This window comes from Leucobacter sp. NPDC015123, assembly GCF_043080205.1.
GTDB lineage: Bacteria > Actinomycetota > Actinomycetes > Actinomycetales > Microbacteriaceae > Leucobacter > Leucobacter aridicollis_A.
Genome location: NZ_JBIBVH010000002.1, coordinates 193,565 through 246,108 on the forward strand (window position 1 = coordinate 193,565; position 52,544 = coordinate 246,108).

General features: G+C 62.2%; 72 protein-coding genes and 2 tRNA genes (2 of these 74 running past the window's edge). 31 read left to right on the plus strand and 43 right to left on the minus strand.

Annotation, left to right across the window (positions count from 1 at the left end):
• The 20 genes from ACF07D_RS04585 to ACF07D_RS04680 all read left to right on the plus strand — a co-directional run.
• Window positions 1–787: the 3' end of a hypothetical protein gene (locus tag ACF07D_RS04585; protein ID WP_391504056.1), read on the plus strand. 875 nt of this gene lie to the left of the window's left edge; the window shows 787 of its 1,662 coding nt (coding positions 876–1,662); its start codon lies off the left edge, out of view; it ends in the stop codon at window positions 785–787.
• Window positions 788–798: 11 nt separating this feature from the next.
• Window positions 799–2,328, plus strand: a complete 1,530-nt coding sequence (locus ACF07D_RS04590; RefSeq protein ID WP_391504057.1) for a phage portal protein — start codon at window positions 799–801, stop codon at window positions 2,326–2,328.
• Window positions 2,225–3,514, plus strand: coding sequence for a hypothetical protein (locus ACF07D_RS04595; protein WP_391504058.1), 1,290 nt, complete (start codon window positions 2,225–2,227; stop codon window positions 3,512–3,514). Before ACF07D_RS04590 ends, ACF07D_RS04595 begins: the two co-directional genes overlap by 104 nt.
• An 89-nt stretch (window positions 3,515–3,603) precedes the next feature.
• Window positions 3,604–4,212: a hypothetical protein gene (locus ACF07D_RS04600; protein ID WP_391504059.1), complete on the plus strand. Its 609-nt coding sequence runs from the start codon at window positions 3,604–3,606 to the stop codon at window positions 4,210–4,212.
• Between the two features lie 9 nt (window positions 4,213–4,221).
• Window positions 4,222–5,157, plus strand: a complete 936-nt coding sequence (locus tag ACF07D_RS04605; protein ID WP_391504060.1) for a hypothetical protein — start codon at window positions 4,222–4,224, stop codon at window positions 5,155–5,157.
• Window positions 5,158–5,171: 14 nt separating this feature from the next.
• Complete coding sequence (locus ACF07D_RS04610; protein ID WP_391504061.1) at window positions 5,172–5,729, plus strand: hypothetical protein; 558 nt, start codon at window positions 5,172–5,174, stop codon at window positions 5,727–5,729.
• Entirely contained in the window at window positions 5,726–6,115 is a 390-nt protein-coding gene (locus ACF07D_RS04615) for a DUF6093 family protein (protein WP_391504062.1), read from the plus strand. The genes ACF07D_RS04610 and ACF07D_RS04615 overlap by 4 nt, the downstream gene beginning before the upstream one ends.
• Window positions 6,112–6,531, plus strand: coding sequence for a hypothetical protein (locus ACF07D_RS04620; protein WP_391504063.1), 420 nt, complete (start codon window positions 6,112–6,114; stop codon window positions 6,529–6,531). The genes ACF07D_RS04615 and ACF07D_RS04620 overlap by 4 nt, the downstream gene beginning before the upstream one ends.
• The gene (locus ACF07D_RS04625) at window positions 6,528–6,935 is read left to right on the plus strand and encodes a hypothetical protein (protein ID WP_391504064.1); all 408 of its coding nucleotides are present in this window, start codon (window positions 6,528–6,530) and stop codon (window positions 6,933–6,935) included. The genes ACF07D_RS04620 and ACF07D_RS04625 overlap by 4 nt, the downstream gene beginning before the upstream one ends.
• Window positions 6,936–7,163, plus strand: coding sequence for a hypothetical protein (locus ACF07D_RS04630; RefSeq protein ID WP_391504065.1), 228 nt, complete (start codon window positions 6,936–6,938; stop codon window positions 7,161–7,163).
• Window positions 7,135–7,635, plus strand: coding sequence for a hypothetical protein (locus ACF07D_RS04635; protein WP_391504066.1), 501 nt, complete (start codon window positions 7,135–7,137; stop codon window positions 7,633–7,635). Before ACF07D_RS04630 ends, ACF07D_RS04635 begins: the two co-directional genes overlap by 29 nt.
• Before the next feature lie 89 nt (window positions 7,636–7,724).
• A complete protein-coding gene (locus tag ACF07D_RS04640; protein WP_391504067.1) occupies window positions 7,725–8,201 on the plus strand; it encodes a hypothetical protein in 477 nt (158 codons plus the stop codon).
• 50 nt (window positions 8,202–8,251) lie between these two features.
• Window positions 8,252–8,602 (plus strand): hypothetical protein, encoded by a 351-nt coding sequence (locus ACF07D_RS04645; protein WP_391504068.1) that lies wholly within the window; start codon window positions 8,252–8,254, stop codon window positions 8,600–8,602.
• Window positions 8,603–8,883: 281 nt separating this feature from the next.
• Complete coding sequence (locus ACF07D_RS04650) at window positions 8,884–11,583, plus strand: tape measure protein (protein ID WP_391504069.1); 2,700 nt, start codon at window positions 8,884–8,886, stop codon at window positions 11,581–11,583.
• Between the two features lie 209 nt (window positions 11,584–11,792).
• On the plus strand, window positions 11,793–12,440 hold the full coding sequence (locus tag ACF07D_RS04655) for a hypothetical protein (RefSeq protein ID WP_391504070.1): 648 nt from the start codon (window positions 11,793–11,795) through the stop codon (window positions 12,438–12,440).
• A gap of 12 nt (window positions 12,441–12,452) precedes the next feature.
• Window positions 12,453–13,574 carry a hypothetical protein gene (locus ACF07D_RS04660; protein WP_391504071.1) on the plus strand — a complete coding sequence of 374 codons (1,122 nt, stop codon included), beginning with the start codon at window positions 12,453–12,455 and terminating at the stop codon, window positions 13,572–13,574.
• 10 nt (window positions 13,575–13,584) lie between these two features.
• The gene (locus ACF07D_RS04665) at window positions 13,585–14,340 is read left to right on the plus strand and encodes a hypothetical protein (protein WP_391504072.1); all 756 of its coding nucleotides are present in this window, start codon (window positions 13,585–13,587) and stop codon (window positions 14,338–14,340) included.
• Window positions 14,291–15,040, plus strand: a complete 750-nt coding sequence (locus ACF07D_RS04670; RefSeq protein WP_391504073.1) for a hypothetical protein — start codon at window positions 14,291–14,293, stop codon at window positions 15,038–15,040. The genes ACF07D_RS04665 and ACF07D_RS04670 overlap by 50 nt, the downstream gene beginning before the upstream one ends.
• On the plus strand, window positions 15,041–16,840 hold the full coding sequence (locus tag ACF07D_RS04675) for a hypothetical protein (protein WP_391504074.1): 1,800 nt from the start codon (window positions 15,041–15,043) through the stop codon (window positions 16,838–16,840).
• Between the two features lie 16 nt (window positions 16,841–16,856).
• Window positions 16,857–17,111, plus strand: a complete 255-nt coding sequence (locus ACF07D_RS04680) for a hypothetical protein (RefSeq protein ID WP_391504075.1) — start codon at window positions 16,857–16,859, stop codon at window positions 17,109–17,111.
• On the opposite strand, the gene ACF07D_RS04685 is transcribed toward ACF07D_RS04680, so the two are convergent.
• Complete coding sequence (locus ACF07D_RS04685) at window positions 17,093–17,629, minus strand: hypothetical protein (RefSeq protein WP_391504076.1); 537 nt, start codon at window positions 17,627–17,629, stop codon at window positions 17,093–17,095. The genes ACF07D_RS04680 and ACF07D_RS04685 overlap by 19 nt on opposite strands.
• A 63-nt stretch (window positions 17,630–17,692) precedes the next feature.
• Between ACF07D_RS04685 and ACF07D_RS04690 the strand changes: the two genes are divergently transcribed.
• The 3 genes from ACF07D_RS04690 to ACF07D_RS04700 are packed head-to-tail and all read left to right on the plus strand — an operon-like array spanning window position 17,693 to window position 18,952.
• On the plus strand, window positions 17,693–18,331 hold the full coding sequence (locus tag ACF07D_RS04690; RefSeq protein WP_391504077.1) for a M23 family metallopeptidase: 639 nt from the start codon (window positions 17,693–17,695) through the stop codon (window positions 18,329–18,331).
• 3 nt (window positions 18,332–18,334) lie between these two features.
• On the plus strand, window positions 18,335–18,673 hold the full coding sequence (locus ACF07D_RS04695) for a hypothetical protein (RefSeq protein ID WP_391504078.1): 339 nt from the start codon (window positions 18,335–18,337) through the stop codon (window positions 18,671–18,673).
• A 9-nt stretch (window positions 18,674–18,682) separates the two neighbouring features.
• Window positions 18,683–18,952 (plus strand): hypothetical protein, encoded by a 270-nt coding sequence (locus ACF07D_RS04700; protein ID WP_391504079.1) that lies wholly within the window; start codon window positions 18,683–18,685, stop codon window positions 18,950–18,952.
• A 63-nt stretch (window positions 18,953–19,015) separates the two neighbouring features.
• On the opposite strand, the gene ACF07D_RS04705 is transcribed toward ACF07D_RS04700, so the two are convergent.
• From ACF07D_RS04705 to ACF07D_RS04715, 3 genes are read right to left on the minus strand one after another with little or no spacing between them, the layout of a single operon-like run.
• A complete protein-coding gene (locus tag ACF07D_RS04705) occupies window positions 19,016–19,327 on the minus strand; it encodes a hypothetical protein (RefSeq protein WP_391504080.1) in 312 nt (103 codons plus the stop codon).
• A gap of 53 nt (window positions 19,328–19,380) precedes the next feature.
• Window positions 19,381–19,599 carry a sigma factor-like helix-turn-helix DNA-binding protein gene (locus ACF07D_RS04710; RefSeq protein ID WP_391504081.1) on the minus strand — a complete coding sequence of 73 codons (219 nt, stop codon included), beginning with the start codon at window positions 19,597–19,599 and terminating at the stop codon, window positions 19,381–19,383.
• On the minus strand, window positions 19,562–19,840 hold the full coding sequence (locus ACF07D_RS04715; RefSeq protein WP_391504082.1) for a hypothetical protein: 279 nt from the start codon (window positions 19,838–19,840) through the stop codon (window positions 19,562–19,564). Before ACF07D_RS04715 ends, ACF07D_RS04710 begins: the two co-directional genes overlap by 38 nt.
• A 55-nt stretch (window positions 19,841–19,895) precedes the next feature.
• Here ACF07D_RS04715 and ACF07D_RS04720 point away from each other — a divergent pair, with 55 nt between their 5' ends.
• Window positions 19,896–20,057, plus strand: a complete 162-nt coding sequence (locus ACF07D_RS04720) for a hypothetical protein (RefSeq protein ID WP_391504083.1) — start codon at window positions 19,896–19,898, stop codon at window positions 20,055–20,057.
• A gap of 36 nt (window positions 20,058–20,093) precedes the next feature.
• Here ACF07D_RS04720 and ACF07D_RS04725 read toward each other — a convergent pair whose 3' ends face one another.
• From ACF07D_RS04725 to ACF07D_RS04860, 28 genes are all read right to left on the minus strand, one after another.
• On the minus strand, window positions 20,094–20,363 hold the full coding sequence (locus tag ACF07D_RS04725) for a hypothetical protein (protein ID WP_391504084.1): 270 nt from the start codon (window positions 20,361–20,363) through the stop codon (window positions 20,094–20,096).
• A complete protein-coding gene (locus tag ACF07D_RS04730) occupies window positions 20,350–20,607 on the minus strand; it encodes a hypothetical protein (protein ID WP_391504085.1) in 258 nt (85 codons plus the stop codon). Before ACF07D_RS04730 ends, ACF07D_RS04725 begins: the two co-directional genes overlap by 14 nt.
• Before the next feature lie 193 nt (window positions 20,608–20,800).
• Entirely contained in the window at window positions 20,801–21,040 is a 240-nt protein-coding gene (locus ACF07D_RS04735) for a hypothetical protein (RefSeq protein WP_391504086.1), read from the minus strand.
• Window positions 21,037–21,462, minus strand: a complete 426-nt coding sequence (locus tag ACF07D_RS04740) for a hypothetical protein (RefSeq protein ID WP_391504087.1) — start codon at window positions 21,460–21,462, stop codon at window positions 21,037–21,039. The genes ACF07D_RS04735 and ACF07D_RS04740 overlap by 4 nt, the downstream gene beginning before the upstream one ends.
• Window positions 21,459–22,070 (minus strand): hypothetical protein, encoded by a 612-nt coding sequence (locus ACF07D_RS04745; RefSeq protein ID WP_391504088.1) that lies wholly within the window; start codon window positions 22,068–22,070, stop codon window positions 21,459–21,461. The genes ACF07D_RS04740 and ACF07D_RS04745 overlap by 4 nt, the downstream gene beginning before the upstream one ends.
• Entirely contained in the window at window positions 22,063–22,242 is a 180-nt protein-coding gene (locus tag ACF07D_RS04750) for a hypothetical protein (protein ID WP_391504089.1), read from the minus strand. The genes ACF07D_RS04745 and ACF07D_RS04750 overlap by 8 nt, the downstream gene beginning before the upstream one ends.
• A 259-nt stretch (window positions 22,243–22,501) precedes the next feature.
• Window positions 22,502–22,735: a hypothetical protein gene (locus tag ACF07D_RS04755; RefSeq protein ID WP_391504090.1), complete on the minus strand. Its 234-nt coding sequence runs from the start codon at window positions 22,733–22,735 to the stop codon at window positions 22,502–22,504.
• 477 nt (window positions 22,736–23,212) lie between these two features.
• Window positions 23,213–23,845: a DNA cytosine methyltransferase gene (locus ACF07D_RS04760; RefSeq protein ID WP_391504091.1), complete on the minus strand. Its 633-nt coding sequence runs from the start codon at window positions 23,843–23,845 to the stop codon at window positions 23,213–23,215.
• Window positions 23,846–23,943: 98 nt separating this feature from the next.
• Window positions 23,944–24,168, minus strand: coding sequence for a hypothetical protein (locus ACF07D_RS04765; protein ID WP_391504092.1), 225 nt, complete (start codon window positions 24,166–24,168; stop codon window positions 23,944–23,946).
• Window positions 24,168–24,668 carry a single-stranded DNA-binding protein gene (ssb, locus tag ACF07D_RS04770; RefSeq protein WP_391504093.1) on the minus strand — a complete coding sequence of 167 codons (501 nt, stop codon included), beginning with the start codon at window positions 24,666–24,668 and terminating at the stop codon, window positions 24,168–24,170. Before ssb ends, ACF07D_RS04765 begins: the two co-directional genes overlap by 1 nt.
• A complete protein-coding gene (locus tag ACF07D_RS04775) occupies window positions 24,665–24,919 on the minus strand; it encodes a glutaredoxin domain-containing protein (RefSeq protein WP_391504094.1) in 255 nt (84 codons plus the stop codon). The genes ssb and ACF07D_RS04775 overlap by 4 nt, the downstream gene beginning before the upstream one ends.
• Window positions 24,920–25,150, minus strand: coding sequence for a hypothetical protein (locus tag ACF07D_RS04780; RefSeq protein WP_391504095.1), 231 nt, complete (start codon window positions 25,148–25,150; stop codon window positions 24,920–24,922).
• On the minus strand, window positions 25,147–25,554 hold the full coding sequence (locus tag ACF07D_RS04785) for a RusA family crossover junction endodeoxyribonuclease (protein ID WP_391504096.1): 408 nt from the start codon (window positions 25,552–25,554) through the stop codon (window positions 25,147–25,149). Before ACF07D_RS04785 ends, ACF07D_RS04780 begins: the two co-directional genes overlap by 4 nt.
• A complete protein-coding gene (locus ACF07D_RS04790; RefSeq protein WP_391504097.1) occupies window positions 25,551–25,868 on the minus strand; it encodes a hypothetical protein in 318 nt (105 codons plus the stop codon). The genes ACF07D_RS04785 and ACF07D_RS04790 overlap by 4 nt, the downstream gene beginning before the upstream one ends.
• Window positions 25,865–26,641, minus strand: coding sequence for a hypothetical protein (locus ACF07D_RS04795; RefSeq protein WP_391504098.1), 777 nt, complete (start codon window positions 26,639–26,641; stop codon window positions 25,865–25,867). The genes ACF07D_RS04790 and ACF07D_RS04795 overlap by 4 nt, the downstream gene beginning before the upstream one ends.
• Entirely contained in the window at window positions 26,631–27,119 is a 489-nt protein-coding gene (locus tag ACF07D_RS04800) for an SAM-dependent methyltransferase (RefSeq protein ID WP_391504099.1), read from the minus strand. Before ACF07D_RS04800 ends, ACF07D_RS04795 begins: the two co-directional genes overlap by 11 nt.
• Entirely contained in the window at window positions 27,116–27,343 is a 228-nt protein-coding gene (locus tag ACF07D_RS04805; protein WP_391504100.1) for a hypothetical protein, read from the minus strand. Before ACF07D_RS04805 ends, ACF07D_RS04800 begins: the two co-directional genes overlap by 4 nt.
• Before the next feature lie 12 nt (window positions 27,344–27,355).
• Window positions 27,356–28,804: a DNA methyltransferase gene (locus ACF07D_RS04810; RefSeq protein ID WP_391504101.1), complete on the minus strand. Its 1,449-nt coding sequence runs from the start codon at window positions 28,802–28,804 to the stop codon at window positions 27,356–27,358.
• Window positions 28,805–29,226: 422 nt separating this feature from the next.
• Window positions 29,227–29,526, minus strand: coding sequence for a hypothetical protein (locus tag ACF07D_RS04815; RefSeq protein WP_391504102.1), 300 nt, complete (start codon window positions 29,524–29,526; stop codon window positions 29,227–29,229).
• A 114-nt stretch (window positions 29,527–29,640) separates the two neighbouring features.
• On the minus strand, window positions 29,641–30,495 hold the full coding sequence (locus ACF07D_RS04820) for an AAA family ATPase (RefSeq protein WP_391504103.1): 855 nt from the start codon (window positions 30,493–30,495) through the stop codon (window positions 29,641–29,643).
• The gene (locus ACF07D_RS04825; protein WP_391504104.1) at window positions 30,492–31,388 is read right to left on the minus strand and encodes a PD-(D/E)XK nuclease-like domain-containing protein; all 897 of its coding nucleotides are present in this window, start codon (window positions 31,386–31,388) and stop codon (window positions 30,492–30,494) included. The genes ACF07D_RS04820 and ACF07D_RS04825 overlap by 4 nt, the downstream gene beginning before the upstream one ends.
• Window positions 31,381–31,668 carry a hypothetical protein gene (locus tag ACF07D_RS04830; protein WP_391504105.1) on the minus strand — a complete coding sequence of 96 codons (288 nt, stop codon included), beginning with the start codon at window positions 31,666–31,668 and terminating at the stop codon, window positions 31,381–31,383. Before ACF07D_RS04830 ends, ACF07D_RS04825 begins: the two co-directional genes overlap by 8 nt.
• Window positions 31,669–31,802: 134 nt before the next feature.
• Window positions 31,803–31,985: a hypothetical protein gene (locus ACF07D_RS04835; protein WP_391504106.1), complete on the minus strand. Its 183-nt coding sequence runs from the start codon at window positions 31,983–31,985 to the stop codon at window positions 31,803–31,805.
• A gap of 317 nt (window positions 31,986–32,302) precedes the next feature.
• The gene (locus tag ACF07D_RS04840; RefSeq protein ID WP_391504107.1) at window positions 32,303–32,530 is read right to left on the minus strand and encodes a DUF6703 family protein; all 228 of its coding nucleotides are present in this window, start codon (window positions 32,528–32,530) and stop codon (window positions 32,303–32,305) included.
• Between the two features lie 958 nt (window positions 32,531–33,488).
• A complete protein-coding gene (locus tag ACF07D_RS04845; RefSeq protein ID WP_391504108.1) occupies window positions 33,489–33,788 on the minus strand; it encodes a hypothetical protein in 300 nt (99 codons plus the stop codon).
• Window positions 33,785–34,576 (minus strand): antA/AntB antirepressor family protein, encoded by a 792-nt coding sequence (locus ACF07D_RS04850; protein WP_391504109.1) that lies wholly within the window; start codon window positions 34,574–34,576, stop codon window positions 33,785–33,787. Before ACF07D_RS04850 ends, ACF07D_RS04845 begins: the two co-directional genes overlap by 4 nt.
• A 10-nt stretch (window positions 34,577–34,586) precedes the next feature.
• A complete protein-coding gene (locus tag ACF07D_RS04855) occupies window positions 34,587–34,868 on the minus strand; it encodes a helix-turn-helix domain-containing protein (RefSeq protein ID WP_391504110.1) in 282 nt (93 codons plus the stop codon).
• Window positions 34,865–35,107, minus strand: coding sequence for a hypothetical protein (locus tag ACF07D_RS04860; RefSeq protein WP_391504111.1), 243 nt, complete (start codon window positions 35,105–35,107; stop codon window positions 34,865–34,867). Before ACF07D_RS04860 ends, ACF07D_RS04855 begins: the two co-directional genes overlap by 4 nt.
• 95 nt (window positions 35,108–35,202) lie before the next feature.
• Here ACF07D_RS04860 and ACF07D_RS04865 point away from each other — a divergent pair, with 95 nt between their 5' ends.
• The 3 genes from ACF07D_RS04865 (at window position 35,203) to ACF07D_RS04875 (ending at window position 37,386) form a co-directional block, all read left to right on the plus strand.
• Window positions 35,203–35,622 carry a helix-turn-helix domain-containing protein gene (locus ACF07D_RS04865; RefSeq protein WP_391504112.1) on the plus strand — a complete coding sequence of 140 codons (420 nt, stop codon included), beginning with the start codon at window positions 35,203–35,205 and terminating at the stop codon, window positions 35,620–35,622.
• Window positions 35,623–35,701: 79 nt separating this feature from the next.
• The gene (locus ACF07D_RS04870; RefSeq protein ID WP_391504113.1) at window positions 35,702–36,082 is read left to right on the plus strand and encodes an ImmA/IrrE family metallo-endopeptidase; all 381 of its coding nucleotides are present in this window, start codon (window positions 35,702–35,704) and stop codon (window positions 36,080–36,082) included.
• A complete protein-coding gene (locus ACF07D_RS04875) occupies window positions 36,082–37,386 on the plus strand; it encodes a tyrosine-type recombinase/integrase (RefSeq protein ID WP_391504114.1) in 1,305 nt (434 codons plus the stop codon). Before ACF07D_RS04870 ends, ACF07D_RS04875 begins: the two co-directional genes overlap by 1 nt.
• A 105-nt stretch (window positions 37,387–37,491) precedes the next feature.
• Here the strand turns inward: ACF07D_RS04875 and ACF07D_RS04880 are convergent.
• From ACF07D_RS04880 to pdxS, 5 genes are all read right to left on the minus strand, one after another.
• Window positions 37,492–37,563: transfer RNA gene (locus ACF07D_RS04880), tRNA-Lys, on the minus strand.
• A gap of 37 nt (window positions 37,564–37,600) precedes the next feature.
• Window positions 37,601–38,551 carry an oxygenase MpaB family protein gene (locus ACF07D_RS04885; RefSeq protein ID WP_391504115.1) on the minus strand — a complete coding sequence of 317 codons (951 nt, stop codon included), beginning with the start codon at window positions 38,549–38,551 and terminating at the stop codon, window positions 37,601–37,603.
• 101 nt (window positions 38,552–38,652) lie between these two features.
• Window positions 38,653–40,815, minus strand: a complete 2,163-nt coding sequence (locus ACF07D_RS04890; RefSeq protein WP_391504116.1) for a LuxR C-terminal-related transcriptional regulator — start codon at window positions 40,813–40,815, stop codon at window positions 38,653–38,655.
• Between the two features lie 81 nt (window positions 40,816–40,896).
• Complete coding sequence (locus tag ACF07D_RS04895) at window positions 40,897–41,523, minus strand: LysE family transporter (protein WP_119285009.1); 627 nt, start codon at window positions 41,521–41,523, stop codon at window positions 40,897–40,899.
• Window positions 41,524–41,562: 39 nt separating this feature from the next.
• Entirely contained in the window at window positions 41,563–42,471 is a 909-nt protein-coding gene (gene pdxS, locus ACF07D_RS04900; protein WP_391504117.1) for a pyridoxal 5'-phosphate synthase lyase subunit PdxS, read from the minus strand.
• A 144-nt stretch (window positions 42,472–42,615) separates the two neighbouring features.
• Here pdxS and ACF07D_RS04905 point away from each other — a divergent pair, with 144 nt between their 5' ends.
• Entirely contained in the window at window positions 42,616–43,881 is a 1,266-nt protein-coding gene (locus ACF07D_RS04905) for a glycoside hydrolase family 3 N-terminal domain-containing protein (RefSeq protein WP_391504118.1), read from the plus strand.
• 74 nt (window positions 43,882–43,955) lie between these two features.
• On the opposite strand, the gene ACF07D_RS04910 is transcribed toward ACF07D_RS04905, so the two are convergent.
• The 3 genes from ACF07D_RS04910 to ACF07D_RS04920 form a co-directional block, all read right to left on the minus strand.
• Window positions 43,956–44,028: transfer RNA gene (locus tag ACF07D_RS04910), tRNA-Ala, on the minus strand.
• A gap of 82 nt (window positions 44,029–44,110) precedes the next feature.
• Window positions 44,111–44,929 (minus strand): heme ABC transporter ATP-binding protein, encoded by an 819-nt coding sequence (locus ACF07D_RS04915; protein WP_391504119.1) that lies wholly within the window; start codon window positions 44,927–44,929, stop codon window positions 44,111–44,113.
• Window positions 44,929–45,996: a FecCD family ABC transporter permease gene (locus ACF07D_RS04920; protein ID WP_391504120.1), complete on the minus strand. Its 1,068-nt coding sequence runs from the start codon at window positions 45,994–45,996 to the stop codon at window positions 44,929–44,931. Before ACF07D_RS04920 ends, ACF07D_RS04915 begins: the two co-directional genes overlap by 1 nt.
• A 136-nt stretch (window positions 45,997–46,132) precedes the next feature.
• Between ACF07D_RS04920 and ACF07D_RS04925 the strand changes: the two genes are divergently transcribed.
• From ACF07D_RS04925 to groL, 3 genes are all read left to right on the plus strand, one after another.
• On the plus strand, window positions 46,133–47,251 hold the full coding sequence (locus ACF07D_RS04925) for a hemin ABC transporter substrate-binding protein (RefSeq protein WP_391504121.1): 1,119 nt from the start codon (window positions 46,133–46,135) through the stop codon (window positions 47,249–47,251).
• 279 nt (window positions 47,252–47,530) lie between these two features.
• Entirely contained in the window at window positions 47,531–48,130 is a 600-nt protein-coding gene (locus ACF07D_RS04930) for a LytR C-terminal domain-containing protein (RefSeq protein ID WP_391504122.1), read from the plus strand.
• 160 nt (window positions 48,131–48,290) lie between these two features.
• Window positions 48,291–49,910 (plus strand): chaperonin GroEL, encoded by a 1,620-nt coding sequence (gene groL / locus ACF07D_RS04935; protein WP_119285019.1) that lies wholly within the window; start codon window positions 48,291–48,293, stop codon window positions 49,908–49,910.
• Between the two features lie 112 nt (window positions 49,911–50,022).
• Here groL and ACF07D_RS04940 read toward each other — a convergent pair whose 3' ends face one another.
• The 3 genes from ACF07D_RS04940 to ACF07D_RS04950 all read right to left on the minus strand — a co-directional run.
• The gene (locus ACF07D_RS04940) at window positions 50,023–50,871 is read right to left on the minus strand and encodes an HtaA domain-containing protein (protein ID WP_391504123.1); all 849 of its coding nucleotides are present in this window, start codon (window positions 50,869–50,871) and stop codon (window positions 50,023–50,025) included.
• Between the two features lie 126 nt (window positions 50,872–50,997).
• Window positions 50,998–51,897: an HtaA domain-containing protein gene (locus ACF07D_RS04945; RefSeq protein ID WP_391504124.1), complete on the minus strand. Its 900-nt coding sequence runs from the start codon at window positions 51,895–51,897 to the stop codon at window positions 50,998–51,000.
• Between the two features lie 66 nt (window positions 51,898–51,963).
• On the minus strand, window positions 51,964–52,544 hold the final stretch of the coding sequence (locus tag ACF07D_RS04950) for an HtaA domain-containing protein (RefSeq protein ID WP_391504125.1). It continues 2,551 nt past the right edge of the window; only the last 581 of its 3,132 coding nucleotides appear in the window; its start codon lies beyond the right edge, outside the window — the gene reads right to left on this strand; it ends in the stop codon at window positions 51,964–51,966.

Sequence of the window (52,544 nt, forward strand, 5' to 3'; positions counted from 1 at the left end):
GAACTATGCGTCATCGCCGTGGGTGGACCTGCGAACGGTCGAGGCTGAGTCGGTCGCGCTGATGGAGACCGACCCTGCGGAGGCGGAACGCTTCTTCGGGAACCGGATCGTTGCTGGCCGTGGCTCGTGGCTGGAAATGGCGAAGTGGGAAGAGCGCGTCGCTGCCTCCCCTGTCACTGTGAAGCCGCGCACGAAGATCTGTCTCGGGTTTGACGGGTCAGACTCGGACGACCTCACCGGCATTCGTGCGGAGACACTCGACCAGTACCAGTTCACACCGCGCTACGGGGACGACCGGAAGCCAACCCTGTGGGACCCACGCGACTGGCAGCAGCGTGTCCCACGGTCTGAGGTGATGGCAGCATTTCGAGAGGTCGCGACCGAGTTCGAGATCGTGCGTGCCTACCTGGATCCGCCGTTCTGGACGACAGAGATTGACCTGCTCGCCGCAGAGTTTGGCGAGAAGGTCTTCCTGAAGTGGTTCACGAACCGTCCGTCGCAGATGCACTCCGCACTCGAGCGATTCCGTACCGACGTGTACAACGCCGACACGGAGTTCACTCACGACGGAGACGAGGTCGTGGCAACACACCTCCGAAACGCTGTCATCCGGGCCGGCAATGTCGACCCGGTCACGAAGATCCGCAAGTACACGATCGGCAAACCCGAACAGCACCAAAAGATCGACTACGCGATGTCGTCAGTCCTTGCACACGAAGCCGTCATGGACGCAATCGCAAGCGGCGCCCGCAACCAGACCGACGACACGAACTACGTCTACTACTGATTGGAGGCCGCGTGAAAACCCTCCATGCAGAGAAGCTCCGCGACCGCATTTACGAGCGGCTCTCCGCCCGCCGGCAGACCGTCCTGGATGACGAGAGGTACTACCGTGGCGAGCAGCCGCTGTCATTCGCTACTGAAGAGTGGCGCAAGGCAAACGCGACCCGCTACGCAGGATTCTCCGACAACTGGTGCGGCACTGTCGTGAACGCCGAAGCTGAGCGCCTCGACCCGATCGGCGTCTCGGGGATTGGCAGGAAGGCTGCGTCGAAGCTGTGGGACGAGCTGCGCAGGAACGAGTTCGACTCGCAGTTCTCGCAAGGAGCTGTCACTGCACTCACCACGTCACGCTCCTACATCATGGTGTGGGCCGACAGTGATGGTGAGCCGCTTGTCACGGTGGAGCACCCGGCGCACGTTGAGGTCGAGTACGACTGGGAGAACCCGCGCCTGCGAAAGGCCGCCCTCAAAACGTGGGTGGATGACTCGGACGAGTTCGCGACGCTCTACACGGCAGACTCCGTTTTCAAGTGGAAGCGGAAGCGCCCTGAGGTCAAGAACGATCGCGAGGCGCAGGCTGCTCAGGCCCGGTCCGAGGCGAGCTCTGGTGGCGGGTGGGAACCTCGCACCGGAGACCGTGATGACGCGTGGCCGATCAGTAACCCGCTCGGTGTCGTCCCGGTCGTCGAGCTCGCGAACCGCCCGACATTGCTCGGTGAGCCCGTGTCGGAGATCCGTGGCGTGAAGCCGATGCAGGACGCAATCAACCTGTTGTGGGCGTACCTGTTCCTCGCGGCTGACTATGCGTCGATGCCTGCGAGGGTCGCGACAGCTACAGGGCCGCCAACGATCCCAATTCTTGATGACACAGGCAAAGTCATCGGGTCGCGGCCGGTCGAGATGAAGGATCTCGCGGAGAAGCGTCTGCTGTTTCTGCAGGGCGAAAACGCGAAGATCGACTCGTGGCCGGCGGCTGAGCTCGCGGTGTTCACGAACACCATCGAGATCGATGTCGGGCACATTGCCGCGCAGACTCGCACTCCCCCGCACTATCTAGTCGCGAACAAGGGGCTATCCAATCTGTCAGGTGATGCACTCACTGCGGCTGAGATCGGGCTCGTGCAGAAGGCGAACGAATTCATCACGTTCACGAACCCGGCGATCCGTGAAGTGCTGCGACTTGTCGCGCTCGTACGCAACGATCAGAAGCTTGCCGGCAAGGCCCAGCTCGCAACGATCGTGTGGAAGGACCGCGAGATCCGTTCACAGTCGCAGCTTGCTGACGCGCTGTTGAAGAAACGGCAAATGGGGTACCCGTTCGAGTTCTTGCTCGAGCAAGAGGGCCACAGCCCGTCAACGATTGCTCGGATCTTGCAGATGCGTGAAGAGGAACTGGACGATCCGCAGCTTGCTGCTGCGATGCGACCGTATGGGGGCGACGATGGCGACTCCGCAGGCGGCGATTCGGCAGTACAAGAGGCAGCAGCAGATCACCGCGGCTACGGTCTCAGCGGTGACGCGCCTGTGGGCGAAGACGGGGACTGATTTCTCCGAAGGGTGGCGGCAGATTCGAGCTCGAGCGATCGAGACGATGCAGCTGGGCCGTGCTGCCGCCATCCACGCCGCAATCCCGTACACGTCCGAAGTGCTCGCGGAGACGCGCCAGCACAGCACGCCGTCTGGCGCGCTCGTGCCAGCCGCGTTTCTGGAAGTAGCACCGAACGGATACCTCGTTCAGGACACTCTCGACCGGCTACCTATCGTCGCAAAGCAGGCCGTTGCCGGCGGCGCGACCGGGCTTGAAGCTCGTGCGCAGGCCTCCGCATGGCTGTCAGGCGTGACGCTAACGATGCTCGCAGATACCCGCAGGGACGTCTTCCACACCGACATGGTGCAGCGCCCACAGCTCACCGGATACGTGCGCATGCTGAACCCGCCGTCGTGCGACCGCTGCGTGATCCTCGCCGGGAAACGATTCCTGTGGAATCAGGGCTTCCAGCGCCACCCGAACTGTGACTGCATCCACATTCCAGCGTCGGAGCAAGTCGCCGGCGACCTCACCACAGACCCCTACGCCTACTTCAATAGCCTGGACCAGGCCGGCCAGAACAGGCTCTTCGGGAAGCATGGCGCGCAGGCAATACGTGACGGCGCGGACATCTACCGTGTCGGAAACATCCGCACACGCGGTCTCGGCACCGCCTCAGGGAACCGCCGCTACGGCACCCCATACCGGCGCACCGTCGAAGACATCTACACGCACGACCGCGCCCGGAAGTTCGTGATCGAGAACCTCCGCTACCACGGCTACATCACCGGCCCCCAAACCCCTGGCGGCAACATCCTTGGGAACGACCCCGCAGGGCGCGTTCTCGCGGCCGGGCGCGGCCGTGGCGCGTACACCGTTGGTGGACAAGTGGTCACGACGAAACGTGCATCGACGTTTGACGCGGTCACTTCAGGACAGCGCGACCCGCTGAATCGATCAACTATGACAGCCGCAGAACGCCGCCTCTATGACGCGCACTATCGCGCCCAGTGGGCGGAGGCCGGGTACCGGCCAAACAGTGTCGGCGCGAACAGCGCAGACCGTGGGCTCGGCCTCAGGCCCATCACGCCTGCTGAGGCTGCGCGGGCGCGAGAGACGCTGCAACGGCAGGTAGCTATCGCCTACGACCAAGCGGTCTCACCCGACCAGGTGCGTGAGCTCGCCCGCCTGCTTGGGCTTTGAACTTCCACACGAGATGTGTGGTCGCCCCTCCGGGGGCAAACGCCATACCCGCCGGGTGTGGTTTTCGCTAGATGGAGGGGTGAACCCGAATGGAAACGGAAACGACTGAGACGGTCGAGACCGAAGAGACCGAAACCGATGCCGTTGAGGCGCCGGAGGAAGTCAACACCGAGGACGTAGTCGAAGATCCGACTGCCGGCCTCAAGACTGCACTGCAGAAGGAACGCGCGGCCCGCAAGGCTGCCGAGAAACGTTCCAGGGAACTCGAGCAGGAGCGAGCCGACCGCGACAAGTCCGCGGACGAGAAAGCGCTCGATGACGCGCGGCGTGATGCCGCAGCCGAGGCAACCGCGAAGGCGAACAAGCGCCTCATCGCGGCCGAGTTCCGATCTGCTGCAGCGAAGCGAGTGAAGGATCCGCGCATCGCCGCAAAGCTTGTCGATCTCGAGGGCATCGAGGTTGACGACGACGGCGAGGTAGACGCGGACGGAATCGCGGCCGCGCTCGATGCGGTCCTGGAAGAGTACCCCGACCTGGCCCCGTCCAGGTTCGAAGGTACTGCTGACCAGGGCGCCCGCGGCAAGGCGGCGGCACCCTCCCAGCTCACTCGTGACGACCTCAAGAACATGACCCCGCAGGCGATCCTCAAGGCCGAGAAGGAAGGCCGTCTGGACCGCCTCAAGGGCAAGACCAAGTAAGGAGCAACTATGTCTGTTGCATCGTTCATCCCCGAACTCTGGGCCGCGAAGCTGCTCGAGAAGTACGACGAGAACCTCGTCTACACGCAGCCGTCAGTCGCGAACCGCGACTACGAGGGCGAGATCGCGAACCAGGGCGACACTGTCCACATCAACCAGATCGGCGACCCGGACGTGCGCACGTACGACCGCAGCCAGGACATCACCTTCGATGACCTCGGCACGACCGATCAGGAACTCAAGATCGACCAGGGCGACTACTTCGCGTTCTACGTGAACGACGTCGACAAGGTGCAGGCCAAGGGCGAGCTTGGCGGTCCTGCCCTGACCCGCGCGTCGCTGCAGCTCCGACGCAAGTCGGACACCTTCGCCGGTGGCCTCCTGAAGGCGGGCGCACACGCCGACAACAAGCTGGGCCGCCAGAAGATCGTGTCGGGCGGCACCCAGATGGCCGGCGCCGGCCAGATCACCGCGTACGACGTGCTCGTGGAGCTCGGGCTCAAGCTCGACGACCAGGATGCACCCGAGGAAGGCCGCTACGTTGTGGTCGACCCCGGCTTCATCGCCGCGGTGGCAAAGGACGACCGGTTCATGCGCGTCGACGCGTCAGGCAACTCGGACGTGCGCCGCAACGGCGTCGTCTACCGTGCTGCAGGGTTCGACATCATGCGCACCACGGCTGTGCCGAAGCTCGGGGGCAGCGGCGCTGGCAAGGACGACAAGGTCCTCATCGCCGGCGTCCCCGGTGCCTTCACCTTCGCGAACCAGATCCTCAAGACCGAGGCCGGCCGTCGCGAGAAGGGCTTCGACGACTTCGTCAAGGGCCTCAACGTGTACGGCGCGAAGGTCACGATCCCCGAGGGCATCGCAACCGCAACCGTCGAGGCGTACGAGCCCGGCACCGGGTCGCAGATGGTCGTCATGGCCGGGTCCCCGACCCCGTAGCACGGAGGTGACTGGTGTTCGCTGAAGCCAAAGATCTGAGCAAACGCCTCAAGCGTGAGTTCTCACCGGCAGAGTCTGAATGGCTCGATGAGCTCCTCGCGGACGCCACCGCCTACCTGCAGCGAGAGATCGGGCAGCAGGTCGCCCCACGGCAGACGGTCACGTTTTCGGACTGGCCGTCTGCCGGCTGGGTGGATCTCCCGCAATGGCCTGTCGTGTCGGTCGACGCGGTGGAGCGTGGCGGCGTTCCGGTGGCGTTCGAGGAACGCCCAGGGCGGATCCGTGTCGGCTCTGACTCGAAAGTGGATGTAACGTTCACGTTCGGCTATTCGGAGCCGCCACGCGACCTCGTAGCGCTGTGCTGCGCGCTCGTTTCCCAGCAGCTGCTGCTTGTGGAAGCGGAACTGGGGTTGTCGATCGGTGGGCTGTCGTCCGTCGCGCTCGATGACTTCAAGATCGCGTTCGCGGACGGCGGCGAAGGGACAGGGCTGACGCTGCCCAAGGTCACGCTCGATGGCCTGAAACAGGCCTACGGACGAGGCACGGTCACGCAAGTGGAAGTGAACTCATGATCGGGGGCGTGCTCGGGATGGGGCGCCGCATGGCTGAGGCCCGCATGACAGAGACCGTCACAGTGGGCAGGTACGAGAGGGTCCGCCCACCAGGCAGCTTCGATCCAGTACTGACGCTTGTCGAGACCTACTATGCGGGACGAGCTCGGGTGAAGTTCCCGTCCGTCTCCGCAGACGACAAGGCACCGGCCGGGCAGCAGTTGGCTGAGACTCGTATCGTCGTGTCGCTGCCGGCTGGCGCAACGCTGGCCCCGACGGGCGCATTTGTTCGTGTTGATGCGTCGGATGTCGACGCTTCGTTGACTGGGCGGATGTTCCGTGTGGATGGTCCCGCACAGGCAGGTCAGACCACCGCGCACAGGTACCCAGTGACGGAGGAATCATGAGCGATGACCTTGACGGCTTGATTCATGATTTGGGCGAGTTCCCAAAGCACGCCGGACGATTTGTTGAGTCCGCGCTCAAGGGAACTGCTCAGGGTATGAAAGAGGACTGGCAGGACCTCGCTAAGGGGCCTTCTGGTGGGCACGCGAGACAGTATCCGCCGTCGATTGACTACGACATCACGAAGTCGGAGTTTCCGAGGTTTGAGGCCGAGGTCGGACCTAACCTGAGCCGCTACGGCGGGAAGACTGGTAAGGGAGGATTGACCCCTTCTCTGGGCATCCTCGAGGAAGCAAACGGCGGGGTGATGGCTGCGCCGCAAAATCTGCGGGCGGATGTCGTTCGAGCAAACGAAACAGACTTCGTTCGCGGCATGGAGAAAGCTCGTGAAGATGCGTTGCGGAGGGCCGGACTGTGATCACTGAATGGGAAGCAGCCAAGGCTCTACTTGAGTCCGTCGGGCTGCAAGGGCGAGTGAGAGACGCACCTACCGACGACAAGGGAGAAGTGGTGCGGGCTGACTATGTGGTGCTGTACGGCGCGGGGCCTGATGGTCTCGGTGACGGCCGTTACGGGACGGTCCCACGTCCCGAGTCAGATGCCGACTACGAGTTCTGCGTCAGAGGCATCTCTGGCGATGCTCACGGTGTTCGCCTTCTGATGGAGCGGGTACTGCTCGCAGTTGGGCGAAAGCCTGTCGTTGCGGGCCGGCGTACTGACCCTGTGACGATCTCGTTTGAGAAAGCGAAGGTCGACAATTCCGTGTCCCCGCCACTGCATTTTCAAGATGCGTGGCTGAAGTTCACCTCAAGGAGGGGCTGAATGGCGGAGTTCATTCGCGTGGAGTCGCTGGTGACTGGTCATCAGTTCGACATCCACGAAGAGCAGTTCGACGAGGCCGTGCATAAGCGGGTCAAGTCGAAGCGGTATCCGCCGTCGAAGCGGGTGCGGCGCACGAAGTTCAGGGCTGGCAGAGTGCCGGCCCTTTCTGTTTCCCCGGCTGGGGAGGAAGGAGCGACCGATGTCGCGAGTGATTCCGAAGGCGATTAAGACCGCCGGCACCCGCCGGGTACTGTTTGTGCCCGGTGGTGTTGCTGACAAGAAGGCCATCAAGAAGACCGAGGTTGACTCGGCGAAGAACGTGTCCTGCTATCTGACACAGTTCAACCAGACCGCCGACCAGGCCGCGATCCAGGACCGCCGGTACTGCTCGTCCCAGGTGTTTGAGATCCCGGGCGAGAAGACGAAGAGCCTCGAGACGATGTACACCTTCAACCTTGGTGAACCAACCGAGGACGAGGCGCGGATCGCTCTCAAGGAGGGCACTCGGGGCACGATCATCCGGTTCCTGCAGAAGGACGAAGATGACGACACCTTCGAGGCTGACGACTGGTACGACGCGGTCGACGTCGAGTGCGGTGAACAGATCGTCGTCGAGGGTGAAGAGAACGCGCTGGATCGCATTAAGCAGAAGATGTTCATCCAGTCCGAGTGGGAGCCGTTCGCGCAGCTCGCCGCCTAACAAAACTCCCGGGGGCGGGGTTGCCCACGAGCCTCTCCCCCGGGCTCTTCTCTTTGTGAAGTCGTGGAATCGTGGATGGAGATTTTGATATGTCCTTGAAGACGAAGCTGAAGGCGCGCAAGGCGGAGTACCTGGATCTGGTGTTTTGCCTCGACCGGCCCCTGATGAAGGAGCTCGAGAAGGCTCGCCGCGATCACGAGACCGATGCGGCTGGCCGGTTGGCTGCGCCGAAGAACACAACGGTGAAGGACCTCGAGAAGGCGGTCGCGGAAGCGTCCGTCACGATTCGCGTCGCATCGCTGCCTTGGGAGGCGTACAACGCGCTCATGCTGGAACACCCTGCCCGCGAGGGGCACGATGAACAGTTCGACGCGTCCACGTTCTACGCTGCAGCCGCGAAAGCCACCGCTGAGGAAGTCACGGCGAAGAGCACGGTCCCGATCCCTGAAGAGGATTGGGATGAGTTCATGTCAGGGCTCACGGACGGCGAGTACGACCGTCTCGCCGGCGCGGTAGTTGCGGTGAACCGTAACACGGCGACGGTGAACATTGCCCCTTTAGCGTAAGGCTCCGCACCGATAGGCGGCTGCTGCGTGATCTCCGTATTGCTAGGGATATGGGGATCGCGCCGAGCCGTCTATGGGGCAGCGAGCCTGCTCGCCGGATCGTGCAGCGCGGCGAAGAGTGGGTAGTCGAGCAGGAGCCAGAGATCAGCAAGGAAGACTACGAGCTCCTCGCTGCCCTCTACGAATACGAAGCGTCAGTCGACACGCATGGTTTCCCGCTCGAGGAGTCCATGTCGATCCTCGCGGACCCGTTGAACCCTGAAGGTACTCACCGGTATGAGGCGCGGCCTGTCCGCAACTGGGCTGATGACGCTCTAGAACAGGCAGAGAAGGATCCCCGCTATTCGGGCGAGAACTACTCCTCAGCGCGCAAATGGCGTGTCTACAAAGTGGACCGCTGATCGCCCTGTTGCTGGCCAGCGTTGAGACCTGCCTCATAGGCGCGCTGGAGTTCCGCTTGGCGGAGTCCTTCGTTGTATGCGCGCTGGAGCTCTTCATCAGCAGAGGGCCTCTTGGATGCGCGGCTCACAGCGTAGACGACTACGCCAACAATGATCAGTCCAATTACTAAGCCGAAGATCAGAAGGTGGATTGGCGCGAGGTTGCCAAGCATATACAGACCCCTTCGAAGACGGAACTATCCCCCTCACTCTAGGGGGTTTTCTCATGTTTGGGGGCCTCGATGGCGGATCGCATAGTCAAGATCAAGCTTGATGCTGATGCATCGGGAGCGGTGCGCGGATTTGGTGCCGTTCGTGATGCGGCAGCCGAAGCTAAAGCGAAAATGCATGAGTCCGCCAGGTCTCAACGCGAGGAGTGGTCAACAGTCGGTACGGGACTGACTGCGGTAGGTGTCGCGGTCACCGGAGTCGGTGTTGCGGCACTGAAGACTGGCATCCAGTACAACACCTTGCAGCAGACGACTCGTGCGGCGCTTTCAACTCTGTTGGGGTCGGCTCAGGCTGCGAATGCGCAGATGGACAAGCTTGATGCGTTCGCCAGGAACTCACCGTTCTCGAAGCAGACGTTCATTTCTGCTCAGCAGCAGATGCTGGCGTTTGGTATTGAGACGCAGAAGGTGATTCCGTATCTCGATTCGGTGCAGAACGCTGTCGCTGCGATGGGTGGATCGAACCAGCAGATCTCTGAGATTTCGTTCATCATGTCGCAGATTTCTGCGGCGTCGAAGATTACTGGCCAGGATCTGATGCAGTTCGGGCAGCGTGGTATTAACGCTGCCGAGTTGATCGGTTCTCAGATGGGGAAGACTGGCGCTCAGATCCGGGCCGACATCACGGCTGGGACGCTCGATGCTGATAAGGCGCTTGATGCGCTGGCGGCTGGCATGGACGCAAAGTTTGCTGGTGCTGCAGCGAATGTGAAGAACACGTTCGAGGGAGCAATGGACCGGGTGAAGGCTGCCTGGCGCGACTTTGCGTCTGAGCTTGCCCGTCCCCTTGTAGACCCGAACGGCGGCGGTGCCCTTGTCGACCTCCTCAACTGGACCGCGGACGCTATGCGAGCGTTCGAGGATCTTCCTGAACCAGTCAAGACGACGATCTCTGCACTCACCGGCATCGTTGGCGTATCGGCTCTCGTGGGTGGCGCGTTCATGCTTGCGCTGCCAAAGTTCCTCGCGTTCAAGGACGCTCTTAGAGACATCGGGGTAACCGGAAGCGTGGTGAAGGGCGGGCTAGGAGGCGTCGTCAATTTCCTAGGAGGCCCGTGGGGCATTGCGCTTCTCGCGGCCGCAACAGCCATGCAGGCATTCAACGCTCAGATGCAGGAGTCCAAAGCCACTGCCCAGGAACTCAAAATGGGCATGCAGCAGGGTGCTGACGGCTTCACAGTGATGCGCGCGGAGTCCGAGAAGGGTATGAACATTGGCTGGATCTACGATCTGACAGCCAGCTTGGACAATCTCGGCACTGTGCTTGAAGAGAACGCAAACTACGCCAACGGATTTACGAAGTTCCTCAATCAGAACTTCGATGCCAAGGCAGCGATCGACAACGTTCGCGAGCTCGGCGGAGTCCTCGCGGAGATCGCAACAGAGGATCTACCGCTCGCGCAGACAAGGTTCGCTAAGTTTGGCGAGAGCGCCAACCTCACAAAGGATCAGCTCGCGCTGGCTCTCGACGAGATGCCCGCGTTTAAGTCCACTCTCCTTGATTATGCGGAGGCGGCGGGCGTTGCAACTGACGATTCGTCGCTTCTAAAGCTTGCCCTTGGTGAGATCGACGCGACTGGTCCTCAGAACTCCCTTGAAGCTCTCGCGGGAGTTGCGTCCGAAACTACAGACGCGATCTCTCGCCTCTCTGACGAGATCCTCGGCTTCGGGTCCGCACAAATCGATGCAGACAGAGCGGCGATCTCGCTCGAGCAGAAGATCTCGGCTCTGAATAGGATCGTCGCGGAGGGCAGCGGGAATCTCGACATCATGGGCGAGTCCGGCCAGAAGACCGAGAGCGCCATGCTGGACCTCGTCGAGGCGGCAGGCAAGAGTGCTGATGCAATCCTGAAGTCCTCGGGGTCTCAGGAAGAAGCTACGGCAGTGCTCGACCGAGCTCGCCAGGTTCTGATTGACCACAGAACTGCACTTGGCGACAATGCTGCCGAGGCCTCGGCTTGGGCGGATGCCCGGCTCGCGTCTTCCAGCGTTGTTACCAAGGCGCTCGAGGAAGTAACCGCAGCGGCAGAGGCTATTCCACCTCAGAAGGGCGCGAATGTCTCGACGGACGCGGAGAACGCCACTGGCAAGCTGAACGCAACGAAGGGTGCGCAGGACGCTATCAAGCCGAGTGTGACGGCGCACGTCAGCGCGGATACTTCCCAGGCGCTCGGCCCGTTGCAGGCGATCGGGCAGTGGCTCGACCGTATCTCGGCGGGCGCTCACGCGACAGTGACAACTTCTGGCGGCTCGACCGGTGGCGGGTCTGCTGGCGGTGGAGGTAACGGCGGCTCGTCGGGCGGTCGCGCGTACGGCGGCACTGTCGGCTTTGCTCAGGGCGGCACCATTCCCGGGTATGCGAGCGGCGACACTGTCGGCCTCGGTGGTGGTGTCCGCCAGGGCACTGTCTGGGGTGTCGGTACGGCAAAGTCTGACTCGATCACCGTGAACCTGTCTCGTGGTGAGGAAGTCATCCAGGAGCCGTACGCGTCACTGCACCGACCTCTGTTGAAGGCGATCAACCGGGGCGATTTCGTGTCCGGGACGCCTCAGGCGAAACAAGTTGTCATCGTCCGTGAGGTCGGTGACGTGTACGTCCAGAACCCAGTCACGGGAGCGTACTTGCTGTCGAAGATGGCGGACGTTGCTGACGCGAAGATCGATGGTTATGCGACTGAGCAGGCTCGTGCGGGCCGGATGGCGGGGTATTGATGTCGTGGATTCTGTCTGTCGGGTCTCGGTCGCTCGAGTTCCGTGGTGATCTGTCTGGTGTCGGGTTGATGGGTACGCCGCAGGTTCGACCGTTGGTTGAGTTTGATGCGTACGCGAATGCTCGCGGTGATGGGCGTCGTTTGGGGCGCGTGTATCGGCGTGGTCAGGTCGTGTCTTTCAGTGTGGAGGCGCGGCCTGACTTGCGTCCGATGGGTGACGTGTGGCGTGACCTGTTGGGTGTGTGGCGGGCTGATGAGATCCGTGACCGTCCTGGCGTTCACGCGTCTCTTATGGCCCCGTCTGGGCGGCACGTGTTGGGGATGCCTGTCGAGCTCGACCCGAACGAGGAATACCGGCTGTTCGACACGAACCGTGCCGTGCTGTCGTTCGAGTGCGTGGATGACCTTTGGTACGGCCCGGAGGAGCAGACCACTATCCGGTTTGTTCCTCCCGTGTCTGGCGGGCTCACGTTCCCTGCTGAGGCGCCGTTCACGTTCGATTCTGGGCCTGCAGTGCGGAACGCATCAGTGCAGGTGACCGGTGACGTGTCAACGTGGCCCGTGTTTGAGATCAAGGGGCCAGTCACGAACCCTGAGGTCGACATTGTTGGCGTCGGGAAGTTGATCTTCTCCGTCAGCCTGGCGTACGACCAGACGTTGCGAGTAGATACGAGGCCGTGGGCTAGGTGGGTGAAGCGTGACGGGGCTGCGTTCCCTGGCGCGCTGTCCGCTTCTGGTGCGCGTCTATCTGACGTGTCTCTCGCTCCTGGCACTTATCAGGTGTTGCTGCGCGGGTATGACCCGACTGGCACCGCTGAACTGCGGGTCTCTACATGGCCTGCCTTTACGAGCTTCTAGAAGGAGTACATCATGGGCTTTTATGTGCCGTGGGTGATTAATGGGGCGAAGCATTCTGCGCGCCTGTTTCGGCGCGAGCATCAGCTGAATGTGGGCGACGGGTCTGGGATTGCGAGGCCCGCGGATTTGAAGGTGCAGGCGCTCAATGTTCCTGGGACCGGGTTTCGGGTGGCTGCTGGTGGCGCGACGGCTCAGTCGCGTGATTCGGTGGCGGCGTCTCGCGAATCGTATGCCGTCGTGAATGATGCCCAGATCGTCGTGTCTGACGTGCCGGGTACTGGGTCTTCTGGTGCGCGGCGGGATCTTGTGATTCTTGAGATCACGGATCCTGAAATGGAGTCGAAGACGTATCCGCGACCGGCGAATGACGCGGGGTGGCAGGACGGCAACAATTTCTGTCGTGTGACGGTGATCCCGAATGTGGACTCGTTGGTGCCTGCTGCGCAGCGTCCGGTGAAGTCCCTCGATCAGATCACTACGGGTGATTGGGCGAACGTGACTGGGGTGACGTTGGCTGCGATTAATTGGCCGGCGTCTACGGGGACGATCACGAACGCGATGATTGAGGATCTGCGTGAGGTGCAGTCGCCTCGCAGGTCTGAGCTCACGTTTGCGCGGCCTCGTGTCGCAGCCGACGACGGTCCGCAGAACTTCTTGACGAAGCGAACCTCGAATGGTGGGGAGTACTTCCCCGGCGGCGGCGGGTATGCGAACCAGTTTGAGGCGTTCATTCCGCCGTGGGCTACACGCATGATTCTCGAACCTCATTGGATGAGTGTCAGGTACGTCGGCGGGAAGAACGTGTGGGGTCGGTATTGGATGGAGTTCGGCACTGAATACCGTTCGGGGACGTGGCCTGGCAAGCAGCAGTACGAGTTTGCGACGCAACAGTTCCAGTTCGATGCTGCCGAGAACGGGAACACGCACCGCACGAACTGGCCGCTCATGGACAATGTCGCAGTCCCGGCAAAGCTCCGCGGCAAGAATGTGACCTTCGTGTTCAAGGCCGGGCTCGGGAATGAGAAGCCGACGCCGAGTTTCCCGGGTGACGGCGTGAACATGGATGCCCTGTCAGGGCTCGGCTGCAAGCTCACGTTCGTTGAGACAGCGCTCACGTGGGAAGACGCCATCTAGAGGAGGCAGCATGCTCCGCTACATTGTTGAGCGCATTAGTGATGGGAAGTTCCTCGAGTTGGAGCTTCCCATCACTGTTTCCGGGGCGGGCAGGAAGCTGGGCGGGGCGGGCTCGTTCTCGGGCGAGATCGCCCCAATCTTTGACGTGTACAAGTACGCCGGTAGTGACGCCCTGATTGACCCGCTCGCGACCTATATTCACGAAGATGCTGACGGCGTGATCCGCGGTTCGTGGATTGTGACGCGGACGGAGTTTGAGGGCGCGATCTGGCGGATCGAGGGGCAGGGCTTTTCGAGTTTCTTCTCCGGCCGCCCGTACGAGGGCGAATACCGGGGCGTGAAGGTCGACCCGATCGCAGTCGCCCGGCACGTCGCCGAGCATGCGCAGAACATGACTAGCGCGGATATCGGCGTGAAGGTCGTGGGGTCGTCGTCGCTGCGTGTCGGAACTGACTCTGACACGCAGCTTGCCGCTGCCGAGGCGGTTCTGAAGGAAGCAAAGCGAGCCCGCACCGAGAACACAAAGGCCCGAACGTCGAAAACGAAGACGAAGCAGGCGCTCACGAAGTCTCACGAAGTCTCACGATGCGACTATCAAAGCATTGCAGGCGACATCGAAGGCTCGTCTCGAGGCGTTGCAGGCGCTCCGGAAGGCGAAGGCACCGGCCGCACAGATCGCTGCAGCGCAGACGGCCCGCAACAACGCGGTACAGGCCGTGAAGACTGCGCAGGCCGCGAAGAAGGCCGCCCTCAAGCCTGTCAATGACGAGCTCGCCGTCATTCGGGACGCGTTGAAAGCGGACACGAAATCGGTCGACCAAGCGCAAGAGAGAGTGAAGACCGCGAAAGAAGCGGTCGATGCTGATGGTGGCGCGTGGAAGATTCTCTGGTGGGACACTCCGGACTGTCTGCAGTCGATGCAGGAAGCGATCGACGAGGCCGGCTACGAGTGGGTCGAATGGTCTGGCTGGAATGCTGACCGGTCGAAGGTCTTGAAGGAGATCCGCGCGTTCCCCCGTGTCGGGCGTAAGCAGGATGGGCTCGCGTTTGTTGAGGGCGACAACATTATTGAGCAGGTCACCATCGAGGCCGACGCTGCGGACTACGCGAACACGGTCGTCGCGACCGGTGCTGGCGAAGGCAAGAAAGCACTCCGTGTCACGTTGTCTGTCGCCTCGACTAGGCGGCGCCGCGTATACGTGCTGGACGCGAAGGAAGTCACGAAACGGTCCGTGCTTGAAGGGCTCGCCCGTTCGGAGCTTGCAGCACGCTCGCAACTCTTATCGATCGCTGCAGTTCGTGTCATCAACCACCCGAATGCTGAGTTCGGCACGTTCGATGTGGGCGACACGATCCTGATCGACACAGACGGCACGGGTGCTGGCCGTCAACGTATTTGGCGGCGCATCGAAGAGTTGGAGTGGGTCGGCACTGACGTGTGCGATCTGATGCTGGGAGGAGTGTAGATGCAGAGTCTCACGCGCAAGATGGCGTTGCGTGCGTCGTCTCAGGTCGCAGCGTCCGCGTTGAACGCGTCGAAGGCGCTCGCCCGGACTGGGCAGGTCGCGCGCACCACACTCGAACTTGGTGATACTGATGTGTTCCTTGACGAGGCCCTCTCATCAGCAGCGGACACGTCCGAAACGGTCGGCGAGCATGAGGGCGAACTCGAGGGGTCGCGCGAGCTCACCGATGATGTGGTTGATGTCCTCCCGGACATGACCGAGGACGCTTGGGAAGCGGAGGACGTTGGGCAGATCGCCGCTGATGGGGCGGACTGGGCGGCAGAGTTTGCCGCTGAGCTAGAGGTTGAGCTTGAGGCCGCGAAGGTGGAACTCGAGCAGGCTCTCACAGAAGCACACGATGCGCTCGAAAAGGCAGGCCTGGCGCGCTCTGAGGCGGCGCAAGCTGTCGCTGACGCTGCGGCCGCTGCCGACGCTGCAGCACAGGCCGTGCAGGACGCTCTCGCGGCATCCCAGCTCGCTGAAGGCGCCGCGCCTTCATGGAACACGGCCGACCCGGTAGCGGCTGACGCGGCAGGAAAGCCTGTCGGCGCGATCTGGTACGTGCGCAACACTGCCGGCAACGTGATCCGCATGTGGGAGCTCACCGCTCTCGGCTGGATCGCGCGCCCGTTCGATGAGACAGTCATCCCGCAAGTCGCGATCGGGGCCGGCACGTACGGGTCTCTCGCGGGTGATCGTCTCGTGGCGAAGTCGATCACGGCAGCGCAGATCAAGGCGCTCGCGATCACCGCAGCAGAGCTCGCCACGAACTCGGTGACGGCGGTGAAGATCGCAGCGAACGCGGTCACTGCTGACAAGATTCTCGCTGGCGCGGTCACGACGGACAAGCTCATCGCGCTCGCTGTCACTGCTGAGAAGATCGCTACCGGTGCGATCATCGCTGACAAGATCGCTGCCGGCGCGATCACGACGGCAAAGCTCGCAGCGACTGCTATCGACGGTATGACGATCACCGGTGCGCTGATCCGAACTGCCGCTACTGGGCAGCGCATGGAGTTCAATGTTCACGGGTTGCGAGCAATTGCCTCGAATGGTGCTGTCACTGCAAGCATTTCGAGTGCTTCAGGAGGGATGCTGGTCTCTGGGCCACTGATCTCTCAAGGTACCGGCGTGTCGACTGTTCTTCGCCCCGAGCAAATCCAGATGTCTCAAGACGGAGTTGGAACAGACCGGCAGTCCACAGTCATCGGCCCAGGGTCGATCAGCGCAAACGTAGACAATTTCAACCGAACTGTCGGGCTGCATGCTTTCGGCGGCAACCCGCGTCTCACTCTCGGTCACTTTCCGGAGGGCTCAAGCTGGACGAATTTTGAGATCGCGCAACGAGTCGACAAGAGTACAAGGATTTGGTCTCCAGGCCGGATCGACGTGTGGGCAGACGAGGTAGAGGGAGTCGAGTTTTACGCGCCGGTCAAGTTCCTCGGCGACACCGACTGGCGCACTTTCACAATGTCTGGGTGGACAACCCAGATGGGTGCTCCCCCAAGTGTTCGCGTGAAGAACGGTGTCATCTATTTCCGTGGAGTCGTGTCGCACGCCACATTTGACGGCGGGTTCACCACAGTTGGCACGCTCCCAACTGGGATCCCCGCGCCTGTGGGATATGCGACGGCAACCATCACCACGAACTCGACGTTCGAAACCAAGATGCGTGTCACCGCGGATCGCCTCATCCAGATCTGGCGCAACGGAACGTCCGGAGCGTGGGTGTCACTCAACCCGATGTTCTACACGCCATAACGACAAGGAGTAATCGATGACGTATTTGATTCAGCACCAGATCTCCGAGGACGAGGCGCTGAGGAATCGCGTGACAGCGTGCGCCGCATTCGAAGGGGTCGAGAACCCTGCAGCGTGGGCGTTCGAACGCCGGTGGGAGTTGTCGGCGCAGCCAGGCTGGGCAGAGGCCTACCGCGAGTCGACTGCCGAGCTTCCCGGCGCTGACGAGTCAGCGGTGACAGACGCCATGATCCTTGACGGTGTGAAAGCTGTCTATTCTGCTGGGAACTGACGCGGCAGCCGCAGGCGTTCACGTGAATAGCGGAAGAAGGCGAGCTGCTTTTTGTAACGCAGAACTCCAAAGGCTTGCTCAGGGTGTTCGGCGTTGTCGAGAAGCGGTATGTAGTGCTCCCACAACATATCTGTCTCCGGCGGAACCCTTGGGGGCACTAGCCAAGTGTCGATGAACTCGCCGGGCCGGAGCTGTTCCGTGCTCCATGCCGACTCGGAATTGAGCGCCCAAGTTGGGTCAAAGTTCCAGGTGATGGATAGATCACGCGCGGTGGACTTCCCCTTGTTTGTCACTCTCATCGGCACGGACGTTCCCGAATTGTCATAGTCGCGGGTTACCTCGATGTGAATATCTGGCGCACTCAGAATGCCTGAGTTCCTGGTAGCCAACCACGCGATAAAGACTGAGGCCACCGATATCAAGATCGAGGCCAGAGTCACCCACAGCGGAGTAGGAGTATCTAGAAACGGCTGCGAAACATCTGCCTCTGGCACAAGCTGCCCATCAAAGAAGCGCATATTTCACATCATATTCGAGCACCGACACCGTCGGTGCTCTCCTCATTTAAGGAAGGAGCACGCATGGCAATCGTGCTATCGCACCCCATCCCTGGTGCGCCGCTCTCCGACGCCTTCGGCTGGCGTGACACTATCCCGGGCGTCATCGGTGCCGGCCTGCACAACGGGCAGGACTACAAGGCTGACACGGGTGACCTCATCCGTGCAGCGCAAGGCGGAACAGTCGTCTACAACGGCTGGGACCCGACCGGCGGCGGCTGGATGATCCGAATCAACCATGGCGGCGGATACCACACGCTCTACCTCCATATGCGCGAGCAGTCGCCCCTCGTGAGGGTCGGCCAGCAGGTCAGCGCCGGTGCCGGCATCGGCTACGTCGGATCCTCCGGCGCATCCACCGGGCCTCACCTGCATTTCATGCTGGAGAAGAACGGCACCTACGTCGACCCGGTGCCGCACATCAAGACACCGGCCAAACCAAACACCTCAAAGCCCGCATCCGGGCAGGAAGAAGACGAAGACATGATTTTCATTCGCAGGAACGACCAGGCCAAGGTCTACGCATGGTCACCACTCCGTGGCACGAAACGTCCCGTCGGAACGACCGAATGGAACGCGATCCGGCGGGCGTATGGCGCTGCGGGGCTGAAGCTGCCCCTCATAAACACGACCGCTGCCGAGACGAAGCACTTCGGGATCTAGCGCGTGAGCGACCCCCGAACCGCCCCTCAAGGCGTCGTAATCGGGCTGCCGGCGATCTATGCGCAAGTTCAAGAGACAGACGACAAGGTCGACCTGTTGACGAACAAGATTGGCGAGCTCGTCGCGGTGAACCGGCGCCTCGATTCACACTCGACGACGATCGCTGAGCATGACCAGCGCATCGACAAGCTCGAGATCGTTCAGGCGGTGTTGCAGGCGCAACAGAAACCTTCCACGCCGTGGCCGTCGATCGTTACCGCGGTCGCCGCAATTCTCAGTTCTCTCGTCACGATCGGCGCGCTCCTGGTTATGGGGTCGAAGATCGCGGCGGCGCTTAGTTAGGAGGCCGTTTTGGCTGAAGATTCGAAGTCTGTTCAGGTCACGGATGCGGTGGTGCGTACGACGCTGCTGCCGCTTGTTGTGACGCTCATTGTTGATGTTGTGCTCCGCACTACTGGCGTGGATCTTGGCGGGTATCAGACGCTTGTCGCTGCTGCTGCCGGTTACGTCGGTTACGCGGTCGTGCGGTTCCTTGAGGTGTATGTGTCCCCGAAGTGGGGGTACATTCTTGGCCTCAAGGTCGCGTCTGCGCCGACGTACAAGGGTCGCTACGCGGCCTAGAAACACAAATAGCCCCCGTGCTCACTCCCGTTATGGGAGTTGAGCACGGGGGCTATTTGTCGTTTATGCGGCGTTGACACCGTTTGGTGGCCCGACCCTGGTGCGGCCTGCGGCATTCACCCGCTCAAGATCCCACAACACCGAGGCATTCGCAGCCTCGAGTGTGTCGTGCTGGCTAATGACTCGCCGCTTGGATGGTTCGGGGTGCCATTGCTGGACGAAGAACAGGGGTACGTTGTCGCGGTTTGCGAGGCCGACGATCATTGCGACGGGTCGGTCTTTGGGGTAGCGCATGACGGCCCATAGGTTCGAATCGATTTGCACGTATGGCATGCGTTCGCGTTCGATGTCGTTGGTTTTGTCGGTGCGCGTCATGGCTTCCTCCGTTCGAAACTTTGTTCGAACAGTGTACGTCTGCACGCTGACATTCACGCCTGGTTGCGGAGCTCTTCTGCTTTCGCGTGGACGCGCGCACGGAGCTCGGCGATCTGCTCTGGTGTGCGTGCTTGGCTCAGTATTTGTGCGATGCGTGTCCGGGATAGGCCGACTTGTTCGCCTATTTGGGCGTGAGTGAGGCCTGCGCTCCGTAGCGCGAGGATACGTTCCCGGTCAGGCGATGGTTTGGACGTGCAGCATCTGCCAGCCATCGGGCACGAGAGCGTTGAGCTCGGGCATGGTTGCGGCCTCGATGACCTGTGTCTGGTCGCGCCGCTGATACGTGCCGGCCGCAGTGATGACGCCGCCAGTTTTACCCATCTTCACGGGCGCTTTCACGAGATCAAACCCTGTGGGTCGGTTCGCTTCGAGCTGCGCATGGACGTCCTCGAGCGACTCCCCCGACGCTTCAAGCTCGACGGTTTCAACAAGACGGATCGTGGCACGCAGCATGCCTCTGAGACTATCCCCTTCCCGCCACACTACCCATCTCGGTAAGGTGAGCGGCATGAGCTACTTCAAGTGCATCGGCTGCGGCGCAAAGGCAAACACCTTCGCAAACCCCGAAACGGGAGAAGTGGCCCCCGTTAACTGCCCGAATCCAAGATGCGAGAATTTTGACGCGTTCATAACTGGGGCAGAGAGCTTTATCTACGTCACCAACGTTTAGCTTCTCCTTGAGCGGCGGTACGCACATCAGGGGCGGTCACCGGGCGCGGCTTTCGAGCGTTGTCATGATCCCGTCAGCCTCTGAACGGAGCTCTCCGGCGTGCTCGTTCGCGAGTTCCACAAGGCGTTTCTGCTGGCTATGCGCGATTGGGCGGAACGCTTTCTCGCTGCTCGTTCCGTAGACCTCTCGGTGCCCAAATTCCTTCTGTCCCGCACCGATTTCCCTAGCAAGTTGAGCCAACGCGCTGGCTTCTCTCAAGAGTTGGTCGCGGCGGTGAACGGCGGCTACCACTTCATTCGCGTCCATCGTTCTCTCCTTCGTTTCGTCGGTACGCCTCAGCACGACGGCGTAGCCATTCCTCCGTTTCGTGGCCGTTACTACCCCAGTGCACCCGCCACTGATTCGCGGCGCAGGTCAGCGCTTCCTCCGCGGCTGCACGTTGAACCTCGGCAAGCCAACGATAGAATCTCGCGCGGAATTCCGGCTTGAACTCGTCAATTTTTGACCACAGGACTTCATGCAACACTTCTTCGGTCGTGTACTCGGTCATCCTTTCACCCCTTCCCAAATGCCGCGTGCGAGCGTTGATGCCGCACCGACACGGTTGCGTTTAGTCCATTCGTTTGCACACCGGTTGCTGCAGAACCGGCGCCGCTCATATCCGTGTTTCGATTCGCTCTTGCGGGGCTTCATGCGGTTCCCACAAAGCTCGCACCTCCGGCGAGCAGTATTCGGTAGCGGGCTCACGACTCCACCTCTTCCTCGAGTGTTTTGATGCTGTTCGTCGTTGACTGTTTCAACGCGAGTTCAGCAACGCACGCCCACGAGCAGGCATCGGCATTTTGGACGTCCTCGTTGTGTTCCAGGCTGATCACGACTGCGTCTTCGGCTTCTGGTGGTGCTGCGGTCACACTGAACCATCGGCGTGCGAACGGCTCACGAAAGTCTTTGCCACAGTTGTCGCAGCGCACGAACCGGCTCATCGCACTCCTCCTATCTGTGTGTGCGGGATGGTGTCGCGTTCGCCGGACATGAGTACGGTCACGCTCTTCTTGTTCCAGCGGACGACTTCGAACCATGCGCCGTTGAGTGTCCATTGGACTTCGGTTTTGTCGCCGTGGATGGCTTTCAGGTCGATGGTGGCGTGCGTGTTTTCGCGTGCGGCTTTCTCGGCTGCGAGGCGCGGTGCTGCTTGGGCTCGCCGCAGTTTCGCTTCGGCAGAGTCCAGGTTTCGTTGGAGCTCTGCCCGCTGGCGTGCGAGACCATCGATGCCGGTCTTGCCGTTCCGTGCCCGCAACGGAAGGTTCAGCATGCCGTGGTCGAAGTCGTTCACGCTGTGGCGTTCGTCCCAGGCTTCGAGCTTCGCCCGCGCTGCAACTACTCGGGCTTCAAGATGCGCGCTCACTGCTGACCACCCCGCAGCCATTCGCCACGGCGCTCGACTGCGAACTTAGCCAGCTCTTCGCCACTGACGTACACCCTCGCGAACCCGGCGAGCGCGCCGTGTAATACCTCTGCAAGCTTCGCTTCGTCCACCTGCATCGGAACAGGCGGCCTGCCAAACAGGAATTCATCCCCCTCGCCCTCGGCAGTAAATGAGGGCGGCCCTCCTGTCCTCGAACCAAAAGCACGGTTTAGGTCTTCTATCGTCATCGGCGGTTCCTGTGGTGCGGCACCGGCAGCAGCAAACATCCGCACGATCTCGGCGGCAGCTTCGGCCTTCCGCTCCCGCAGATGGGCGCGCTGTTCTTCCGAAAACGCGTGATACCCCATGCGCGGATCATCCGCCTTCGGGTTGGTCTCTCGGCACTGATAGTAGGCGAGAGTGTCAGCTATGCGCTCCACCAGATCATCCCTGCGAGGTGCGACACCAGCAGCAGCCGCGAGAGCACGCGCTATTCGAGCCCGGTACTCGTCACGCAGCGGTTGCAGCTCGTCGAAGATCTCAAAGTCTGTGTTCGGGTACGCTGCGCGAACGGCAGCTTCGATCCGTTCAGGTGTTGGGTTAGCCATCGTCTCTCTCCTCACGTTGCTTCTTGCCGAGCGCCACCGCCTCCATGTAACGCTTAAAACTCAATCTCGACTCCGCATAGACCCTCGCGGCCTGTAATCCTTCACCGGCCCTGGTGTAGCTGACGACCAGGGCGAACGCCGTCTTTGGGGAACGCCCCTTTGCGACGCTCATGCGGCCTCTCCCTCTACCGGGAGCTCAGCGCCCACGTCTTGCAGCCAGCCCGTGAGCTGGTCGCGCACGTGCGTAGCCATCTCGACGGTCAAGTGACCTCGATTGTCACCAGCGCCGATCCACACACACGGTTCGGTTGCGAGTGACGATTCCTGGATAGAGAACTTCTCTCCCTATAAGTCGGTGAAGCCCCCGTAGATCCCGAACCCACGCGAGGTGTGGTCGATTGCGTGTGTCGCATGTTTTTCGTTGGTCTCCATCAGAGATCCTTTCCAGACGCGTGAACGCCCATAGATTTGAGTGCCGCGACCGCCTGCTGAGTCACCACACCATTGCCGAGCATCTTGAGCTGCTGAGTACGCGACAGCCCGAGCACGGGGTCAGTCACCCAGCCTTCGGGGAGGCCCATCATCCAGGCCACGAAAGCTGCTGACAGTCTCCGGCCACCCTTCGGCCCCTCCTCGGTGGGGTCAGGCGCAGGGCGACCAAGCACGGTTTCCAGCGTTCGATAGCTGCCGTGTATGGCCCCCACGTCCCGGGTTCTGGTTCGAGGATGTCCTCGCGAAGGTTTCCCATCGACTGCCGCCGTGACGCGTCTGGGCCTTCACCGCGCCGCAGTTGTCGTTCACGTGCTTCGCCAGTTCGCGCTGGGAGATGCTCCATCGTGTTCGGAGTCGGCAGCAGCTTCGGCATGGTGTGAACCATCCGAGTCATCAGGTGCGTGCTCTTCTCTGGCGGCCTACCTGACGTGCGTGGCATCCCGAAGTCAGCGTCGCCAGCCTTTGGAGTTGGAAGCAGCGAGATAGTCGTTCGCAGATCGCCACCACCGTCACCGTGCAGGCCTATGCCGTTGGCTTCATTCGAGCGCGGTGTCGGAAGAAGCTTTCCGCCAGTTTCGAGTAGCCCGTTCTCCACGATGATCGCGAGATCCGTGACAACCTCACGGCCGGGTTTCTTGCGCAGGTGATCGTCAGGCGAGTTGCCCGACGGCTGCGCCACCGGTGGCGGTAGGAGTTTCCCGCCGAGTTGCGAGAACAAAGACCCGGAAGCGTCCATGGGGTGCGCCAACATCGGAAGCTCGTACGCCACTCCATCGACAGTCATACCCGAGATCGGTAAGGTCTCCGAGTACACGTCCGAGCGCTGTGAGATTACGTCTACTTGGTCCGCCTCCCACACATCCCTGGCACTGTTCCATCCAGCAATCCGGCGCATGTTTGTCCTCCTCGCTTGTTGCGGTGGCTGAGTACGCGCCTCGCACGTTTTCCCAGACCACGTATTTCGGTTTGAGTTGCGCGATTGCTTCGCGCATGTTGACCCACAGGTTTGAGCGGGTGCCGTCGGTCATGCCTGCACGCCGGCCGGCGGCGGATAGGTCTTGGCATGGTGAGCCGCCGTCGATGATGTCCACGGGCGGCACTTGTGACCAGTCGACCTTGGTGATGTCGCCAAGGTTGGGCACGCCAGGCCAGTGGTGTTCGAGCACCTTGCTGGGTGCGCCTTCGAACTCGCAATGCCACGCGATTTCCGCTTCAAAGACCTGCTCGACTGCGAGCGAGAGGCCACCGTAGCCAGAGAAAAGTGAACCGGCTTTGAGCTTCACGCTCGCCTCCTAACGTCGTGAGGGGCCAACCTCTCGGCCGGCCCCTCGAAACAGAAAGCGCCCCACCGGTGGGTGGAGCGCGGATGATGGGTAGCAGGTCAGAACGGCCCGTCAGGAACGACTCGCGGCCCCGGCGAAGCGTTGGCGAGCTTCACGACAAGGGCCGGGTAGGCGGGCTCGCAACCAATCTGGGCCGCGTTCTGTGCGTGTGCCGCGAGAGCTTCCGCTTCTTCGGCGAGCACGATCGCGTGATCGAACGCCGGCACGAGGGTGTCCCACGCGAGTGCGCGGGCTTCGGTGAGCCGTTTGATGGTGTCGCTCATCAGAATGGCTGACTCTCCTCGGGCCCGAAGTTGCCGAAGCCGCCAGGATCGCTTGTAGCGCCCCCAGAACTCCCGGGTGGTGTTGTTGCCCACCCTGACTGTCCTGCGCCGCCCTGGGCCTGCTGTGCGCCTCCCCCGCCGCTCTTTCGGGAGACTTGAGCGGTAGCCCATCGGAGGTCAGGGCCGAACGCCTCAATTTCATCGAGTTCGATCACTTGCCGGTCAGCGCCCTGGTTGTCCTTGTAGGAACGGTACTTGAGCTTCCCTGTCGCGGTAATTCGGGTGCCCTTGCTGATTGACTGTGCAGCGTTGTCGGCGTAGTCGCCGAAGAGCTTCACGGTGACGAACATCGTCTCGCCGTCTTTGAAGTCGCCCGTCTGCCGGTCGCGTTCGCGAGGTGTCGACGCGACGCGGACTTGGCACCAGGGTTTCCCGGCCTGCGAGATCCTCGGTTCGATTTCTGAGACTACGTTCCCGATGATCGTGCTGATGGTTGTCATGCGTTCTCCTTCTCGAGTCGTGCTGCGATTTCTTTGATGCGGTCGGGATGGAATCCTGACCACATGTCGTCTGCGCTGTCGCCGACAGTGACGACTGGCGCGGCAAGGAACCCAAGCTCCTTAACTGCGGCGAGGTTGCCGGGCTCGGTGATGTCCTCAAGCACGTACGGCACTTCGAAGGCGTCGAGCAGGGTCTTCGTCATGGTGCATTGCACACAGTTCGGTTTCGAGTAGACGCGAACGGTTGTCATTCAGTGGCCTTTCTTTCGTGTTGTGTGTCGCGCCCACCCAAAGCAGGCGACAAGGTTTACGAGCGCTACCACCGCGATGGTGAGGGGTAGCGGGAGTGGGATGGGTGCGCCGGCGGAATGCGCGATGACCAACGCAACAATGGCGACAAACCCAGCCCCGGAAACAGTGAAGGCCACGACAGCTGCTGCTTTCGTGGCCTCACGCTCGCGCGGGGTTATGTGAAGGGTCATGTTTCTTCTCCTGCCTCCATCACGAGCACCCGCACCCCGACCGGGTTAGAGTCGCTCGCATACCGCTTGTGAATGAACTGCGAAACGATCCGGGAATCATCCGCGAGTAGTCCGCCGTCCGTCATGCCGTCCCCGAGAGCTCGCATGAGCTTGTCGAGGTCGGGCTTCACGCCAGGCAGGCTGAACTTTGGCCGCAGCGGTCGCGGCATGTAGAACACCGCCGCAACAAACACCGGCCCAGTGAACGTGTGCCCAATGTCAGAAGCCGCGGCAACCTTCAGGCGCCACGGCTTCAACACATCTTTGTTGTCATCTACGAGGACCGCCCGTTTCCCTACAACGAACCCCTTCTTGGATCCTTGCGGGACGGGCACACCGTCCACACAAAACGTGATCGACGTCATGCGACCTCCAACACTCGAGCAACGTCGTATCGACTCATCCGCGGGTTCGCTTTCAACCCGGCCTTGCGCCGCACATCAGCGACGTAGCCGCGCGTCCGATCCAACTCCACAGCGATCGCACCATCATCAACACCGGCCCGCACGAGCTCCACGATGCGCGCCCGAGTCGCCTCCGTCGCGGTCGGTGTCTTCACGACAGGTTTCGTGAACGCCTGCTTAATCACCTCGCCAGGGCTGATGCCCTCCGTTTCGGCTCGCTTCCAGATTTCCCACACGAGCGGGCCCGGGAGCTTCACCGAGATCTCTTGACTCATGTCGTGTCCTCTCTTCGTTCGTCGCACCCGAGACAGGTGCCATCGTCAAACCAGTCATGGACGTGCTCACGGGGTTCGGGAGCTGCGTCTTGGCCTGCAGCCCACTTCTCAAATGCCTCGCCAGCAACCTTGCAGCCGCGGCACGGCTGATCTGTTCCTGCTGGATGACGACTGCAATAAAGCGAGGGGGCTGCAAGCGCCCCACCTTCTTGAAGGTGGGTAGCTGTAGTAGTAGAAGTAGCTGTAGTAGTAGTGCGACCCATCGACCCACCCTCAACCGATGGGTCAACCGATGGGTCATTCTTCACATCAACCCCGGAAAAACTAAGGATCGTTTCGAGGTGCCGCTCAGACTTCCACCCTGGCAAACCAGGCTGCTCGATCTTCAGCTTCTGCACCTCAAACGCGATCACCGCCCGGATCCGCTCAGATGCGACACCCGTCCAATCGTTCGCCATCGTCACAGCCATGTTCGGCTGCTTCATCACACCGTCGTGCTTCACATACGAACGCACCGCAACTTCCTCGGTGTCTTCGTCCACGACGATGAAATACCCGGCAATGAGTTCGGTCGCCATCGCTTCTACATCTGCGGCGCTAATCCCTGTCGCCATCGCAGCAAGGCGTTTCGGGCGCCAGTCACAAACACCGGCACGGTTCGTTTTCGGGTGAGTCAACAGCAGCTTGTACAACCATTGGGCCTGCATCGACAGAGCTCGCCAGTCGCCATCGCCCCACATGTCGAGCCTGATGTTTGCATGCTCACGCGCCAACGTCATCCTCCTTTCCGGACTTCATGAACGTCACCCAGTGCGTGTTCATCTGTTTGCCTGACTTGTGCCCGATCAACGGTTTTTCGTCAGTCAAAGCGAGTACTTGCGATACCGGGATCTGTGTTTCATTCCATTTGAAGATCAACACCCCATACGGCTCGAGCACACGGAAACACTCAGCGAACCCAGCACGGAGATCGTCACGCCATTGCGGGCCGAGCCGACCGTACTTCTTCCCCATCCACGCTTTCTCCCCCACGTTTGAGAGGTGCGGCGGATCGAACACGACAACCTTGAAGGCGCCGTCATCGAACGGCAGATGTCTGAAGTCCATAACGACATCCGGCGTGATCGACAGGGCACGGCCGTCGCACAAGACGTGCTCTTCTGACCGAATGTCGCCGAACAGCACGCGCTCGTCTTCACGGTCGAAGTAGAACATCCTCGAACCGGACGCGGGATCGAGCACAGGCTTCACGGTTCCTCCTTCCTTTCGATTGATGCGAGCATCCCCGCCTCCACAAGCTCGCCCCACCCCTGCTCACGGGCATGCACCCCGATAGCGTCAAGCCAGCCCGCCTCAAGATGACGGCCACCAGACTCTTGGGCTTCGTCAGCGAACCGGCACAGCTCGGCAGTTGTGAACGCCCTCGCAGCGGTGAGGACAAGCCGCCACGGCATGAACGAATGATCACAAGCCATCGCGACCTCCTCTCAAAACATCGCCGGCGTCAACGGCTTCGACAGACGCTTCAGGATCAGCGGTATATGTTTGCCGTCCTCGTCGAGCTCGGCCCCAATAACAGAGAAACCCTCGAGCACTGCTGCTTCGAGGGTTGTGCCGGATCCCGCGAACGGCTCAAGCACGGTGCCGCCGGGCGGGGTGACGAGCTTCACGAGGTACCGCATCAGCGTGAGCGGCTTCACCGTAGAATGCTGGTCGCCATCCACCACAGGGCGTTCGTCACGGCCGGCCTTGGCCACGTAGAAGAACCGTGAAGCGCCCCCACTGTCCGCGTACGTGTCGCCCGCAGTGATGTTGCGCTGGTCGGCACCATAGATCGTTCCGCCCTTGCGCGGTTTTCGCTCAGTGCGAGCCTTCATGAGACCCGAGGTGAGCACACCTGACTGTTCATCGAGCGCGGCCGCCTGCGACTCATCGAGCAACACGTTCGACGGGAACCTGCCTGTCACGGCTGAGGCCACTCCGACCGACTTTGTAACGTTCTCTCGGTACCCTGCGGAGACACGCGATACCCGCTGCAGAGACGATACGCCGCCAGCGCTATTAACGCGTTTCTCATCCCCGATGCGGCTGGCGTCGATGTTGATCGCACCAGTGCCATGCCTGAGCACGTTCGCCGCGACCGTGCCTTCAAGTGGCTTACGGGCGAATACGATCGGCTCAAACGCTGGCTTGAGTGCGGTTCCCCAGCCGTCCCATTGTCGGGCCTCTTCAGAGGCCGGGGCTGTGATGTCGCCGCCTTCGCCAGCAGTTGTAAGGCCAGCAACTCCCTGACGAATGCCGCGCCTATATTTCCCTTTGACTACGCGCTCAGTCTCTTCTCGTTCGATAAGGGGCAGCCATTCGTCGGAAAGCCCAAGCACCGGCGCCAAAACACTCCACTGCTCGGCAGTCGGGACGTTGTTTCCCTTCTCCCAATTGACGGATGCTCCGCCATGGTTCACTGTCTTAAAGAAACCTCCAATGGCGCAAACGTCAGCGTGAGTCATGCCAAGGGCGCGTCGTCGGCTTGCATAATGCTCAGCAAAGCCATCAAACATTCCTACACGTGGCGCTATTGCGTCAATTGCTTTCCCCACGTTCAATGACTTCGGGAACCCAGACCCGTATAACCATGCTAACGAGTCACGAATCTCAAACCCAGCGTCCTCGATCGCGACAGCAACACGGTGCCAAGTGCGTGTCCCACCGAACGCGAGCAGATGCCCGCCCGGTTTCAACACGCGAAGCGCCTGCGCCCACACCTCTGCATCGAACGCGATTCCCGATGAATCCCATCCCTTGCCCATGAAACCGAGCTCGTAAGGCGGGTCCGTCACAATCGAATCGACCGAGCTGTCTGGGAGGCTGGACATTACTTCACGGCAGTCTCCCCGCCACAGTTGCACCTCGTGGGTGTCCATTGCTTTCTCAATCACTGTGTTCCTCCTCTCCTGCCATGAGTGCTCGTGCTTGTTCCTCGGTGATTGGTTTCCACCAGGCGCCGTTGACGGGTGTGTCGTAGTAGAGCACCTAGCCGACGCCGTGCCGCTTCGCGGGCCACTCGGCAGGGGCAGCCCACCTGGGTACAGAAAACCCCGCCTGAATCGCTTTGGCGGGGTTCCCTGTCTTCCAGGGGTGGCAGCCGCACCCGAACGCTGAACCAAGGAGCTGCAAGTTCGCGGGCGTCGTATTCCATGCGTCCCGGTTCTGCCGATGGTCTCGGTCACACAATCCCCAGAAGCCGCACCTCTGGCATTGACCAAACCCAGACCCAGTGCCATAGTCGCGATCTGTCGCTGCGGCGTACGCTTCCCGCTCTTGCTTGACGCTGAGCTTCGGACGCTTCTGTGTCGGCGGCCTACTCACGGAGCCCCAACGCCTCACGGATCTCAGGACGAACGTGCAAGCCCGCGAACTCGTCAAACGGCTCCGCATTGTTGTAGCCGTAGATCGCATCTAGCGGTTCCGCAGCCTGCCACCCGTTGCCATCCAGAGCCTGCGAAAGTGTGATCAGGTTGGCGATGCGCTGCTGCTCCACCAGGGCGAGTACGGCATGAGCAATCGCCGCATTCGACGCATCCGTTGCGAAGTTCCGTCCGTCCCCCGAACCACGCAACGCCTCTCGCGCTTCTGCCGCGTGGTCGATTCGTTCGGTCATGATTCCTCCATTGGTTTGTGCCTGCACGCGCAGGTAGACGAAAGGCCCGGCGCTGGAGTAATCCAGCCCGAGCCATGACAGGCGCCGCAACTAATGAGCGGCTCGTATTTGGCTTCACCCATCAACAGGTGCCGCTTCGGTGTAGACGGCCTGGGCGGTCGCGTGTTTGTCGAGCCCAAGGGAACGCCACAGCCAGTCGATGCCCTTTGTGTCGAAATCCTCGATATCCATCCGCTCAGGCAGCTTGTGCAGCACCGACCGTGCTCCGGTCAGTGTCGCCCGACCGCGGGAAGGCATCTCGATGATCGCGTCCACGTCGTAGGCGAGGTTGCGTTGCCCTTTCACTTTGTCTTCCTTCACAGGAGTGGGCTGACCTCGATCGTTCATGACAGTGGTCGTGTCCATCCGGGCCGTGATAATCACCGGCCCATTGTGGGACCGCAGCGTGCGCAGTAACGCGTTCCACTCCCCCGTCACGTGGTTCCACAGGTCCATACCAACGATGGGTTCCTGCGTGTTCTTGTTGATGGATCCCCGCTGACGGGCCATCCACGTGGCTTTGTCCCGCAACGTGTCCCAAATGACGGTGCCAGAGTCCACAATGATGAGGTTCGGTTTCCCGTCCTCCTGAGGCTGCGCGACCGCAGCGCGTGCGAATGCTTGCAGCCCGGACAGGGTGCCGTCGTACTCCACGATCTCGAACCGTGCGCCGGGGATCGCTCCGTACTCGTCGGGGTCTTTCTCCCCGAATCCGAGCCACAGTGTGCGCCCAATGAGGGCCGAGCTTGACGCGAGCGCCGCATGGTAGCTCTTCCCCGTCTTCTCCCGGCCAGCGAGCAGGATAACCGGCCACGACGGCAGACCAGACGGCTTCCTTGTCGCTAGCGCCGGCGGAGGGCCAGGCTTCGCAGCCTTCTTGACTGTCTGCACAGGGTTCTCCTGGGCCTGGTTGTTCAAAATGTCACTCATCGTGCTGCATCCATTTCTTCGTTCAATTCGTCTTCGTAGCTGTTGACTACCCACGGCGGCGGCGATGCCGTTTTCACGCCAGGCGGGTAGCCAGGCCACACCCCGGACTCGGAGCACTCAAGGAAACGACGCCGCGCCCCTCGCGCCCGTTCCATGCCCATCTCTTTCCAGTACTCATCGAGTTGGATCACGTTCACGTTGAACGGTGGCACGTTCGCAACGACGATGAACATCATGTCCTTGACGTAGTCGAGGCCAATGATGCTTGCGAGGTCGAGATAGTGCCCCCATTGCACGTCGTAGCTGCGATCGTCAATCGCTCGTGTGAAGCCCTTCAGTGAGGAGTTCTGCGCGGTCTTCAAGTCGAGGGCGATCGGGTGCGCATGTGGCAGGAAATCAAAACGTCCCCGCAACCGGAGACCGGTCTCAGGGCATGTCCCGAACATTGAAGCTTCAGCGTTTCCTGGCTGAGCAAGAGCTGGCCCACAATCTGGGTGCAGCCGCACATTGTCTGCCATGACTGTGATCGCTTCCTTCTCGGCGTCGCTGACAACAATCAGGCCGGCAGCCTCCTGCGCGGCTTCCCATTCCTGGGCTTCCTTGCCGGTAGACCGGCGACCGCTCGGAGTGAGCAGGTCTTCGGGCCACAGTGCCGTGATGTCGCGACCCTCAAGCACCAAAGCATGCGTTGCCGTGCCGATGTCCATCGCCTTGCTGCGCTTAGCGTGACCCTTGTTGTACTCCCAGTCGTAGTGCGCGGCGGATTCGCGAATAGTCTTCGCTGCTGATGAAGAGAACTCAGCAGTGCGGAACCGTTCGTACTCCCCTTGCCCGTGGTATTCGTCTTCGCTCATGCCAAGCACGAGCCCGTCACGTTTCATCGGTTCAGTCATTGAATGCGCGCTCCTCTCTCATCTGGTCGCCCTCGTAGTCGTTCTCGGCAGGCCACCAATGCTCATGCTCAGAGACAGGCAGGTCGGCCTCGAGGTCTGGCTCCGCGTACGGGATCACCTGCGATGGTCGCTCTCGTGCAGCCCACCCGCATTTGCAGTCGGGGTGATGCCCGAACGGGTTGTTCGACTGTGGGCATTTCGTCTTGTGTGACGGCGGCGGCGCACCGTACAGGCCGGCACCGTGTTTACCTTCGGTTGAGATTGCGTCTTCAGCGGTCATGCCCGCCTCCTAAAAGTGAATGGAGGACTGTCTTTGTCCTCGAAATGAGAAGCCGCCCACGTGCTTGCTTGTTTTCGAGCAGCAGGTAGGCGGCAATAATCGGGATAAGCCACAACGTTTCCGGTGGCGCATAGTCAGGCAAGGTCGATCTCCATCCCGTCAGCGACGCTCAGCAGCACCGCTCCAGCGAACGCCTCGACCGTGTCGTACTGCAGGCGCCGCTCCACCGTCGCGAGTACCTGCTCAGCTACCCGATCGTTGTCGAGCTCTGCGACCTTCCCGACCAGCCGGGCAACATTCGTCATCATGATGTCCATGTGTGCACTTCCTTTCAATACGTGTTGGTCCTCTTGGCGGGTGTCGATCCCGCATCGCAGCCGAATGGTTGCTGGCGTCCACGTGCGCCCCACTTCTAGATCGGTGGAGTGTTGGCTGCGACCACGCTGGCGCAAGAGGGTGTTGTGCGGGCGGTGCCGGTCAGAGTCGTTCCGTCCCTGACCGGCTTGTCTAGGCGATCCCGCATACGCAGGCATTCCCGTCAGCAGCCACCCGACCGCTCGCCCCAATGGGGTCTTTCGTGCCGCCGCCAGGTACTACGCCTGGACAACCGATGGATAGGCTCGGCGGCTGCGAGCTAGCGAGCAGCAGCTGCAGCGCGCTCCCACCGCTGAGCGGCCAGCCGCGTGACGAATGCCATCCAGGCCATAAGCGCGGCCAGAAGAAGATTGACGATGCCGACGCGCCCCGTCGCATACAGGCCAATTCCTGCGATGAGGTTCAACCCGACCATCACGATGTTGAACCACATCATCCTCCGAGCACTCTTCGCTTCCCTGCGGCAACGCTGCAGAAACTCTGTCATGACATACCTTCTTCCTTGTTGTGACGTTCTGTCGTGGCGGGCGAGGGATCGAACCTCGCGTGTGACCGGGTAACCCAGACATCACACGGCACCAAGCACCGCCTATTTCGCTGCCGGGACATACCGGCCAGACTTTCCATCCCCGCACCCCTACAGCGCCACCACGCACTGATCAGAAGGGTCTAGGTCTTATGAAGCACTCGTCTCTCTGGGACCGGGGCCGGGTGGCCATCGGAATTCGAGCGAGCTATGTAGATGTGAGCCGTTAGGCCGTGCCCGTGACCGATCTGCGAGCGCATCACGAGCTGATTTTGGGTATGCAGCAGCTCAGCCAGGGTCGAAACCGAGGCACGAACTAGGAATTAGCTAGAGTTTGGGAATGGACGTTTGGTACTGGGTTGAACGGTTTCTTTTGGACCCGAAGTGGGCGGGAGTCCAAGGGATTCTCGCGATCATCGCGCTCACCGCTGTAGGAATTGCCGCGGCCGACCTCACCATTCGAATTCGAACAAGGCGAATGAACGCAGTGAGCTTTTCGTACGAGAACAAACCAAGCCTGCAGTTCAAACATGCTCCAGACACCCTCATAGAATGCACAGTCACCGTACGCCCTATGGGAACGAGCATCTGGTATGAGCCCGAGTGGCAGGTATTCGGCGTGGAACACTCTCTTCCTGAAGACGAGCTCCGGCCAATAATGACCCCACTAGACTCAGCGACAATCACTCTGTCCATTCCCTTCGATGAACTTGAGTCTGCATGGGTAGGAATCGCATGGGTCGAGCCTCGAATATCTGGAGCTCGGTCACGTGGCGCCCGGATGGCGCTGAAGGACCCTCGCTATCAACGATGGGAGATCTACCGATGGTGGTGGTGGCCTCGGAAGCGCGCAGGGCGGTGGGTCGAACCCCACAACAGGGCCGAAAGATTGCTGCTCCCACCAGCCGACTGAGCCAACTCATGCCGACACCGCCTCACGCTTGGCAAGCTCCGCACTAAGCCGCTCAATTCGCCGACGCAACCGCTCAGTGTCCGTGAGAAACTCGACCGGCTCAGACCTGACAACCTCGAACGCGAGCCCAGAACGACGCCCAGCATCCACCGCCGACGAACGCGACAGATAACCCGTCTGACGGCCAAGGATCATGCCTGCCGGCTCCTCGTACACATGAGGCGACTCTTCCCCAAAGTCGTCCCACTCGTACTCCGTCACAGTGAACGGCTCAGTCGATACGGCACGGTACAGGTAGGTGGTCATGCTGCGAGCTCCTTGCTCTCGGAACGGTTCGCGGTGAAGCCGCGCTTGGTCATGTACTCGACAAGAGCGAGCTCTGGGGCTCCCGGCCTGACTCGGGTTTCTTCCCGGCGCACCTTGTCGCGGTCGAGCTTCGAATGCAGGTAGAAGAACGGCTTACCCGTGTACGTAGGGCGACGATGGTTCTTGCCGTCCTTGGGTCGCTGGGTGCGCTCGTCCCACCGCTTGCCACGCTCATCAAGAAGCAGCCCGCGATCGTAAAAGAACTCGTTCACCTCACGCTCCCCATGCTCGGAGAAGTACTTCTTGTGGAAGTCGCGCACGGTGAGCCCGTCGTTGAGCTCGATGTGTTCTTGGAACTGTTCAGCCTCAACAGCACGCTGCTCGGCTGCCACTCGTGCGTCTTCCGCCTCAATGACCATCAGTGCGAGGGCGCGGCGGTCTAGCTCCACGGGTGTCTGCCGTGCCCGTTTCTCGACTTCGATGAAGTAGTCGCGGATCTGCCGGCCTCGCTCGGTGCGCTGCACCATACCGATGTGCTTGGCCATATCGAGAGTGAGCGCGTGGTCAGTGCGAGCGACGGTCCCACGCCCTTCTCGGGCAACCTCCCCCGAAATGGGGAGGTAGTCCACGCCCTCGGCGAAGCCGTACTCGACCATCTTCTTGAACCAAGTCGTGTAGTCGCGACCGAGTTCTAGGAATTCGTGGAGCTCGCGCCCACTGACGGCCTGTTTGCCGCCATGTTCACGGATCGGAACGAGCTCCGCCGTGTTAGCCTGTACCTCAGACATGATTCTCTCCCTAGAGGTTTGTGTCCTGGCCCGGTGTTGCTGCACCGGGCTTTCTGTTTTCCAGCCACGCCTCGACGTCGCTGCCGTAGTAGCGGTAGAAGCGCGTGCCTTTGGGGTTCTGGTAATCAGGGCCTTCTCCTGCGACGCGCCACCTCTCCAAAGTCCTCACTGTCACATCGAGCTCCTTGCCGAGCTGCGCGGGTGACATGACTGCCGGCAGGTGACGAGCCGCAACGTCACGGTCTGGATCTTGGGCGCGCACATCAGCAAGGGCAATGACTTGGGCGCTCATGCCGCCATCTCCATCGATGGCACAAACGACCTTGGAGTAAACGCCGAAGGCTTCGTTGATAGTGCGCCAGCGACGCGGTAGAGCTCCTCGAAGTTGAAGCCAACCAGGGCGTCAAGCTTTCGGCGAAGGGTGGTGAGAGGAATGCCTGATGCTACCGACAATGATGCCCGCGACATCTCGGCTTTCCCCATTTCTGCTAGGACGAGGCGTGCAACCTCTTGGTTAAGTTCTGTAGCCATACGGCTAGATTACAGCGCTGTAATTCGATCCGCAAGCGAGAAATCGGCCTGATTTGGCTTTCTTTTGTAGCCATTGTGGGTATAGGCTTAGCCACATGGCTACCAAGAATGAAGCAGAGGCTTTCGCTCAGACTGTCGCAGCGCAGGTGCGCGCTGAGATCGGTGCACGCGACTCCTCCGTCGCCGCAATCTCACGTGCGACCGGCATCAACCGGGAAACGCTTGACCGCTGGGTCAAGGGAGAGCGCCAGTTCAACGTTGCTAACCTCTTCCGCGTCGCCGACGCGCTTGGTATGGATACCCACCTGCTCATCAAGCGAGCTGAGGAGCGGTTCACGGAAGAGAACACATCTTCCAAGCTTGCGCAGACCGAAGCAGCGATCATTGTCGGACGCTTCGGACAGAATGCTGCCAGTGAGAACGACGACGACATTCCAGAGAATGTCGAGGAAGCATGGGCAGGCAAGTTTGCTGCTCACCCGAAGGGCAACGAGCCCGAGGACCACACCCCCTAACTGAAGAGCCACCCGCGGCCCCAGGCGCCCTCTACGCCTGGGGGTGACTCAGTGCACCCAATTCCCGATTGGAGACACCTTGTTTAACCCCGCTTTCGACCCCCTTGAACGACTCGCAGAACTCAACGTGAGAGTTGTGCGCCGGCCGCTCAAGAACCACGATGCTCTATGGTTTCCAAGCCACCGCGTCGTGGTCGTGGACCTTGACCTGAGCCCCGCACGGTTGCGGGCAGTGCTAACACACGAATACATCCACGTCGTCTACAACGACCCAGAAGGCCATCATCCTCGCAACGAGGCAAGGGCCAATCTGATCTCGGCGATGATTCTCATCGACCCAGCTCAGTGGGCAGCACTCACCCCGATCTATACCGACTACGACCACATCTGCCTTGAGCTCGGAATCACACGAGAGCAGTTCGTGGCCTACTACCAACACAACTTGAGGAAGGCAGCCTAATGGCCAAAGCATGGGTCACCGACCGGTGGGTTAAAGATGCCACTGTGACGATGCCTGACGGCACGACTCAGAAGATCAGCCCAACGCCAGCGCAGCTTAAGTCACTCAAAACGCTGCCTGAACACTTCCGCCGTTCACGCTTCGGCGTCGGGTCGCGTTGGGCAACTACGTGGCTCGAGCCACAGCTTGACGGCAAGACGGCGCAGCGTTCGAAGGACTTTAAACGCCGCAGCGAAGCAGAAGCCCTCAAAGCAGAACTCGAAGACGACATTCGTACTGGAAGGTACATCGACCCATCGCAACGTGACCGCCCGTTCTCGGAGCTCGCAGAGGCATGGCTGCAGTCAAAGAACCGGATCAAGGACGCCACATACCGGCGATACAGAAACGACCTCGACAACTATGTGCTTCCCCGTTGGGGCACAGTCCCTGTCGGGTCGATCAGGCGCGATGAAGTCGACGCGTGGGTACAGGCTCTCCGGGAGGGGACAGCGCCGTTCAAGTTCTCTGACAGTAAGCACGTGAACAAGGACAAGCGCAAGGCTCGGCCGCTCTCCGCGTCGTCCATCAAATCGATCGTGGGCGTCACTTTCAGCTCACCAATGAGATACGCGGTGCAACACGGCTGGATAGGTAGAAACCCAGCACATGGGGTCGAGCTCCCTCTACAAGAGAAGACAGACGGCGACCTCCCCACTCTCACGTACGCGCAGGTAGAGCAACTCGCGGCGAAGGCTTTCGAGCTTACGGGCCGTATAGACGACAAAGTCCTCATCCATCTGCTCTGTTATGCCGGTCCTCGAATCGGGGAAGCCACAGCACTGCAGGTGCGGGACATCGACTTCGCTGGGCGCCGGGCGCGAATCAACCGCACGTGGACATTCGACCGTGCAGGAAAGAGGAAACTCGGCCCACCGAAGACGTGGGAGCGGCGCTGGATCCCACTCCCTGAGTTCCTCATTGATGAGCTCAAGAAGCTCTGCGCCGGGAGAGATCCTGAGTCCTTCGTTTTCACTTCGAAGGAAGCTGCGCACATCCAAGACCGCAACTGGTACAACCGAGTGTGGATGGTAGTGCGGAAGGATACGCCCGCTGCCGGGATGAGCGCTCACGACATGAGGCATGTCTCGGCGACGCTGTCGATCGCTGCTGGCGCTGACGTGAAGCTCGTTCAGCAGATGCTCGGGCACAAGGATGCGAACGAGACCCTGAACACGTACGCGCATCTGTGGCCGTCGAAGGTTGGTGAGGTTATTTCGCTTGTTGAGGTTCGCCGCGCCAAGGCGATGGCTGAAGCGGCGTAGTTTCCCATGTTGGCCAAATGTTGGCCACGGGCCTCCAAAAGGCCACAAACGCAAAACACCCGGCCAAGAAACTAGTCTTGACCGGGTGTTTATCTTGATGCGTTGTGCCCCCAGTAGGGATCGAACCTACGACCTGCGGATTAAAAGTCCGTAGCTCTACCGCTGAGCTATAGGGGCCAACTCAAGTAGCTTAGCGGATTCGCGCGGCAGAAAATCACTTCACCCCATCGGCCCCGCGCACTTTTCGATACGGGTGAGTCTCGACCCTCGACGTAACTTCTGCGATCATGTCTGCCGCGGAGGCGTTCTGCCTCGCCGAATCGACGATTTTGCGCGTCGTCTTCGCTGCGGCGCTCAGGTTCATCGGGCGCCCCTCGATTCCAAACAGCAGCAGCGCCCAGTCGGGAAGCAGCGAAAGAATCCCGTCTTGGACGTTCACAGTGACCCAGGTCGCGACGGGGTTGCCGCTGAGCGACGGCTTGCGCAGGGAGCGCGAGAGCTCGGCTGCAGGCAGTGTCAGCGCCATCCAATCCTTGTTTGTCTCGATGTAGGCGTCGAGCTCAGCGCGAGTGCTCGGCAGGTAGCTCTCGTCTTCAATCTCCACGAGGCACGCTGCGACGTGCTGTTCAACGACGAAGCGATCCTGGTCTGCGCCCGAGAGCTCTGGGCCGAATGCGTCTGCGGCACGCAGCAGCCCGTATACAAGGGTGTTGTGGGTCCATGCGAGCCATTCCTCGTTGTCGGCACGAAGGATCTGACCGGTTCGCGGGTCGGTCCATGTGCTCGCAGCGTGCAGCCTGTTCACTGACTCTGCCGCCGCTTCCGCGTGAGCTCGGTCGCCGTAGACGATCGTGTCGAGGTACCTGCCAGTCCGCTCCCCGCGCCCCTCAACGTCCGCTAGGTAGTCACTGGTTTCGGCGAAGAGGCGCATCATCATGGGGTTGAGCGATTGCAGCAGGATCGCGGCGACGCCCCCGAGCTTTGAGGCAGGGTCTGCGAAGACCTTCCAGCTCACGCTGTCGGGCCCGAAGTATCCATTGTCTGACCGGTCCACAATGTCGTGTGCTGACCCAGGTCCGTGCGCAACGGGGCACCCGCGGGTGGGAACCTGCGAAGTGTGGTCTGTTGGCAGTGGCGTGTCGGGGAGCGTTGCGTGGTCGGTCACGGGATGTCTTTCTCGGGTGTTTTTGCGCACGATTGTGTGCGCGCTTCACCACTATGGTCGAGAAGTCGACCTGACACACCGAACTGCGTAGGCCACGCGCCCTAATCGCGTAGGGGCATCTCGTCGACGAGCGGAAGCAATTGCCGCCTGTCGCTTACTCCGAGCTTCGCGTATGCCCGCTGCAGGTGTCCCTCGACCGTGCGCTGGGAGAGAAAGAGTTCTTCGGCGATCAACACGTTCGTGAGCCCGGCGGCCGCGCGCACGCACACGTCGATCTCGCGCGCAGTCAAAAGCGTCGGGTCGACTCGCACGCGGGCAAGCCGGGGAGTGTTGACGCCGGGCAACTGATCCGCGAGCTCCGCCGCCTGGGTGAGGAGCGCCTGCGCGCGCATCTTGTTTCCGTTCGCTCGTTCTACCCGAGACGCTTCCGACAGGAACTCTGCCGCGTATAGCGTGCGCCCGTCTGCGTACTGCGAGCTCGCAATGTCCTCGATGAGCGCCCCGTCGGGAAGCCGCCGGAGTGCGTCCGCGAGCTGCCCTTCGATGTCTTCGGCAGCGACTGCGAGGGCCTCGAAGCCGTCGAGCAGGCCAAGGCGCCACGCTTCGTGCGTGAGCCGCATCGTCACGAACGGCTGGCATTCTTTGCTCGCCCGGCCAAGCAGCGTGTCGAGCTCGACGCGGGCTGCGGCCACGCCGTCGACAAGCAGGATCGCGCCGAGCGCCAGCCGTTCGGCCTCTGGGCGCAGCATCTGCCCGCTGCGAGCGGAGCCTGCCCGGTACATGGCGAGCATCTCGCCCGCCCCCGCTACGTCCTCGAGCATCGTCGCAGATGCGGCGCCGATCGCGGCGACGAACCCTGCGATCCCGAACGGGTCCCCGATCTCTGTGAGCGCGAGGACCTGGTGCGCGAGGTCGAGTGCTTCGACTGCACGCCCGCACTCGATGAGGGCGTGGGCGCGCGACGCGATGAAAAGCCCGTGGTCGAGGCCGAGCCTGTCCCAGTCGATTCCCACCACTCGAAAGGCATGGACGAGCTCGTGCGCGCCCTCGCAGACCAGGGCGAGGTGGAGCGAGTACAGCAGCGCGCCGCTGTCGGGGCCGCTCACCTGCTTCCAGAGGTCGCTTTCCAGCGCCGCGAATCCGCGCTCGAGTGCGGCGACGGGCGTCCCTGCGTAGCACTCGTGCGCTATAACGGCGGCGAGGAGCCCGAACCGGAGCGACGGCGAGAAGTCTTCGTTCGCCGCCCACTCCTCGAACTGGCCAGGGTCGATCTGTTCGCCGGCGTGGGCCCGCCACAGCGCCGCGGACGCCCGAAAATACTCGGTGTCCCCCGCCTGCGGTGTCAGGAGCCGCATCCCATGACCGTAATCGCCGGTTATCGCTTCGAGACGGCCGGCGAACAGTCTCGCCTCAGGGTCGCCAGAAGCGATGAGCGGGGCAAGCAGCGCGAGGAGCTGCGTCTGATCGCCTTCGGGCACTCCTGTCGCCGCGCGCTCCCACCAATCGATGACCCGCTGCTGTGCCTCTGACGAGTCTTCGGCGACGTGTTCCCTCACGTAGACAAGGTAGCCGCGTGCGCTCACGAAACTTCCTGCACGCATCGCGGCGTCCGCGAGTCGAGAGAGCTCCCGTGGCACCCCGGCGACGGCAACGAGCAGGTGGGTGAGGGAGCTCGCGTTCACGAGCTGACCGAGCTGTGCCTCGAGCATCACCTTCGCGTCACCCTCGTTAATTCCGTGAAGCGTGAACTTCGCAGTTCCCGCGTGCGCGAGGAAGGCGCGAAATGTACTCGGCAGACTCGCCTCATCGCGAACCGCGATCACGAGCTGCACGGTGCCGACGCCAGCGAGCTGGGTGAGGATCGCGGCGGACGTCGGGTCGACGTACTCGGAATCATCGACAAAGACTCTGAGTGGCCGACCGGGGAATCGGTTGGCGAGCGCCTGCGACGTCCGGAGCGGGTCGGCCGCATACCCCGCGATCTCGGGCACTCGGGTCGCGAGAGGCGCGAGGTGCGAAAATGGGATTGGTGTAAGGGCTTCACTCCCGAGGACGGTGAGTGATTCGACGCCGAACTTCCTTGAGTCTGCGGCGAAGCGCCAGAGCAACGTCGAGCGACCGAATCCCTCGTCGCTGAGCACCGCGATCGCTGAGCCGGCGCGAAGCGCAGCGAACGCTCCCGTCTCGGCATCGATTCGAGACGGCAGGGGAGGCAGTGTAGCCGGTGCCTGTGAACCACCTCCCTGTGGATTCACTTGGTGCATCTTGTCAGATTACAAGCCAAATAGAATGATTGACCCGAATCTGTAGTTCTGTGACGGGTGAAGATTCGGGGGTAGATACCCCTAGTGCATGAGCAGCAGCACCCCGGCGACGACAACAAACAGCGCGCCAAACACGATGTTCAGCACCCGCTGTCCTCTCACAGTCGACGCGAATCGCCCAAACGGCTTCGCTGCCGCTGCGAAGAAGAACCACATGACAAGCACATCTACCGCTACCGCCGTGGCACCCAAAATGACGTACTGCGGCAGCTGAGGCTGGTCGAGCCGCACGAACTGCGGGATGAACGCGAGAAAAAACACGATCGCTTTCGGGTTCAACAGGTTCACCCACAGTCCCCGCAGCAGCATTGCGCGGTTGGTTACGTGTGGCACGACAGTGACATCGCCAGCGTCCGCCTGCCTCGGCCGAGTGAGCGCCATCCGTACACCGAGATAGACAAGGTATGCGGCTCCCGCATACCTGATGCCAGCGAACAGCGCCGGTGACTTCGCGACAAACACCCCAACGCCTGCGGCCACGATGACGATGTGCACGATGAGCGCGATCACCTGCCCGACGATTCCCCAGATCGACCGCCTCCAGCCGCTCGCAAGCGCGTTCGACATTGTGTTGATCGCACCGGCCCCCGGGGTGAGGCTAATAACGAGGCACGCGGTCAGCAGTGAGAGCCAGAGGGAAAACGACACCCGACAAGTGTATTCTCGTCGGGGGCCGCTCCCCCGCCGCTACCAGCCGCGTTCAGCGAGGCGGTGAGGCGCTGGAAGGTCGCTCACGTTAATGCCGACCATCGCCTCCCCCAGCCCGCGGGAGACCTCGGCGATGATGTCAGGGTCGCGGAAGTTCTGTGTTGCCCGCACGATGGCGACTGCACGTTTCTCAGGGGCGTTCGACTTAAAGATCCCAGAGCCCACAAACACCCCGTCCGCCCCGAGCTGCATCATCATTGCCGCATCAGCCGGTGTCGCGATACCACCAGCGGTGAAGAGCGGCACCGGGAGCTTTCCTGTTGCGGCGACGTTGGCGACGAGTTCGTAGGGCGCCTGCAGCTCCTTCGCCGCGACAAACAGCTCGTCGGCTCCGAGTGACACGAGCCCGCCTATTTCTGCCCGGATGGTGCGAATATGGCGCGCCGCTTCTGACACGTCACCGGTGCCAGCCTCACCCTTTGAGCGGATCATCGCCGCCCCCTCGGTGATGCGCCGCAGCGCCTCACCGAGGTTCGTCGCTCCACACACAAACGGCACGTCGAACTCACGCTTGTTGATGTGATGGGTGTAGTCGGCGGGCGACAGCACCTCGCTCTCGTCGACGTAGTCAACTCCAAGGGCGGCGAGCACCTCGGCCTCGACGAAGTGGCCGATACGGGCCTTTGCCATCACCGGAATTGATACGGCTGCGCGAATCCCGTCGATGAGGTCAGGATCACTCATGCGGGCGACCCCGCCCTGCGCACGGATGTCCGCGGGCACCCGCTCGAGAGCCATCACCGCGACCGCTCCGGAGGCCTCTGCGATCTTCGCCTGCTCCGCGGTCACGACGTCCATGATGACGCCGCCGCGGAAACTGTTGGTGAGTGTTGCATGCTCGGCGTTGTGCGGTGTGAAAGTTGGCCTTGGGAGTGTCTGTTCGTTCATGGTGTCCACCATCTCGAGCTTTTTGGTTTATCTCAAGGCCCACTTTCAGCGTGTTGGAATGAACCACTTGCTCGAGGTGAGCAGCGATCCTGACCAGCTATCCACTCGCCCCGACGACGCTACGACGCCCCCTAGAATCTGGGTATGCGCCTCTCCCCTCACGACCTCCGCGCCAGGGCTGACGCCCGAGCGCGCGAGGTTGGCGTCCCACCCCGGCCCAGACCCGTGTCGCCGCCGACCCCCGCCCGCAGAGCCCTCCGCTGGGCAGCCGTCGGCACCCTCAGCGTCGCGCTATCGGCGGGACTCATCGGGTGCGCCCCCGAACCCGCGGCGCCAGCGCCCGCGACCCCGACGACGCCAGCTCCCCCGCCTCCGCCCACTCCCGAGGAGCTCCGTGAGGCCGAAGCCGCACAGTGGGTCGCGGCGGCTTCGACGCGCGAGCTCGCGGGCACCGTGATCATGGCCTCGATCCCGACGACAGACCCGGCCCAGCTCCGGGAGCTCATGACGAGCTCCGGTATCGGCGGCTTCATCATCATGGGAGTGAACGTTCCCGGCTCCCCCGAAGAGCTTGCCGCGCTCACTGCGGGGCTCACCGTTGACGCCACGATCCCTCCGCTCGTCGCAATCGACGAAGAAGGTGGGCTCGTCACCAGGCTGCCGTGGGACACGCTGCCAGGTGCAGACGAGCTGCGATCCGCACAGCCGCAGGCGACGACCGACGCGTTCCGCGGCCGCGCGGACCTCCTTCGGTCGGCGGGCGTCAACGTCAACTTTGGCGTCGTCGCCGACGCCACGGCTGACGTTGCAAGCTTCATCTACCCCCGCTCCCTCGGCGACACCGGGAAGGACGCCGCCACACGCGTCACCGCGGCCGTCGCCGGCGAACGAGGGCTTGTCGCCTCAACGCTCAAGCACTTCCCCGGGCACGGGGCGACTCCGGCGGACTCGCACCAGGCGATCCCTGAGACCACGCTCACGCTCACTGAGTGGCGCGCCGACACTACAGTTCCGTTCGCCTCCGGCATCAACGCAGGCGCAGAACTTCTCATGTTCGGGCACCTCGCCTACACCGACGTCTCGCCGAAACCGGCGTCGCTCGCACCCGAATGGTACGCGCTCGCGCGCACCGAGCTCGGGTTCACAGGCGTCGCCGTCACCGACGATCTCGGCATGCTGCGCGCCAGTGGGATCCCCGAGTACCAGGATCCCGCAGCCACCACCGTCGCCGCCATTGCCGCCGGCGCCGACCTCGCACTCACCGTTATCGGAATGGATGCCCCGGGCGTTGCTGCTCTCGTCGACGGTGTCACTGCTGCGGCAGACACAGGTGCCCTCCCCGAGGAACGGCTCCGCGAGGCGGCAACCAGAGTGACGCAGCTGCGGCTTGAACTCGCGGCGGCTGAATAGTCGGCCGGGCTCGGCCCGGGCGGCACCGGCCCCAGAGAGGCAAGGAACACCCGCGAAATATGGACAGTGAATTGTGGATCCTAGGGGAATTGAACCCCTGACCTCGTCATTGCGAACGACGCGCTCTACCAACTGAGCTAAGGACCCGTGCGGGCATCGTGCCCGTACAGCGAACAACTTTATCAGCGCGCGACTGGGTGCGTAAAATTCGACGCGCGGCGGGCCGTGGCTACCCGGCGCGGTTGGGGAGCACGATCCGCTGGCCCGTCACCGGGTGGCGAATCACCTCGACAGGGGTGCGGTAGACGTCGGTCAGCACCTCAGCCTCAAGCACCTCGTCAGGCGCACCGTTCGCGACGATCTTGCCGTTTCTGAGCAGCGCGATCCTGTCGGAGTAGGCGCTCGCAAGGTTGAGGTCGTGCAACACGATGAGCACCGCATCCCCGGCTGCGGCGCGTTCGCGCGCGAGCGTCAGCACTGCCTCCTGGTGGCCCAGGTCGAGCGCCGCAGTCGGCTCGTCGAGCATGAGCACGCCGGTGCGTCCGGCGATGACGCGTGCGAACGCCGTGCGTGCACGCTCGCCTCCCGACAGCGACGGGACCCTACGGTGCCCGAGGTGACCGATGTCTGTCGCCGAGATCGCCTCACCGATCGCCTCATTGTCGTCATCTTCGAGCGGGGTGCGGCGCCACGGCGCTCGCCCCATCTCGACGACCTGGTGCACCGTGAACGGGAACAGCAGCTGGTTCTCCTGCAGCAGCACTGAGCGGCGGCGGGACAGGTCAACGAGCGACCACTCGTCGAGGGACTTGCCGCCGAACTCGACGCGGCCGTCGTCTGGCTCGACGTCACCAGAGAGCAGGCTCAGCAGGGTCGACTTGCCCGCACCGTTCGGGCCAAGAAGAGAGAGGACCTCGCCAGCGCGGAGGTCGAGAGAGACGCTGTCGAGCAGCTTCTTGCGTCCGCGCTCGATTGTGACCGAGGCGGCAGCGCAGACGACGGTCCCGCGGTCGGCGACCGTCGGAAGTGCGATGTGGCGAGCGTTCACTATCCCCACCCTCCCGAGCGCTTCCGTGTTCGTCTAAGCAGCCAGAAGAAGAACGGGCCACCGACGAGCGCCGTGAGAATGCCGATGGGGAGCTCGGCCATCGGCACGAGCGTGCGCGCGGCAAGGTCGGCGAGCGTCATGAGAAGTGCGCCGGCGAGCGCGGTCGCTGTCACGAGCGGTAAATGTGCGGGGCCGAGGATCATGCGCATGAGGTGCGGGATGACGAGACCGACGAACGAGATGATGCCGGCGAACGCGACGGCTGCGCCGACGAGGAGCGAGACGACGAGGATCATGCCGATCCGCAGCAGCTCAACGTTGACGCCGAGGTGGCGAGCGTTTCGCTCGCCGAGCGCGAGAAGGTCAAGCTTTCGCGACGAAATGTAGGCGGCGAACAGGCCGATCGCGATGATCGGTGCGACGACGAGCACCTGCGACCAGCTCATTCCTTTCAGGCTTCCGAGCTGCCAGAAAACGATCGCCTCACGCGACTGGGTATCGCCCATGAATGTGAGCGCTGCAATCGCGGCACCGCCGATTGCGTTGACCGCGATACCTGTGAGCACGAGTGTGACGACCTCGGTGCGCCCTTCGGCCCGGCTCATCGAATAGACAATGAGCGTGGCGATGAGGCCAGTGAGGAAGGCGAGGATTGCCGTGGTCCACTGTCCAAAGACAGTGAGACCGAACACGATCGAGATGCCGGCGCCGACCGCGGCGCCAGACGAGATGCCGATGACACCGGGTTCAGCGAGCGGGTTCCCGAAGATCGCCTGCATGATGAGGCCTGAAACCGAGAGGCCGACTCCGATGAGTACTGCCATTGCGACGCGCGGGAATCGGATCGCCCACAGTGCTTCGTCACCCGCGGGAACCGAGGGAAGCGGCAGCCAGTCGATGCCAATCCTGTGCAGGATCGAGCCGAGCACCTCCTGCGGCGGGATCGCGAGCTGGCCCGTCCCGGCCGAGACGAGCACGCTCAACACGAGCAGCACTGCAAGGACGGCGAAGAGAATGGGTGCGCGACTACTCCGTCGTGTAGGCGAAGTGCGGCCTGTGCTATTCATGCTCGCGCGTGACGCTTTCTAGGAGATCCGGGCGCGTTGAAGCACCGTGTACATGCGAGTCTTCGAGAGAACTCACACTTCATCATATCTTCGTGAGGTTAAGCTTGCTCACGTCATACATACGAAAAGGGGATCGATGCTCAAGGCTCGCACTTCTCGCACCCGGGCGGCAGTCGCGCTCGCACTGGGTCTCGCCCTTGCCCTGACGGGCTGCCAAACGGCCGGGCCGAACTCGTCAACTGACGAAACTGAGACAGTCGAGCTGCCGCCACTCGCGTCGCTCACCCCGCTTGAGAACCCCCTCGATTACGAGGGCCCGACGACAGCGATTGTGGGGGCACCGTCAGTCACGCCCCTTGCCGACAAGCCGAAGGCGACACTTCCGGTGACCGTGCAGTCGCACGACCGCACCGGCGACGTGCCAGTCGAGGTGACCGACACGTCTCGGGTGCTCGCCATCTCGCTCACGGGGACCCTCGCCGACATCGTCTACAACCTTGGCCTCGGTGATCAGCTCATCGGACGCGACGCGACGACAACGTTCCCCGGCTCTGAAGATCTCCCACTCGTCGTGACTGGCGGCCACGATATCGAGGCAGAGTCCGTGCTTGGCCTCGAGCCCACAGTTATCTTCACGGACCTCAGCGTCGGCGGCATCGACTTCGTGAATGTCATGCGCAACGCAGGCGTGCCCGTCGTCGTCGTCAAGCGCTCGATCGATCCCGCTTCGGCGGCCGAGGCAACCCAGCAACTTGCGGACGGCCTCGGCGTCTCAGCGGCAGCGACCGAGTTGAACGCCAAGGTCGCCGACGCGATCGCCGCGAAGGAGGAAGAGGTCGCCCGTCTGATTCCCGCTGACGAGGCCAACCGGCCTCGGGTCGCATTCCTGTACGTTCGCGGTGGCGCCGGGATCTACTACCTGTTCGGTGAAGGGAGCGGGGTCGATACACTCCTGCAATCGCTCGGCGTCATCGACGTTGCCGAAGAGGCAGGCTGGAAGGGTGAGCGCCCGATGACAGACGAGGCGCTCGTGAAGATGGACCCTGACATCATCCTCGTGATGTCGAAGGGACTCACGAGCACTGAGGGCGTAGACGGCCTGATCGAGGCTCAGCCAAGCATCGCGCTCACGACAGCAGGCAAGAAGCGCAGGATCATCGACATCAACGACTCGATGCTGTTTGCGAGCGCTGGGCGCACCCCCGACGTTATCGACGCCCTCGCCCGTGCGATATATGCGCCGGACTCGCTCTAACGGGCGCACCGCGCTCGGCGGTCCGGCGCTGCCGACGCCCCCGGCGGCAGCCGACGTGCGAAGCACGGAGGAAGACTCGCTCTAACGAGCGCACCGCGCTCAGCGGTCCGGCGCTGCCGACGCCCCGGGCGGCAGCCGACGTCGTGCGGGATTGGGCGGGGTGTGGGCCGCTCCGAAGACGTTCAGGATGCACGGTGTCAAGGCACTGTATTCTTGAGCGTTGAAACTCTCGGACGCCTGTTGGCGATCGAGTTTGGGTAGGGGACCTTGGAGACACGGGTGACAAAGGAACACGAGGCGGCGCACGGCGCACGTTCGCGACGCACCGCGGCTTCCGACTACCCGGCCGACAGGTTTGATGAGATCCCGGCCGGCGGCCGCATTGGCGCCCACCGCGTGACGGCTCAACCACGCGTGACCTGGCACTTCGTGCTCGGCGGACTGATTGGCGCTGCCTTGCTGACGACTATCGGCATTGTTGGTGTCACGATCGCGGGTTCGAGTGGCTCGCTACCGCTGCCCTCTTCACAGGGTCCGGCTGCCGCGGATACGAAAGTGAAGCCCAAGCTCACGCCGGAGGCAACAGTCGCGGTGCTCGACGGCACGACAGCTGAAGGTGACATGGCGCAGGCCGTCGCGACGATCATCACTGACGAGAAGTGGGGCAAGATTGTACTCAACACCCCCGCAGCAGACACCGATATCGAGATTTCAGCGGTCTTCTACACAGATCCTGCGAACGAGCCCGCGGCGCTCGGGCTCGCCGAGAAGCTCGGCGGCGTTTCCACCTACCTGAACACCGAGTACGCCGAGGGCAACTCTGACCTCGTCGTGCTGATTGGCGCCGACTACGCCGGCCCCGGCAAGTCCGCGAAGTAGTTCGTATCTCCGTTCGCTGCAGGCGAGCGCCCCTCCTTGCACTCTCAGCACCTGAGTGCCAAAATTGGTGTTAGCAGTCGGATCGACTGAGTGCTAAACCTGGCGCAGAACCCTTACGGTTTCTGCAGCTTTCCCTAGACGTCCGGGAGGGGCGAATTACATGGCAAAGATGATTGCGTTTGACGAAGAGGCACGTCGCGGCCTTGAGCGGGGTCTCAACATCCTCGCTGACACTGTCAAGGTGACGCTGGGCCCGCGTGGCCGCAACGTCGTTCTTGAGAAGAAGTGGGGCGCCCCGACGATCACTAACGACGGCGTTTCGATCGCGAAGGAGATCGAGCTCGACGATCCATACGAGAAGATCGGCGCTGAACTCGTCAAGGAGGTCGCAAAGAAGACCGACGACGTCGCAGGCGACGGCACCACCACCGCTACCGTGCTCGCACAGGCGCTCGTCCGTGAGGGCCTCCGCAACGTTGCTGCGGGCAGCGACCCCATCGCTCTGAAGAAGGGCATCGAGAAGGCTGTCGCGGCTGTCATCACCGAGCTGCACGCGCACTCGAAGGAGATCGAGACCACCGCCGAGATCGCTGCAACCGCTTCGATCTCCGCAGCTGACGAGCAGATCGGCGCGCTGATCGCCGAAGCTATCGACAAGGTCGGCAAGGAAGGCGTCGTCACCGTCGAGGAGTCGAACACGTTCGGCACCGAGCTCGAGCTCACCGAGGGCATGCGCTTCGACAAGGGCTACCTGTCGGCGTACTTCGTCACTGACGCTGACCGCCAGGAGGTCGTCTTCGAGGATCCGTACATCCTCGTCGTCAACAGCAAGGTCTCGAACATCAAGGACCTGCTCCCCGTCGTCGATCCGGTCATCCAGTCGGGCAAGCAGCTCCTCATCATTGCTGAGGACGTCGAGGGCGAAGCACTCGCGACCCTCGTGCTGAACAAGATCCGTGGCATCTTCAAGTCGGCAGCCGTGAAGGCTCCGGGCTTCGGCGATCGCCGCAAGGCAATGCTGCAGGACATCGCGATCCTCACCGGCGGCCAGGTCATCTCGGAAGAGGTCGGCCTGAAGCTCGAGAACGCAACGCTCGACATGCTCGGCACCGCTCGCAAGGTCATCATCACTAAGGATGAGACCACCATCGTTCAGGGTGGCGGCGAGAAGGAAGCAGTCGAGGGCCGCGTGCAGCAGATCCGCCGCGAGATCGACAACACCGACAGCGACTACGACCGCGAGAAGCTCCAGGAGCGCCTTGCGAAGCTCGCTGGTGGCGTTGCAGTCATCAAGGCTGGCGCTGCGACCGAGGTTGAGCTCAAGGAGCGCAAGCACCGTATCGAGGATGCAGTCCGTAACGCAAAGGCAGCTGTCGAGGAGGGCATCGTCCCCGGCGGCGGCGTCGCACTCATTCAGGCCGGCGCAAAGGCGTTCGCAAACCTCGAGCTCACCGGCGAAGAGGCTACCGGCGCGGCTATCGTGCAGGTAGCCATCGAGGCACCGCTCAAGCAGATCGCCCTCAACGCTGGCCTCGAGCCCGGCGTTGTCGCGCACAAGGTCTCTGAGCTGCCCGTTGGCCAGGGCCTGAACGCAGCTACCGGCGAGTACGTCGACATGCTCGCAGCCGGCATCAACGACCCGGTAAAGGTCACTCGTTCGGCTCTGCAGAACGCAGCGTCGATCGCAGGCCTGTTCCTCACCACTGAGGCAGTCGTTGCAGACAAGCCCGAGCCCGCTGCTCCCATGGCAGCTGACCCGGGTGCAGGCATGGACTTCTAAGTCCCGCTAGGCACAGGGCCGGTCACACCTTCTGGTGTGGCCGGCCCTTCGTCGTTCTCCCCCTTGGGCCCGGCAACGGCAACACGCCTGGCGCCGTGGGTGAGCCGGCGGACTACTTCTCGGGCTTGCGCCCGCGCAGCAACAGCACTGTTGTTACCCCGATGCCGACGAGAGCAACGCCGCCGAGAGCAACGATCGCCCATGGGATCTCGGGTCCGGCCTGACCAGCGGGATCGCCCGGCAGCACTTCTTCCTCGGGCGGTGCGGCAGTTCCTGTCGACACGGTGATGGCGCATCCGGGGAGCGTCAGCGAGACCGCGAGCGCGTCGAATGTTTCCCCCGGAGAGTAATCGCCGTACTTGTTGTTGAAGGCCGCCGCACCAGCCTCGGTGAGATGGACGGGAGCCGCCTCAATCAAATAGCTCGAGCCGTCTCCTGTGTGCGCGCCAGCGATGTCAATATTTGCCGCGGTCACGGGTTCGAATACAAGCTCGCCGCCCTCAACGTCAGAGGCGGCCATCTCGAGCACGAGCTCTGCGGTTTTGGGGCTTGTGAATACGATCTGCGGGTTTCTGAGGTCCAACTGCATGAGTCCGCCGTGGCCCGTGAAGTGAATGCTCCCGGGGAACGTTACTGCTCCGCCCGAAAGGTCCTCGCGCACACCTCCGGTGCCGCTCGGCCAGGTGAACTGTGGGGTTTCGTAGGTCACGCCGCCCTCTGTGACCCACTCACCGCCCGCAATCGAGCCGCTGATGTAGTTACGGAAGCGCTCTTTGACGCCCCAGCGCAGCTCCGCCTCGCCCACAGCACACTCCCCCGCGGTAGCTGCAGTCGTATGCAGAGCGCCGCCCTCAGTGGGCCGCGCGAGGGCTGGCATGGCCGAGGCGGAGGCGAGGGCGCCTCCGAGAAGCGCGGCAGTCAGTCCGGCGGTGAGCGCGCGACATGCAGTGCGTCGGGTCAAGAGGTGCTCCTAGTGTTGCGGGCCGCGAGCGCAGCCTGAAACGAGAGTAGCAGCAGCCTCCTGCATACATTCAGGGGCGGGGCGTAGCCCCCACGACTACACCCCGCCCCTTGCCTCCGGAGACCGCTACTCGGGCTCGCCGCCTGGCTGCGCCTCGGCCGATCCTTCGCCGCCTTCCTGAGGCTTCTTCTTTCGCCCGCCGATGAGCATTCCCGTCGTGAGCGCAATCACAACAAGCGCTGCGCCGCCGACGATGATCGGAAGCCATGGGATGCGGGCCTCAGCCGTAACTGGAGTCGCTTCCTCGGCAGGCTGCTCGGGCGTAGGCTCCGCGGTCGGCTCTGTGGCGGTTGTGGCGGTCGCCTCGCACCCGGTGGTCTCAAGGCTGAGCGTCACGGGGTCGAGTTCGGCTCCGGCCTCGTAGAAGCCGGCGAAGGCGGCGGCGCCAGAGTTTGTGAGGGATGCCTGCATTGCGCTGATCTCGAACTTCTCGCCCTGCAGTGCGACTGCTGCCGGTGCGACGAGCTCGCCAACCCACTCTTGAGCCGTGTCGACGGTGACCTTGCCCTCCATATCTGTGCTCTTCGCGTCGAGCATGAGCGCAGCCTTCCCATCACCCTCGAACTCGATCGTCGGGTTCGCGAGGGTGAGGTCGAGAACTCCGTCGTGCCCGGTGAAGTGCACCGATCCTGCGAACGACACCTCACCGACGCCTGTCGCAGGGTCGAGCTCGCCGGTCCCACCCGTCCAGGTGAACTCGGGCGTCTCGTAGGTCACGCCGTCGCCTGGCTCCCAGGAGCCGTTCGCGATCGAGCCGCTGATGTATGAGCGAAAGCTCTCTTTGACTCCCCACTTCAGCGTGCCACCGGTGATCTCGCAGCTGCTGGTGCCCGCTGGGGCGGCAGTTGACTGCGCAATGCTCGAGGGTGCCAGCGCCTGTGCGGCCGCAGGTGCGACGAGCATGGCTGCGACGACTGCCGCGCCCGAAACGGCCGCGCTGAGTCGAGAGGCTGCGCGTGATTTCACTGTGATTCTCCTTCGTCGGCGACCGCGATCCCGCAAGCCGCGCCACATCGTTTGAAGCCCTAGGGGCTATCGGTTGGCTGCCCGCTGTCGGACGGCGAGGGTCGTGGTGCAGCCGGCGATTGCGACGAGCGAGAGCGCGACGACCCACCACTCCCAGAGAGCCATTCCGGATCCGCCGGCGCCGAGCACAGGTCCCGCGCCCGTTGCCGCGGCGAGCGGCTGGGTGGTGACCTCCACAAGTTCTTCAGCCGACTTCTTCGCTTTCGCGCCCTTCGGGAGGATCGTGATCTTCGCTCCCACATCAGTGCTTCCCTGCAGCGTGAGCACGTGTGCGCCCGGCTGAATGTCGTCGGGAAGCTTGCCAGTCCAGTGCACGACGCCAAACTTGTCTGCAGTCGCTTCCTCGTCAAGCACGATCGGATCCGAGTAGAGCACCACGAGCACTCCCTCGTCTTCAGGGTCAAACCCTGCGGCCTGGATCTCGATGCGTGCGCCAGGAACGAGCTTGTCCTTGTCGGTGACAATCGTCAGACCCTCGGTCGTGGGAGGCGTCGCTGCCGCGACACGCTTTTCCTTGGCGTCCTTACCTGCGACTGTCGAGCCGTAACTCACCTTGCTCGCCGCACCGACGGTGAAGCTCAAACGAT

Excerpts from the sequence above, each read along its gene's own strand:
- ACF07D_RS04710 (WP_391504081.1), bottom strand. The coding sequence starts at position 19,599 with ATGGCTGGCAGATGCTGCACGTCCAAACCATCGCCTGACCGGGAACGT.
- ACF07D_RS04600 (WP_391504059.1), top strand. The coding sequence starts at position 3,604 with ATGGAAACGGAAACGACTGAGACGGTCGAGACCGAAGAGACCGAAACC.
- ACF07D_RS04845 (WP_391504108.1), bottom strand. The coding sequence starts at position 33,788 with ATGACCACCTACCTGTACCGTGCCGTATCGACTGAGCCGTTCACTGTG.
- ACF07D_RS04730 (WP_391504085.1), bottom strand. The coding sequence starts at position 20,607 with ATGACCGAGTACACGACCGAAGAAGTGTTGCATGAAGTCCTGTGGTCA.
- ACF07D_RS04765 (WP_391504092.1), bottom strand. The coding sequence starts at position 24,168 with ATGAGCGACACCATCAAACGGCTCACCGAAGCCCGCGCACTCGCGTGG.
- ACF07D_RS04865 (WP_391504112.1), top strand. The coding sequence starts at position 35,203 with ATGGCTACCAAGAATGAAGCAGAGGCTTTCGCTCAGACTGTCGCAGCG.
- ACF07D_RS04685 (WP_391504076.1), bottom strand. The coding sequence starts at position 17,629 with ATGCGCTTCTTTGATGGGCAGCTTGTGCCAGAGGCAGATGTTTCGCAG.
- ACF07D_RS04905 (WP_391504118.1), top strand. The coding sequence starts at position 42,616 with ATGCGCCTCTCCCCTCACGACCTCCGCGCCAGGGCTGACGCCCGAGCG.
- ACF07D_RS04615 (WP_391504062.1), top strand. The coding sequence starts at position 5,726 with ATGATCGGGGGCGTGCTCGGGATGGGGCGCCGCATGGCTGAGGCCCGC.
- ACF07D_RS04790 (WP_391504097.1), bottom strand. The coding sequence starts at position 25,868 with ATGAGTCAAGAGATCTCGGTGAAGCTCCCGGGCCCGCTCGTGTGGGAA.
- ACF07D_RS04815 (WP_391504102.1), bottom strand. The coding sequence starts at position 29,526 with ATGACCGAACGAATCGACCACGCGGCAGAAGCGCGAGAGGCGTTGCGT.
- ACF07D_RS04690 (WP_391504077.1), top strand. The coding sequence starts at position 17,693 with ATGGCAATCGTGCTATCGCACCCCATCCCTGGTGCGCCGCTCTCCGAC.
- ACF07D_RS04595 (WP_391504058.1), top strand. The coding sequence starts at position 2,225 with ATGGCGACTCCGCAGGCGGCGATTCGGCAGTACAAGAGGCAGCAGCAG.
- ACF07D_RS04855 (WP_391504110.1), bottom strand. The coding sequence starts at position 34,868 with ATGAGCGCCCAAGTCATTGCCCTTGCTGATGTGCGCGCCCAAGATCCA.
- ssb (WP_391504093.1), bottom strand. The coding sequence starts at position 24,668 with ATGACAACCATCAGCACGATCATCGGGAACGTAGTCTCAGAAATCGAA.
- ACF07D_RS04635 (WP_391504066.1), top strand. The coding sequence starts at position 7,135 with ATGTCGCGAGTGATTCCGAAGGCGATTAAGACCGCCGGCACCCGCCGG.
- ACF07D_RS04750 (WP_391504089.1), bottom strand. The coding sequence starts at position 22,242 with ATGAGCGTCGCAAAGGGGCGTTCCCCAAAGACGGCGTTCGCCCTGGTC.
- groL (WP_119285019.1), top strand. The coding sequence starts at position 48,291 with ATGGCAAAGATGATTGCGTTTGACGAAGAGGCACGTCGCGGCCTTGAG.
- ACF07D_RS04820 (WP_391504103.1), bottom strand. The coding sequence starts at position 30,495 with ATGAGTGACATTTTGAACAACCAGGCCCAGGAGAACCCTGTGCAGACA.
- ACF07D_RS04850 (WP_391504109.1), bottom strand. The coding sequence starts at position 34,576 with ATGTCTGAGGTACAGGCTAACACGGCGGAGCTCGTTCCGATCCGTGAA.
- ACF07D_RS04680 (WP_391504075.1), top strand. The coding sequence starts at position 16,857 with ATGACGTATTTGATTCAGCACCAGATCTCCGAGGACGAGGCGCTGAGG.
- ACF07D_RS04735 (WP_391504086.1), bottom strand. The coding sequence starts at position 21,040 with ATGAGCCGGTTCGTGCGCTGCGACAACTGTGGCAAAGACTTTCGTGAG.
- ACF07D_RS04720 (WP_391504083.1), top strand. The coding sequence starts at position 19,896 with ATGAGCTACTTCAAGTGCATCGGCTGCGGCGCAAAGGCAAACACCTTC.
- ACF07D_RS04840 (WP_391504107.1), bottom strand. The coding sequence starts at position 32,530 with ATGACAGAGTTTCTGCAGCGTTGCCGCAGGGAAGCGAAGAGTGCTCGG.
- ACF07D_RS04805 (WP_391504100.1), bottom strand. The coding sequence starts at position 27,343 with ATGGCTTGTGATCATTCGTTCATGCCGTGGCGGCTTGTCCTCACCGCT.
- ACF07D_RS04675 (WP_391504074.1), top strand. The coding sequence starts at position 15,041 with ATGCAGAGTCTCACGCGCAAGATGGCGTTGCGTGCGTCGTCTCAGGTC.
- ACF07D_RS04875 (WP_391504114.1), top strand. The coding sequence starts at position 36,082 with ATGGCCAAAGCATGGGTCACCGACCGGTGGGTTAAAGATGCCACTGTG.
- pdxS (WP_391504117.1), bottom strand. The coding sequence starts at position 42,471 with ATGAACGAACAGACACTCCCAAGGCCAACTTTCACACCGCACAACGCC.
- ACF07D_RS04830 (WP_391504105.1), bottom strand. The coding sequence starts at position 31,668 with ATGACCGCTGAAGACGCAATCTCAACCGAAGGTAAACACGGTGCCGGC.
- ACF07D_RS04860 (WP_391504111.1), bottom strand. The coding sequence starts at position 35,107 with ATGGCTACAGAACTTAACCAAGAGGTTGCACGCCTCGTCCTAGCAGAA.
- ACF07D_RS04785 (WP_391504096.1), bottom strand. The coding sequence starts at position 25,554 with ATGACGTCGATCACGTTTTGTGTGGACGGTGTGCCCGTCCCGCAAGGA.
- ACF07D_RS04715 (WP_391504082.1), bottom strand. The coding sequence starts at position 19,840 with ATGCTGCGTGCCACGATCCGTCTTGTTGAAACCGTCGAGCTTGAAGCG.
- ACF07D_RS04775 (WP_391504094.1), bottom strand. The coding sequence starts at position 24,919 with ATGACAACCGTTCGCGTCTACTCGAAACCGAACTGTGTGCAATGCACC.
- ACF07D_RS04705 (WP_391504080.1), bottom strand. The coding sequence starts at position 19,327 with ATGACGCGCACCGACAAAACCAACGACATCGAACGCGAACGCATGCCA.
- ACF07D_RS04620 (WP_391504063.1), top strand. The coding sequence starts at position 6,112 with ATGAGCGATGACCTTGACGGCTTGATTCATGATTTGGGCGAGTTCCCA.
- ACF07D_RS04630 (WP_391504065.1), top strand. The coding sequence starts at position 6,936 with ATGGCGGAGTTCATTCGCGTGGAGTCGCTGGTGACTGGTCATCAGTTC.
- ACF07D_RS04640 (WP_391504067.1), top strand. The coding sequence starts at position 7,725 with ATGTCCTTGAAGACGAAGCTGAAGGCGCGCAAGGCGGAGTACCTGGAT.
- ACF07D_RS04725 (WP_391504084.1), bottom strand. The coding sequence starts at position 20,363 with ATGGACGCGAATGAAGTGGTAGCCGCCGTTCACCGCCGCGACCAACTC.
- ACF07D_RS04645 (WP_391504068.1), top strand. The coding sequence starts at position 8,252 with ATGGGGATCGCGCCGAGCCGTCTATGGGGCAGCGAGCCTGCTCGCCGG.
- ACF07D_RS04650 (WP_391504069.1), top strand. The coding sequence starts at position 8,884 with ATGGCGGATCGCATAGTCAAGATCAAGCTTGATGCTGATGCATCGGGA.
- ACF07D_RS04825 (WP_391504104.1), bottom strand. The coding sequence starts at position 31,388 with ATGACTGAACCGATGAAACGTGACGGGCTCGTGCTTGGCATGAGCGAA.
- ACF07D_RS04665 (WP_391504072.1), top strand. The coding sequence starts at position 13,585 with ATGCTCCGCTACATTGTTGAGCGCATTAGTGATGGGAAGTTCCTCGAG.
- ACF07D_RS04835 (WP_391504106.1), bottom strand. The coding sequence starts at position 31,985 with ATGGACATCATGATGACGAATGTTGCCCGGCTGGTCGGGAAGGTCGCA.
- ACF07D_RS04890 (WP_391504116.1), bottom strand. The coding sequence starts at position 40,815 with ATGCACCAAGTGAATCCACAGGGAGGTGGTTCACAGGCACCGGCTACA.
- ACF07D_RS04660 (WP_391504071.1), top strand. The coding sequence starts at position 12,453 with ATGGGCTTTTATGTGCCGTGGGTGATTAATGGGGCGAAGCATTCTGCG.
- ACF07D_RS04745 (WP_391504088.1), bottom strand. The coding sequence starts at position 22,070 with ATGGCTAACCCAACACCTGAACGGATCGAAGCTGCCGTTCGCGCAGCG.
- ACF07D_RS04780 (WP_391504095.1), bottom strand. The coding sequence starts at position 25,150 with ATGACCCTTCACATAACCCCGCGCGAGCGTGAGGCCACGAAAGCAGCA.
- ACF07D_RS04925 (WP_391504121.1), top strand. The coding sequence starts at position 46,133 with ATGCTCAAGGCTCGCACTTCTCGCACCCGGGCGGCAGTCGCGCTCGCA.
- ACF07D_RS04655 (WP_391504070.1), top strand. The coding sequence starts at position 11,793 with ATGGGTGACGTGTGGCGTGACCTGTTGGGTGTGTGGCGGGCTGATGAG.
- ACF07D_RS04920 (WP_391504120.1), bottom strand. The coding sequence starts at position 45,996 with ATGAATAGCACAGGCCGCACTTCGCCTACACGACGGAGTAGTCGCGCA.
- ACF07D_RS04605 (WP_391504060.1), top strand. The coding sequence starts at position 4,222 with ATGTCTGTTGCATCGTTCATCCCCGAACTCTGGGCCGCGAAGCTGCTC.